The 57,246-nt window shown below is 63.1% G+C and carries 47 protein-coding genes and 4 tRNA genes (1 of these 51 only partly in view); 38 read left to right on the plus strand and 13 right to left on the minus strand.

Features of this window, described 5'->3' with window-relative positions; all coding sequences use genetic code 11:
- Positions 1 to 126: 126 nt before the first annotated feature.
- Positions 127 to 1,896, minus strand: coding sequence for a sigma-54-dependent Fis family transcriptional regulator (locus M2D63_RS18020; RefSeq protein ID WP_285864326.1), 1,770 nt, complete (start codon positions 1,894 to 1,896; stop codon positions 127 to 129).
- 251 nt (positions 1,897 to 2,147) lie between these two features.
- Between M2D63_RS18020 and M2D63_RS18025 the strand changes: the two genes are divergently transcribed.
- From M2D63_RS18025 to M2D63_RS18050, 6 genes are read left to right on the plus strand one after another with little or no spacing between them, the layout of a single operon-like run.
- Positions 2,148 to 3,242: an ABC transporter ATP-binding protein gene (locus M2D63_RS18025; RefSeq protein WP_285864328.1), complete on the plus strand. Its 1,095-nt coding sequence runs from the start codon at positions 2,148 to 2,150 to the stop codon at positions 3,240 to 3,242.
- A complete protein-coding gene (locus M2D63_RS18030) occupies positions 3,242 to 4,339 on the plus strand; it encodes an ABC transporter ATP-binding protein (protein WP_285864330.1) in 1,098 nt (365 codons plus the stop codon). The genes M2D63_RS18025 and M2D63_RS18030 overlap by 1 nt, the downstream gene beginning before the upstream one ends.
- Positions 4,336 to 5,199, plus strand: a complete 864-nt coding sequence (locus tag M2D63_RS18035; RefSeq protein WP_285864332.1) for a carbohydrate ABC transporter permease — start codon at positions 4,336 to 4,338, stop codon at positions 5,197 to 5,199. Before M2D63_RS18030 ends, M2D63_RS18035 begins: the two co-directional genes overlap by 4 nt.
- 9 nt (positions 5,200 to 5,208) lie before the next feature.
- A complete protein-coding gene (locus M2D63_RS18040) occupies positions 5,209 to 6,009 on the plus strand; it encodes a carbohydrate ABC transporter permease (RefSeq protein ID WP_285864334.1) in 801 nt (266 codons plus the stop codon).
- Between the two features lie 11 nt (positions 6,010 to 6,020).
- Complete coding sequence (locus M2D63_RS18045; protein WP_285864335.1) at positions 6,021 to 6,293, plus strand: DUF2160 domain-containing protein; 273 nt, start codon at positions 6,021 to 6,023, stop codon at positions 6,291 to 6,293.
- Positions 6,294 to 6,343: 50 nt separating this feature from the next.
- The gene (locus M2D63_RS18050) at positions 6,344 to 8,083 is read left to right on the plus strand and encodes an ABC transporter substrate-binding protein (RefSeq protein ID WP_285864337.1); all 1,740 of its coding nucleotides are present in this window, start codon (positions 6,344 to 6,346) and stop codon (positions 8,081 to 8,083) included.
- Between the two features lie 149 nt (positions 8,084 to 8,232).
- On the opposite strand, the gene folD is transcribed toward M2D63_RS18050, so the two are convergent.
- Positions 8,233 to 9,087: a bifunctional methylenetetrahydrofolate dehydrogenase/methenyltetrahydrofolate cyclohydrolase FolD gene (gene folD, locus M2D63_RS18055; protein WP_285864339.1), complete on the minus strand. Its 855-nt coding sequence runs from the start codon at positions 9,085 to 9,087 to the stop codon at positions 8,233 to 8,235.
- A 283-nt stretch (positions 9,088 to 9,370) separates the two neighbouring features.
- Here folD and M2D63_RS18060 point away from each other — a divergent pair.
- From M2D63_RS18060 to M2D63_RS18110, 11 genes are all read left to right on the plus strand, one after another.
- A tRNA-Arg gene (locus M2D63_RS18060) sits at positions 9,371 to 9,447 on the plus strand.
- Between the two features lie 41 nt (positions 9,448 to 9,488).
- A tRNA-His gene (locus M2D63_RS18065) sits at positions 9,489 to 9,564 on the plus strand.
- A 53-nt stretch (positions 9,565 to 9,617) separates the two neighbouring features.
- Positions 9,618 to 9,702, plus strand: a tRNA-Leu gene (locus M2D63_RS18070).
- A 69-nt stretch (positions 9,703 to 9,771) separates the two neighbouring features.
- Positions 9,772 to 9,847, plus strand: a tRNA-His gene (locus tag M2D63_RS18075).
- A 265-nt stretch (positions 9,848 to 10,112) separates the two neighbouring features.
- Positions 10,113 to 10,415: a DUF6388 family protein gene (locus M2D63_RS18080; protein WP_285864340.1), complete on the plus strand. Its 303-nt coding sequence runs from the start codon at positions 10,113 to 10,115 to the stop codon at positions 10,413 to 10,415.
- Positions 10,416 to 10,643: 228 nt separating this feature from the next.
- Complete coding sequence (gene tig, locus M2D63_RS18085; protein WP_285864341.1) at positions 10,644 to 11,954, plus strand: trigger factor; 1,311 nt, start codon at positions 10,644 to 10,646, stop codon at positions 11,952 to 11,954.
- Positions 11,955 to 12,045: 91 nt separating this feature from the next.
- Positions 12,046 to 12,687 carry an ATP-dependent Clp endopeptidase proteolytic subunit ClpP gene (gene clpP / locus M2D63_RS18090; RefSeq protein WP_128324523.1) on the plus strand — a complete coding sequence of 214 codons (642 nt, stop codon included), beginning with the start codon at positions 12,046 to 12,048 and terminating at the stop codon, positions 12,685 to 12,687.
- A gap of 106 nt (positions 12,688 to 12,793) precedes the next feature.
- Entirely contained in the window at positions 12,794 to 14,077 is a 1,284-nt protein-coding gene (gene clpX / locus M2D63_RS18095; RefSeq protein WP_285864342.1) for an ATP-dependent Clp protease ATP-binding subunit ClpX, read from the plus strand.
- A 150-nt stretch (positions 14,078 to 14,227) separates the two neighbouring features.
- Entirely contained in the window at positions 14,228 to 16,624 is a 2,397-nt protein-coding gene (lon, locus tag M2D63_RS18100; protein WP_285864343.1) for an endopeptidase La, read from the plus strand.
- A 148-nt stretch (positions 16,625 to 16,772) separates the two neighbouring features.
- Positions 16,773 to 17,045, plus strand: a complete 273-nt coding sequence (locus M2D63_RS18105; protein WP_285864345.1) for an HU family DNA-binding protein — start codon at positions 16,773 to 16,775, stop codon at positions 17,043 to 17,045.
- Between the two features lie 196 nt (positions 17,046 to 17,241).
- The gene (locus M2D63_RS18110; protein WP_285864346.1) at positions 17,242 to 19,113 is read left to right on the plus strand and encodes a SurA N-terminal domain-containing protein; all 1,872 of its coding nucleotides are present in this window, start codon (positions 17,242 to 17,244) and stop codon (positions 19,111 to 19,113) included.
- A 99-nt stretch (positions 19,114 to 19,212) separates the two neighbouring features.
- On the opposite strand, the gene M2D63_RS18115 is transcribed toward M2D63_RS18110, so the two are convergent.
- The 7 genes from M2D63_RS18115 to gloB form a co-directional block, all read right to left on the minus strand.
- Positions 19,213 to 20,841, minus strand: coding sequence for an ABC transporter ATP-binding protein (locus M2D63_RS18115; RefSeq protein WP_285864347.1), 1,629 nt, complete (start codon positions 20,839 to 20,841; stop codon positions 19,213 to 19,215).
- Between the two features lies 1 nt (position 20,842).
- Positions 20,843 to 21,862 carry an ABC transporter permease gene (locus tag M2D63_RS18120; RefSeq protein ID WP_285864348.1) on the minus strand — a complete coding sequence of 340 codons (1,020 nt, stop codon included), beginning with the start codon at positions 21,860 to 21,862 and terminating at the stop codon, positions 20,843 to 20,845.
- Position 21,863: 1 nt separating this feature from the next.
- Complete coding sequence (locus M2D63_RS18125; protein ID WP_285864349.1) at positions 21,864 to 22,937, minus strand: microcin C ABC transporter permease YejB; 1,074 nt, start codon at positions 22,935 to 22,937, stop codon at positions 21,864 to 21,866.
- 2 nt (positions 22,938 to 22,939) lie between these two features.
- Positions 22,940 to 24,787 carry an extracellular solute-binding protein gene (locus tag M2D63_RS18130; protein WP_285864351.1) on the minus strand — a complete coding sequence of 616 codons (1,848 nt, stop codon included), beginning with the start codon at positions 24,785 to 24,787 and terminating at the stop codon, positions 22,940 to 22,942.
- On the minus strand, positions 24,784 to 26,616 hold the full coding sequence (locus tag M2D63_RS18135; protein WP_285864353.1) for an extracellular solute-binding protein: 1,833 nt from the start codon (positions 26,614 to 26,616) through the stop codon (positions 24,784 to 24,786). Before M2D63_RS18135 ends, M2D63_RS18130 begins: the two co-directional genes overlap by 4 nt.
- 122 nt (positions 26,617 to 26,738) lie before the next feature.
- Positions 26,739 to 28,160: a transglycosylase SLT domain-containing protein gene (locus M2D63_RS18140; RefSeq protein ID WP_285864354.1), complete on the minus strand. Its 1,422-nt coding sequence runs from the start codon at positions 28,158 to 28,160 to the stop codon at positions 26,739 to 26,741.
- 99 nt (positions 28,161 to 28,259) lie between these two features.
- On the minus strand, positions 28,260 to 29,039 hold the full coding sequence (gene gloB, locus M2D63_RS18145) for a hydroxyacylglutathione hydrolase (RefSeq protein WP_285864356.1): 780 nt from the start codon (positions 29,037 to 29,039) through the stop codon (positions 28,260 to 28,262).
- Positions 29,040 to 29,118: 79 nt separating this feature from the next.
- Between gloB and M2D63_RS18150 the strand changes: the two genes are divergently transcribed.
- The 4 genes from M2D63_RS18150 (at position 29,119) to M2D63_RS18165 (ending at position 33,532) form a co-directional block, all read left to right on the plus strand.
- Positions 29,119 to 29,877 (plus strand): methyltransferase domain-containing protein, encoded by a 759-nt coding sequence (locus M2D63_RS18150; protein WP_285864358.1) that lies wholly within the window; start codon positions 29,119 to 29,121, stop codon positions 29,875 to 29,877.
- 48 nt (positions 29,878 to 29,925) lie between these two features.
- Complete coding sequence (rnhA, locus tag M2D63_RS18155; RefSeq protein ID WP_285864360.1) at positions 29,926 to 30,369, plus strand: ribonuclease HI; 444 nt, start codon at positions 29,926 to 29,928, stop codon at positions 30,367 to 30,369.
- 31 nt (positions 30,370 to 30,400) lie between these two features.
- The gene (dnaQ, locus tag M2D63_RS18160; RefSeq protein ID WP_405310534.1) at positions 30,401 to 31,198 is read left to right on the plus strand and encodes a DNA polymerase III subunit epsilon; all 798 of its coding nucleotides are present in this window, start codon (positions 30,401 to 30,403) and stop codon (positions 31,196 to 31,198) included.
- A gap of 78 nt (positions 31,199 to 31,276) precedes the next feature.
- Positions 31,277 to 33,532 (plus strand): arginine/lysine/ornithine decarboxylase, encoded by a 2,256-nt coding sequence (locus M2D63_RS18165; protein ID WP_285864364.1) that lies wholly within the window; start codon positions 31,277 to 31,279, stop codon positions 33,530 to 33,532.
- Positions 33,533 to 33,538: 6 nt separating this feature from the next.
- On the opposite strand, the gene M2D63_RS18170 is transcribed toward M2D63_RS18165, so the two are convergent.
- Complete coding sequence (locus M2D63_RS18170; protein WP_285864365.1) at positions 33,539 to 33,757, minus strand: hypothetical protein; 219 nt, start codon at positions 33,755 to 33,757, stop codon at positions 33,539 to 33,541.
- Positions 33,758 to 33,902: 145 nt separating this feature from the next.
- Here M2D63_RS18170 and M2D63_RS18175 point away from each other — a divergent pair, with 145 nt between their 5' ends.
- Complete coding sequence (locus tag M2D63_RS18175; RefSeq protein WP_285864367.1) at positions 33,903 to 34,457, plus strand: NADPH-dependent FMN reductase; 555 nt, start codon at positions 33,903 to 33,905, stop codon at positions 34,455 to 34,457.
- A gap of 70 nt (positions 34,458 to 34,527) precedes the next feature.
- On the opposite strand, the gene phnX is transcribed toward M2D63_RS18175, so the two are convergent.
- Both phnX and M2D63_RS18185 read right to left on the minus strand, forming a co-directional pair.
- Complete coding sequence (gene phnX / locus M2D63_RS18180) at positions 34,528 to 35,355, minus strand: phosphonoacetaldehyde hydrolase (protein ID WP_285864369.1); 828 nt, start codon at positions 35,353 to 35,355, stop codon at positions 34,528 to 34,530.
- 50 nt (positions 35,356 to 35,405) lie between these two features.
- Positions 35,406 to 36,512: a 2-aminoethylphosphonate--pyruvate transaminase gene (locus M2D63_RS18185; protein ID WP_285864370.1), complete on the minus strand. Its 1,107-nt coding sequence runs from the start codon at positions 36,510 to 36,512 to the stop codon at positions 35,406 to 35,408.
- A 117-nt stretch (positions 36,513 to 36,629) separates the two neighbouring features.
- Between M2D63_RS18185 and M2D63_RS18190 the strand changes: the two genes are divergently transcribed.
- The 15 genes from M2D63_RS18190 to M2D63_RS18260 all read left to right on the plus strand — a co-directional run bounded on the left by M2D63_RS18190 (position 36,630) and on the right by M2D63_RS18260 (position 56,436).
- Positions 36,630 to 37,493, plus strand: coding sequence for a LysR substrate-binding domain-containing protein (locus M2D63_RS18190; RefSeq protein ID WP_285864372.1), 864 nt, complete (start codon positions 36,630 to 36,632; stop codon positions 37,491 to 37,493).
- A 73-nt stretch (positions 37,494 to 37,566) separates the two neighbouring features.
- Positions 37,567 to 38,589, plus strand: coding sequence for an AraC family transcriptional regulator (locus M2D63_RS18195; protein WP_285864373.1), 1,023 nt, complete (start codon positions 37,567 to 37,569; stop codon positions 38,587 to 38,589).
- 80 nt (positions 38,590 to 38,669) lie between these two features.
- A complete protein-coding gene (locus tag M2D63_RS18200) occupies positions 38,670 to 43,139 on the plus strand; it encodes an NEL-type E3 ubiquitin ligase domain-containing protein (protein ID WP_285864374.1) in 4,470 nt (1,489 codons plus the stop codon).
- 127 nt (positions 43,140 to 43,266) lie between these two features.
- Positions 43,267 to 44,919: an AMP-binding protein gene (locus M2D63_RS18205; protein WP_285864375.1), complete on the plus strand. Its 1,653-nt coding sequence runs from the start codon at positions 43,267 to 43,269 to the stop codon at positions 44,917 to 44,919.
- A gap of 12 nt (positions 44,920 to 44,931) precedes the next feature.
- Positions 44,932 to 45,699, plus strand: coding sequence for an SDR family NAD(P)-dependent oxidoreductase (locus M2D63_RS18210; RefSeq protein ID WP_285864376.1), 768 nt, complete (start codon positions 44,932 to 44,934; stop codon positions 45,697 to 45,699).
- Positions 45,700 to 45,718: 19 nt separating this feature from the next.
- Positions 45,719 to 46,912, plus strand: a complete 1,194-nt coding sequence (locus M2D63_RS18215; protein WP_285864377.1) for an acetyl-CoA C-acyltransferase — start codon at positions 45,719 to 45,721, stop codon at positions 46,910 to 46,912.
- An 8-nt stretch (positions 46,913 to 46,920) separates the two neighbouring features.
- Entirely contained in the window at positions 46,921 to 48,048 is a 1,128-nt protein-coding gene (locus M2D63_RS18220; RefSeq protein ID WP_285864379.1) for an acyl-CoA dehydrogenase, read from the plus strand.
- 14 nt (positions 48,049 to 48,062) lie between these two features.
- Positions 48,063 to 48,836, plus strand: a complete 774-nt coding sequence (locus M2D63_RS18225) for an enoyl-CoA hydratase (RefSeq protein WP_285864380.1) — start codon at positions 48,063 to 48,065, stop codon at positions 48,834 to 48,836.
- 160 nt (positions 48,837 to 48,996) lie between these two features.
- Positions 48,997 to 50,517, plus strand: a complete 1,521-nt coding sequence (locus M2D63_RS18230) for an aldehyde dehydrogenase family protein (protein WP_285864382.1) — start codon at positions 48,997 to 48,999, stop codon at positions 50,515 to 50,517.
- A gap of 110 nt (positions 50,518 to 50,627) precedes the next feature.
- Positions 50,628 to 50,699, plus strand: a complete 72-nt coding sequence (pqqA, locus tag M2D63_RS18235) for a pyrroloquinoline quinone precursor peptide PqqA (RefSeq protein WP_009394664.1) — start codon at positions 50,628 to 50,630, stop codon at positions 50,697 to 50,699.
- Positions 50,700 to 50,813: 114 nt separating this feature from the next.
- On the plus strand, positions 50,814 to 51,977 hold the full coding sequence (gene ercA, locus M2D63_RS18240) for an alcohol dehydrogenase-like regulatory protein ErcA (RefSeq protein ID WP_285864383.1): 1,164 nt from the start codon (positions 50,814 to 50,816) through the stop codon (positions 51,975 to 51,977).
- A complete protein-coding gene (locus M2D63_RS18245; protein ID WP_285864384.1) occupies positions 51,961 to 53,628 on the plus strand; it encodes a NahK/ErcS family hybrid sensor histidine kinase/response regulator in 1,668 nt (555 codons plus the stop codon). Before ercA ends, M2D63_RS18245 begins: the two co-directional genes overlap by 17 nt.
- Before the next feature lie 297 nt (positions 53,629 to 53,925).
- Complete coding sequence (locus M2D63_RS18250; RefSeq protein ID WP_285864385.1) at positions 53,926 to 54,330, plus strand: TraR/DksA C4-type zinc finger protein; 405 nt, start codon at positions 53,926 to 53,928, stop codon at positions 54,328 to 54,330.
- A 661-nt stretch (positions 54,331 to 54,991) separates the two neighbouring features.
- Positions 54,992 to 56,101, plus strand: a complete 1,110-nt coding sequence (locus tag M2D63_RS18255) for a methyl-accepting chemotaxis protein (protein ID WP_405310557.1) — start codon at positions 54,992 to 54,994, stop codon at positions 56,099 to 56,101.
- 116 nt (positions 56,102 to 56,217) lie between these two features.
- Positions 56,218 to 56,436, plus strand: coding sequence for a hypothetical protein (locus tag M2D63_RS18260; RefSeq protein WP_285864387.1), 219 nt, complete (start codon positions 56,218 to 56,220; stop codon positions 56,434 to 56,436).
- Positions 56,437 to 56,448: 12 nt separating this feature from the next.
- Here the strand turns inward: M2D63_RS18260 and M2D63_RS18265 are convergent, their stop codons facing one another.
- Positions 56,449 to 56,661 carry a hypothetical protein gene (locus M2D63_RS18265; protein ID WP_285864388.1) on the minus strand — a complete coding sequence of 71 codons (213 nt, stop codon included), beginning with the start codon at positions 56,659 to 56,661 and terminating at the stop codon, positions 56,449 to 56,451.
- Positions 56,662 to 56,977: 316 nt separating this feature from the next.
- On the opposite strand from M2D63_RS18265, the gene M2D63_RS18270 reads away from it, so the two are divergent.
- Positions 56,978 to 57,246: the 5' portion of a hypothetical protein gene (locus tag M2D63_RS18270; protein ID WP_285864389.1), read on the plus strand. 202 nt of this gene lie beyond the right edge of the window; the window shows 269 of its 471 coding nt (coding positions 1-269); the start codon lies at positions 56,978 to 56,980; its stop codon lies beyond the right edge, outside the window.

The following is a 57,246-nucleotide window of genomic DNA, read 5'->3' on the forward strand; positions in this document are numbered from 1 at the left end:
GGTTTCGGGGGTTCTCGCTCATCTGGTGGGTCCCCCCGCGGCGGGGGGTGGTGGGGTGGCGGGGGGTGCTTCGGGGGGCCACGCCCCCCCCCCCCGTCGGGGGGGGCTGCCCCCGCGATGGCGTATTCAGACGCTGCGCAAGCGCTTGTACAGGGTGGTCCGGCTGACGCCCAACTGTCGCGCCAGTTGTGAGACATTGCCGTCGGCGGCTCGCAATTGGTCCTGAATATCATCGCTGGCAGGTGGGGCCGGCACAGCGGGCGCACTGTCGGGCAATTCGGCATAAAAGCTGTCTGGCAGATGCTCCAGGGCCACCGCACACTCGCCCGCCAGTGCCAGGGCGATCTGCAGCACACTTGCCATCTGCCGCACGTTGCCCGGCCAGGGATGTCGCATCAGCACCTCCAGCACTTTCGTGCTGAGCTCCCTCGGCTGCCCCGGCTCGCGATAGCGCTGGTGCAGCTGCTCGATCAGCCCGCGCCGATCACTGCGCTCGCGCAGCGGCGGCAATACCAGGCTCAGGCCGGCGATACGGTAATACAGGTCCTGGCGGAACAGCCCGGCGCGCACCTGAGCCTGTAAATCCTGGTTGGTGGCCGAGACCACGCGGATATCCACCGTGACCGGCTCGCCGCTGCCCAGGGGCTGGATGCTGCGTTCCTGGAGAAAACGCAGCAGGCGGGCCTGGGTCGACAGCGGCATGTCGCCGATCTCGTCGAGAAACAGAACGCCGTGCTCGGCCTTGCGGATCAGTCCCGCATTGCCCTTGTGGTGGGCACCGGTGAAGGCGCCTTTCTCATAGCCGAACAGCTCCGACTCCACCAGTTCGGCCGGAATGGCCGCGCAGTTCACTGCGATCAAGGGTCGATCGCGGCGGCTACTGGCTTCATGCAGGGCCTTGACGAAGACTTCCTTGCCAACACCGGTTTCGCCGTGGACGAGCACCGGAATGTCCTTTTCCAGCAGCAGCCGGGCCTGGTACAGGGCCTTGTCGATGCGTGGATCGCCAACGCCTGGCGTTCGCTGTGCTACCGGCATCGAGGCTGGGGCAGGCGGCTCATGCAACAGACAGTGGAAGCGATTGCGCCCGGTCACCTGGACGGCGAAGGGTTGGCCCTGGGCATGCTTGAGCAACTCGGCCAGCGGCGTCTGGAACACCTGCTCCAGGTTCTGCTGCAGGGGCGTGTGGCCGAGCAGGCTGTCAGCCCGGCGATTGGCGGCCTGGATGCGGCCACGGTCATCGAACAGCAGCAGCCCGGCCCACGGGCTGTCGAGGTTGTTGGAGCCTGTGTTGAAACTCAGTTGCCGGTATTGTCCGCCATAGCGGGACAGGATCAGCCGGTTCTCCAGGCTCTGGCTCATCATCCGCACCATGCCCAGGGTCTGCGAGGCGGGCAGGTAGCTGTCGCTGGAGGCATCCAGCACACCGATCAGTCGCCGCTCGGCATCGAACAGCGGCGCCGCGGCGCTGGCCATGTAGCGGTTGAGCTTGAGGAAGTGTTCGTCCTGGCTCACATGCACGGCCTCCAGGCAGGCCAGGGCGGTGCCGATGGCGTTGGTGCCGACGCCTTGTTCCAGCCAGCGGGCGCCCGCCACGAAACCATGCTGCTGGCGCGGGTCGATGAAGCGCCGGGTGCCCCAGGTTTCCAGGAGCTGGCCCTGTTCATCGCTGAGCATGATCAGGTAGCTGGAGTTGCCCAGCAGGTGCTGGTACTGCGGCATGACGTCGTCGCGCGTGGTGCCCAGCAAGGCTTGCTGGTGTTCGAGCAACTCATTGAGCCTGGTACCGGCCAGGTTGCCGAAGTCGGGCGCCGATTGATGTTCCAACCCATAGTCGCGGCAGCGCGCCCAGGACGCCTGGATCAGTTGGGCATGGGTCGGGATGGGTGCGGCCATGGGCCTGTCCTCTGCCGGGGCAGTGTTGTTGTTTTTGTGTGATCCAGTGTTGATCAGTCCTGTTCATTGTCAATTCGCGGCTGTTCAACTGTTCAGCAAATAGTGTTCATTTGTGTTCAGTAGCGAATTGTCCTGTGCCTTGCGCCAAGCAAAAAACATTGGCTATCAATGGCTTGGCGGCTCGTTGTGACCCTGGCATGAATCTGGCTCTACAGCCGGTGCCTGTCCGATAACAACAATCAGGGCCGCCCATGTCGCTTACGCTGGAGCACGTCAGCCGCACCGTCGACAACCAGGACTGGATCGTCGATGCCACCCTCAGTTTCGAGCCGGGCTCGTTCAATGTCCTGCTCGGCCGCACCCTGTCCGGCAAGACCAGCCTGATGCGCCTGATGGCCGGCCTGGACCGTCCGGATCGCGGGCGGGTGCTGATGAACGGTGAAGATGTCACCGGCCGCCCGGTGCGCCAGCGCAATGTGTCGATGGTCTATCAGCAGTTCATCAATTACCCGACCCTCAGCGTGTTCGAGAACATCGCTTCGCCGTTGCGTCAGGCGCGGGTGAGCGAGGAGGAAATCCGCGACAAGGTCCACCGGACCGCGCAGATGTTGCGTATCGAGCCGTTTCTCAAGCGCCTGCCGCTGGAGCTGTCCGGTGGCCAGCAGCAGCGCACGGCCATGGCCCGGGCGCTGGTCAAGGATGCCGAACTGATCCTGTTCGATGAGCCACTGGTCAACCTGGACTACAAGTTGCGCGAAGAACTGCGCCAGGAAATGCGCGCGCTGTTCGCCCAGCGTCACTGCATTGCCGTGTATGCCACCACCGAGCCCAATGAGGCCCTCGCCCTGGGCGGTACCACCACGATCCTGCATGAAGGTCGCATCGTGCAGAGCGGCCCGACCGCCCGGGTTTATCACCAGCCGCGCTCGGTGCTGGCGGCCGAGCTGTTTTCCGAGCCGCCGATCAACCTGATTCCCGGACGCATCAGTGGCAACGAAGTGAGTTTTGCCGGCGCCGTGCACTTTGCCATGAACGCCGACCTGCAGCGTATCGGTGATGGCGAGTATCGCTTTGGCGTGCGTCCCAGCCATATCAGCCTGGTGCCCTCCAATGACGATGACCTGGAGCTGGCGGTGCTGGTGGAACTGGCGGAAATCAGCGGCTCGGAAACCTTCCTGCATGTGCGCAACGAGCACTTTCGCATCATCCTGCACCTGCCCGGTGTACATGAGTACAACGTCGATGCGCCGATCCGGGTGTTCATCCCGACCCACAAACTGTTCGTCTTCGACAGCGACGGACAACTGGTGCAGGCGCCCGGCACCCGTGAAGCGAGGGTCGCCTGATGGCCGAGATCCGCCTGCAGCACCTGGCCCACAGCTACAGCCGCACCCCGACTGGCGCCGATGACTATGCCCTGCGCGAACTGGACCACGTCTGGGCCCAGGGTGGCGCGTACGCCTTGCTCGGGCCTTCGGGCTGTGGCAAGTCGACCTTGCTCAATATCATTTCCGGCTTGCTCAGCCCGTCCCAGGGCCAGGTGCTGTTCGATGGCAAGGCTGTCAACGCGCTGTCGCCCCAGGCGCGCAACATCGCCCAGGTGTTCCAGTTCCCGGTGGTGTACGACACCATGACGGTGTTCGACAACCTGGCCTTCCCGTTGCGCAACCAGGGCCTGGATGAGGCGCAGGTGCGGCGCAAGGTCGAGGAAATCGCCGAGGTGCTGGAGCTGACGCCGGCACTGAAACGAAAGGCCCGCAACCTCAGCGCCGACGAAAAGCAGAAGGTCTCCATGGGCCGTGGCCTGGTGCGCGACGATGTCTCGGCGATCCTCTTCGATGAGCCGTTGACGGTGATCGATCCGCACCTGAAGTGGAAGCTGCGGCGCAAGCTCAAGCAGATCCACGAGCAGTTCAATATCACCATGATCTACGTCACCCACGATCAGCTGGAGGCCTCGACTTTTGCCGACAAGATCGCGGTGATGTACGGCGGGCAGATCGTCCAGTTCGGTACCCCGCGGGAGCTGTTCGAGCGACCGCGCCACACCTTTGTGGGCTATTTCATCGGCAGCCCGGGGATGAACCTGATCGAGGTGCAGCCGCAGCCGGGTGGGGTCGGTTTCGCTTCTGTCCACTTGCCATTGCCAGCCGACCTGCAAGCCCGCCTGGCCAGCACGCAGGCAGTGCGCCTGCAGGTCGGCATTCGTCCGGAGTTCGTGCAGGTGCGCGAAGCAGCCTTCGACGACGCCTTCAGCGCCCGGGTGGTGGATGTCGAAGACCTGGGCACCTACCGGATCCTGACCCTGGACCTTGAGGGCGTGGCGCTCAAGGTGCGCCTGGGCGAAGACCGGGTGGTGCCGGTGGAGGAAGCCTGGATCAGCTTTCCGGCGCAGTGGCTGATGCTCTACGCCGATGACGTGCTGCTGGAGGCCGCGCCATGAACAAGGTGCCCAACAACAAGGCCTGGTGGCTGGTGCTGCCGGTGTTCCTGCTGGTGGCCTTCAGCGCCGTGGTGCCGATGATGACCGTGGTCAATTATTCACTGCAGGACATCTTCGACCAGTCCAGCCGCTACTTCGTCGGTGCCGACTGGTACCGCCAGGTCCTCCAGGACCCGCGCCTGCATGATTCGCTGTTGCGCCAGTTCATCTATTCGGGCTGCGTGCTGCTGATCGAGATCCCGCTGGGGATCGCCATCGCCCTGACCATGCCGACCAAGGGCCGCTGGTCGTCGGCATGCCTGATCGTCATGGCCATTCCGCTGCTGATCCCGTGGAACGTGGTCGGCACCATCTGGCAGATCTTCGGTCGCGCCGACATCGGCCTGCTCGGCGCGTCGCTGAACCAGTTGGGGATCAACTACAACTACGCGGCCAACACCATGGATGCCTGGGTCACGGTGCTGGTGATGGATGTCTGGCACTGGACCTCGCTGGTGGCGCTGCTGTGCTACTCGGGGCTGCGGGCGATTCCCGACGTCTACTACCAGGCGGCGCGCATCGACCGCGCCTCGGCCTGGGCGGTGTTCCGGCATATCCAGCTGCCGAAGATGAAGAACGTGCTGCTGATCGCGGTGATGCTGCGTTTCATGGACAGCTTCATGATCTACACCGAGCCGTTCGTGCTCACCGGCGGCGGGCCCGGCAACGCCACCACCTTCCTCAGCCAGACCCTTACCCAGATGGCGGTCGGGCAGTTCGACCTGGGCCCGGCGGCGGCGTTCTCGCTGGTGTATTTCCTGATCATCCTGCTGGTGTCCTGGCTGTTCTACACCGCCATGACCCATGCCGACAAAGACTAGGAGGCGGCCATGAACCCGCGCAAGACGCTGCCCCTGGTGCTGTACATCCTGTTCCTGCTGGTGCCGATCTACTGGCTGCTGAACATGTCGTTCAAGAGCAATACCGAGATCCTCGGCGGCCTGACCCTGTGGCCCCGGGAATTCACCTTCGACAACTACCGGGTGATCTTCACCGACCCGAGCTGGTACAGCGGCTACATCAACTCGCTCTACTACGTGTGCCTGAACACGGTGATTTCCCTGAGCGTGGCCCTGCCTGCCGCCTATGCCTTCTCGCGCTACCGCTTCCTGGGCGACAAGCACTTGTTCTTCTGGCTGCTGACCAATCGCATGGCGCCGCCGGCGGTGTTCCTGTTGCCATTCTTCCAGCTGTATTCGTCCATCGGCCTGTTCGACACCCACATTGCCGTGGCCCTGGCCCACTGCCTGTTCAACGTGCCACTGGCGGTGTGGATCCTGGAAGGTTTCATGTCCGGTGTGCCCAAGGAAATCGACGAAACCGCCTACATCGATGGCTACAGTTTCCCGCGATTCTTCGTGAAGATCTTTGTCCCGCTGATTGGCTCGGGCATCGGTGTCACGGCGTTTTTCTGCTTCATGTTTTCCTGGGTCGAACTGCTGCTGGCGCGCACCCTGACCTCGGTCAACGCCAAGCCGATTGCGGCGGTGATGACCCGCACGGTGTCGGCTTCCGGCATCGACTGGGGCGTGCTGGCGGCGGCCGGGGTGCTGACCATCCTGCCGGGCATGCTGGTGATCTGGTTTGTCCGTAACCACGTGGCCAAGGGCTTTGCCCTGGGCCGGGTCTGAGGAGGCGCGCTATGGACTGGATGGCCTGGACCCTGCCGACGGCGCTGTTCTTTGTCGCCATCGGCGTCCTGCTGCTGGGCATGACCCTGTTCGAGCTGCGCAGGCCCTGCGTCGAACGTCGCGGTTTCCTGCCGATCGCCACCACCCGCGGCGACCGGTTGTTCATCGGGCTGCTGGGCAGCGCTTACCTGCACTTGCTGGTCATCGGCGCCAGCGACTGGAGTCTCTGGGTGGCCTCGCTGCTGTCGGTGGTGTGGCTGTTGGTGGTGATGCGTTGGGGTTAGCCGAAAGGTTTCGGCCAGGCTCCAGGGGAATATTCAATCGGGAGATCACGATGTTCGACAACAACAAGAACCGGCGACATTTGACCCTGGCAGCCTTGCTCGTACTGGGCAGCTTGCACGCCAGCGCCTGGGCCGACGCCTATGAGGACGCGGCAAAGAAATGGATCGGCAGCGAGTTCAAGCCGTCGACCCTGACACCGGAGCAGCAGCTTGAGGAGCTGAAGTGGTTCATCAAAGCCTCTGAACCCTTCCGGGGCATGAAGATCAACGTGGTCTCGGAAACCATCGCCACCCACGAATACGAGTCCAAGGTACTGGCCAAAGCCTTTACCGAAATCACCGGGATCAAGCTGACCCACGACCTGCTGCAGGAAGGCGACGTGGTGGAGAAGCTGCAAACCCAGATGCAGTCGGACAAGAATATCTATGACGGCTGGGTCAACGACTCCGACCTGATCGGCACGCACTTTCGCTACGGCAAGACCGAGTCGATCACCGACCTGATGGCCAACGAAGGCAAGGACTACACCTCGCCAACCCTGGACCTGAAAGACTTTATCGGCATTTCCTTCACCACCGCGCCCGACGGCAAGGTCTACCAGTTGCCCGACCAGCAGTTCGCCAACCTCTACTGGTTCCGCGCCGACTGGTTCGACCGGCCGGACCTCAAGGCCAGGTTCAAGGAAAAGTACGGCTATGAACTGGGGGTGCCGGTCAACTGGTCGGCCTACGAGGATATCGCCAAGTTCTTCAGCGAGGACGTCAAGGAAATCGACGGCAAGCGTGTCTATGGGCACATGGACTACGGCAAGAAGGACCCGTCGCTGGGCTGGCGCTTCACCGATGCCTGGTTCTCCATGGCCGGCGGCGGCGACAAGGGCCTGCCTAATGGCTTGCCGGTGGATGAATGGGGGATTCGCGTCGAGGACTGCCATCCGGTGGGCTCCAGCGTCACCCGTGGCGGCGATACCAATGGCCCGGCGGCCGTCTATGCCACGCAAAAATACGTCGACTGGATGCGCGCCTATGCGCCGCCGGAAGCCCAGGGCATGACCTTCTCCGAGTCCGGCCCGGTGCCCTCCCAGGGCAATATCGCCCAGCAGATCTTCTGGTACACCGCTTTTACCGCCGACATGACCAAGCCGGGCCTGCCGGTGATGAATGCCGATGGCACGCCGAAGTGGCGCATGGCGCCGTCGCCCAAGGGACCGTACTGGGAGGAGGGCATGAAGCTGGGTTACCAGGATGCCGGCTCCTGGACCTTCCTCAAATCGACCCCGGAGAAACAGCGCCTGGCGGCCTGGCTCTACGCCCAGTTCGTCACCTCCAAGACCGTCTCGTTGAAAAAGACCATCGTCGGCCTGACGCCGATACGCGAGTCGGACATCAACTCCCAGGCGATGACCGACCTGGCACCCAAGCTGGGCGGGCTGGTGGAGTTCTACCGCAGCCCGGCGCGGGTGCAGTGGACCCCGACCGGCACCAACGTGCCTGATTACCCGCGCCTGGCGCAACTGTGGTGGAGCCATATCGCCGAAGCGGCCAGTGGCGAGAAGACCCCGCAGGAGGCGCTCGATGGCCTGGCCCGCGACCAGGACCGCATCCTCGAACGCCTGGAGCGTTCCAAGGCCCAGGCGACCTGCGCGCCGAAGCTGAACCCGGAACGTGATGCCCAGTACTGGTACGACCAACCCGGGGCGCCGAAGCCGAAACTGGCCAACGAGAAACCCAAGGGCGAGACGGTGAGCTACAGCGAGTTGCTCAAGTCCTGGGAGGCGGCGCGGCAGTAGGCGTCGACCCCATCGCAGGCTTCGCCAGCTCCCACAGGGTCGCAGCCTGCACAACCTGTGGGAGCTGGCGAAGCCTGCGATAGAGCCCTGACGCCGGGCACAAAAAAACGGCACCTAACCAGGTGCCGTTTTCATTGAAGCCTCACCGCTTACTTATGCAGTTCTTCCGCCGCATACAGGGTGTTCTCCAGCAGGCAGGCGCGGGTCATCGGCCCGACGCCGCCCGGCACCGGGGTGATCCAGCCGGCGCGGGGCAGGGCGGTCTCGTAGACCACGTCACCCACCAGCTTGCCGTCTTCCTGGCGGTTGATGCCGACGTCGATGACGATCGCACCTTCCTTGATCCACTCACCCTTGACCAGGCCTGGCTTGCCAGCGGCCACCACGACCAGGTCGGCGCGGCCGACGTGGCCGGCCAGGTCCTTGGTGAAGCGGTGGGTCACGGTCACGGTGCAGCCGGCCAGCAGCAGCTCCATGGCCATCGGCCGGCCGACGATGTTCGAGGCACCGACCACCACCGCGTTCATGCCGTACAGGTCCTGACCGGTGCTTTGCAGCAGGGTCATGATGCCTTTCGGGGTGCACGGGCGCAGCAGCGGGATACGCTGGGCCAGGCGGCCGACGTTATAAGGATGGAAACCATCGACGTCCTTGTCCGGACGAATGCGTTCGAGCAGCAGCGAGGCGTCCAGGTGCGCCGGCAGCGGCAACTGCAGCAGGATACCGTCGATGCTGGCATCGTCATTGAGGCGATCGATCAGATCGGTCAGCGCCTGCTGGGTGGTCTCGCTGGGCAGGTCGAAGGCTTCGGAGATAAAGCCGACTTCTTCGCAATCCTTGCGCTTGTGCGAGACATAGACTTGAGAGGCGGGGTCGGTGCCGACCAGGATCACCGCCAGGCCAGGCGTACGCAGGCCTTGCTGGCGACGCTCCACGACACGTTGGGCGATCTGCTGGCGCAGGTTGGCGGCGATCGCCTTGCCGTCGATAAGGTGTGCAGTCATGACGCGTGATTAACCATCGAGTGGAAATAAAAGAGCGCGCATTCTCGCATGAAGGGGGGCGAGGGCAAAGGCGCTTGGTCCGGGATTTGCCCTAAGCCCTTAAATAAAATGAGTTTTTTTCAGAAAAGAGTTGACGGTATGCCCGCTCGTCTATAAGATTCGTCGCACTTGTCGGGCGGAGCCTAGCACTGGTTAGCAAGGTCAGGCAGAATGAGCGGATTTGTTGCTTGTTCGGTACGGCTAAAAGTTAATTTGTAATCGTAACAGAAAGCAGATTAAATATGCGCCCGTAGCTCAGCTGGATAGAGCATCCGCCTTCTAAGCGGATGGTCGCAGGTTCGAGTCCTGCCGGGTGCGCCATAAGGCAGCTTAGGCACAAGTAAAGCGGTAACTGCAATATGGTGGGCGTAGCTCAGTTGGTAGAGCACAGGATTGTGATTCCTGGTGTCGTGGGTTCGATCCCCATCGTCCACCCCATATTCCAGAAGGCGCCCGATGAAAATCTGGCGCCTTTGCTTTAAATGCTTCACGCGGACGTGGTGAAATTGGTAGACACACTGGATTTAGGTTCCAGCGGCGCAAGCTGTAAGAGTTCGAGTCTCTTCGTCCGCACCATTCACGCTTTCACCGCCCTTCGCTGAAGCGCGAGAAAGCCTGAGGCCAAAAGGCCGCAATTGCACTATGGTGGGCGTAGCTCAGTTGGTAGAGCACAGGATTGTGATTCCTGGTGTCGTGGGTTCGATCCCCATCGTCCACCCCATATTCCCAAAGGCGCCGGATGAAAATCCGGCGCCTTTGTTTTTGCATCTTTCCACGCTTTCGCCGCCCTTCGCTGAAGCGTGCGTAAAGCCTCGAAAAAGCCGCCTAGTGCGGCTTTTTTCGTTTCTGCTTTCAGTGTTCCGCCCACGAGCGGCGAACCGATCTGCGGCAGGTGCCGTTGCAGGCTGGTGACAAAGGGGCAAAAACTGATAGATTTCAGCCGGTTGAGGCCGTAGATCACGGCAAGTTGTAGTGAGGACAGCCGCATGATTTCAAAAGAACGCCAGGCCAGCGCATTGCAGCGCTTCGTCGAGGCCAATCCGCAGCTGCTCGAAGAGATTGCCGGGCTCAGTGCCCAGGAGCAGCATCAGCAGATCGAGTGGGCGTTCGAGGATGCCGCGCAAGAGCAGGGGCTTGAGCCTTGGGAGCTGACGCTGCAACTGATCGCCGGGTCCGAGGATGAGCTCAAGGCCATGCGTCTTGAGGTGCATCGGGAAGTGGCTCAGGCGCTGGGCATGAGCTGGGAAGAATATTGTGGGTTCAATGAGATCGACGACTCGGCGCTCTGATGTCCGGCGCTTGGTTTTGTAGTGTCTTGAAATGTATTTCTGGGCGCTGCCAGTAGATCTCGAAGGCTCTCGGACAGGGTTCTGGCCGGGGGCTGTAAATGAAATGGACCGGCGTATTTTCCCGTCGTCCTGAACGGGGTGACTTCTGGCCTGTGAGCCACTAGAATGCTTGCCCTTGATTCTGGAGTCGGGTATCGCCGGCTAACGTCTGTGCAACGAGGAATATCCATGCAAGTTTCTGTTGAAAATACTTCTGCTCTCGAGCGTCGCATGACCATCGCCGTTCCGGCAGAGCGCGTCGAGACCGAAGTCAACAAGCGTCTGCAACAGACTGCCCGTCGCGCCAAGGTCCCAGGCTTCCGTCCTGGCAAGGTGCCGATGAGCGTGATCCGTCAGCGTTATGAAGATGCCGCCCGTCAGGAAGCCTTCGGCGACCTGGTCCAGGCTTCCTTCTACGAAGCTGTGGTCGAGCAGAAGCTGAACCCGGCTGGCGCACCTGCCGTCGAGCCAAAGTCCTTCGAAAAGGGCAAGGACCTGGAATACATCGCCACCTTCGAAGTATACCCTGAGTTCACCGTTGCCGGTTTCGACTCGATCGCTGTCGAGCGCCTGAGCGCCGACGTGGCTGACGCCGACCTGGACAACATGCTGGAAGTACTGCGCAAGCAGAACATCCGTTTCGAGGCCGTCGAGCGCGCTGCCCAGAACGAAGACCAGCTGAACATCGATTTCGTCGGCAAGATCGACGGCGAAGCCTTCGCCGGCGGTTCGGCCAAGGGCACCCAGCTGGTACTGGGCTCCGGCCGTATGATCCCGGGCTTCGAAGAAGGCCTGGTCGGCGCCAAGGCGGGTGAAGAGCGCGTTCTGAACCTGGCCTTCCCAGAGGACTACCAGAACCTGGACCTGGCTGGCAAAACCGCCGAGTTCACCGTTACCGTCAACAGCGTTTCCGAGCCTAAGCTGCCTGAGCTGAACGAAGAGTTCTTCGCCCAGTTCGGTATCAAGGAAAGCGGCGTCGACGGTTTCCGCGCCGAAGTTCGCAAGAACATGGAGCGTGAACTGCGCCAGGCCATCAAGACCAAGGTCAAGAACCAGGTAATGGACGGCCTGCTGGCTGCCAACCCGATCGAAGTGCCAAAAGCCCTGCTGGAAAACGAAGTGAACCGCCTGCGCGTTCAAGCCGTTCAGCAGTTCGGTGGCAACATCAAGCCTGAGCAACTGCCGGCCGAGCTGTTCGAAGAGCAAGCCAAGCGCCGCGTCGTGCTGGGCCTGATCATCGCCGAAGTGGTCAAGCAGAACGAGCTGAAGCCGGACGAAGCCCGCGTTCGCGAAATGATCCAGGAAATGGCTTCGGCCTACCAGGAGCCTGAGCAGGTCATCGCCTGGTACTACAAGAACGACCAGCAACTGAACGAAGTCCGTTCGGTTGTGCTGGAAGAACAAGTTGTGGATACTGTTCTGCAGAAAGCTACTGTGACCGACAAATCGGTCTCGTACGAAGAAGCTGTCAAGCCAGCACAGGCTCCTGCCGCTGACTGATTTTCTTCTCTCGTAGGAAAACACCACAAGCCAGCCTTCGAGCTGGCTTGTGCGTATTCAAGACATGACTATTTGGGAGTGAGTGCAGGACATGTCCCGCAATTCTTATTATCAGCAGAGCTCTGACATCCAGGCCGCAGGCGGCCTGGTCCCGATGGTTATCGAGCAATCCGCTCGTGGCGAACGCGCCTACGACATCTACTCGCGCCTGTTGAAGGAGCGGGTGATCTTTCTGGTCGGCCCGGTAGAGGACTACATGGCCAACCTGATCGCGGCGCAGTTGCTGTTCCTTGAAGCGGAAAACCCGGACAAGGATATCCATCTCTACATCAACTCGCCGGGCGGTTCGGTGACTGCGGGCATGTCGATCTACGACACCATGCAGTTCATCAAGCCGGACGTCTCCACCACCTGCATCGGCCAGGCCTGCTCCATGGGAGCCTTCCTGCTCGCTGCCGGTGCCAAGGGCAAGCGTCACTGCCTGCCGAACTCGCGGGTGATGATCCACCAGCCACTGGGCGGCTTCCAGGGCCAGGCGACGGACATCGAGATCCACGCCAAGGAGATCCTCTCCATCAAGTCGCGCCTGAACGAGCTGCTGGCCTACCACACCGGCCAGGACCTGGAGACCATCAAGCGTGACACCGAGCGCGACAACTTCATGAGCGCGCAGCGTGCCGCCGAGTACGGCCTGATCGACTCGGTACACGAAAAGCGGCAAATGGCAGTCTGACAAGGCGCCAAAGCAGGTGGTCGGGCCTTCCTGCCACCTGCGGACTTGAAAAAGCCCGCAATTGCCTTCATCTTGTGTTTCAAGCCTACCGGATTGGATCGATCGAATGACTGACACCCGTAACGGCGAGGACAGCGGCAAATTGCTCTATTGCTCCTTCTGCGGCAAAAGCCAGCACGAAGTGCGCAAGTTGATTGCCGGCCCCTCGGTATTTATCTGCGACGAGTGCGTCGACCTGTGCAACGACATCATCCGTGAGGAGGTGCAGGAAGCCCAGGCCGAGAGCAGCGCGCATAAACTGCCTTCGCCGAAAGAAATCAGCACCATCCTGGACCAGTACGTCATTGGTCAGGAGCGTGCGAAAAAGGTACTGGCCGTAGCGGTGTACAACCACTACAAGCGCCTGAACCAACGCGACAAGAAGAACGACGACGTCGAGCTCGGCAAGAGTAACATCCTGCTGATCGGTCCGACGGGCTCGGGTAAGACCCTGCTCGCCGAAACCCTCGCGCGTCTGTTGAATGTACCGTTCACCATCGCCGATGCCACCACCCTGACCGAAGCCGGTTATGTCGGTGAAGACGTCGAGAACATCATTCAGAAACTGCTGCAAAAGTGCGACTACGACGTGGAAAAGGCCCAGATGGGCATTGTCTACATCGACGAAATCGACAAGATCTCGCGCAAGTCGGACAACCCGTCCATCACCCGCGACGTGTCGGGCGAGGGCGTGCAGCAGGCGCTGCTCAAGCTGATCGAAGGCACGGTTGCCTCGGTACCGCCGCAAGGCGGCCGCAAGCACCCGCAGCAGGAGTTCCTGCAGGTCGATACGCGCAACATCCTGTTCATCTGTGGCGGTGCGTTCTCGGGCCTGGAAAAGGTCATCCAGAACCGTTCCACCCGCGGCGGCATCGGCTTTGGCGCCGAAGTACGCAGCAAGCAGGAAGGCAAGAAGGTTGGCGAGTCGCTGCGTGAGGTCGAGCCTGACGATCTGGTCAAGTTCGGTCTGATCCCGGAATTCGTTGGCCGCCTGCCGGTCCTGGCGACCCTCGACGAGCTCGACGAGGCTGCCCTGATGCAGATCCTCACCGAGCCGAAGAACGCCCTGACCAAGCAGTACGCCAAGCTGTTCGAGATGGAAGGCGTGGACCTGGAGTTCCGTAGCGATGCGCTCAAGTCCGTGGCCCGCAAGGCCCTGGAGCGCAAGACTGGCGCCCGTGGCCTGCGTTCGATCCTCGAAGGCATCCTGCTCGACACCATGTACGAGATTCCTTCGCAGAAGGATGTCAGCAAGGTGGTGATCGACGAGAGCGTCATCGATGGCGCTTCGCAGCCGCTGCTGATCTACGAGAACAGCGAGCCGCAAGCCAAAGCTGCACCTGACGTCTGAGTCGACAAACGGCTCGAAATCGCAAGGGGCCTTCGGGCCCCTTTGCTTTTCCTGTCGTAGAGCTTGTTTTTTTGCGGGGCTGCCCCCACATTAAACCCACGCTCATATTCCACCGGTTTCCGGCCATAAGGCCGCTGTAGAGGCGAAATCATGAAGACCACCCTCGACTTGCCTCTTTTGCCATTGCGCGATGTCGTCGTCTATCCGCACATGGTCATCCCACTGTTCGTGGGGCGCGAGAAGTCCATCGAAGCCCTTGAGGCCGCCATGGCGGGCGAGAAGCAGATCCTCCTGCTGGCCCAGAAGAACCCCGCTGACGACGATCCGGGCGAAGATGCCCTGTACCGCGTCGGTACCATTGCCACTGTCCTGCAGCTGCTGAAACTGCCCGATGGCACCGTCAAGGTGCTGGTCGAGGGCGAGCAGCGCGGTGCAGTCGAGCGTTTCAACGAAGTTGACGGCCACATTCGTGCCGAAGTGTCGCTGATCGAAGAGTCCCAGACCGCCGAGCGCGAGTCCGAAGTCTTCGTTCGTAGCTTGCTGTCACAATTTGAACAATACGTTCAGCTGGGCAAGAAAGTCCCGGCTGAAGTCCTGTCGTCGCTCAACAGCATCGATGAGCCGGGGCGCCTGGTCGATACCATGGCTGCTCACATGGCCCTGAAGATCGAGCAGAAGCAGGAAATCCTCGAGATCCTCGACCTCGGCGCCCGCGTCGAGCACGTCATGGCCCTGCTGGACGCCGAGATCGACCTGCTGCAGGTCGAGAAGCGCATCCGCGGCCGGGTCAAGAAGCAGATGGAGCGCAGCCAGCGCGAGTACTACCTGAATGAGCAGATGAAGGCCATTCAGAAGGAGCTGGGCGACAGCGAGGAAGGCCACAACGAAGTCGAAGAGCTGAAAAAGCGCCTCGACGCCGCCGGCCTGCCGAAAGATGCCTATGCCAAGGCCCAGGCCGAGCTGAACAAGCTCAAGCAGATGTCGCCGATGTCTGCCGAGGCCACCGTGGTGCGTTCGTACCTGGACTGGCTGGTGCAGGTGCCGTGGAAGGCCCAGAGCAAGGTGCGCCTGGACCTGGCCAAGGCCGAGGAGATCCTCGATGCCGACCACTACGGCCTGGAAGAGGTCAAGGAGCGTATCCTCGAGTACCTCGCGGTGCAGAAACGGGTCAAGAAGATCCGTGGCCCGGTGCTGTGCCTGGTAGGTCCACCCGGTGTGGGCAAGACTTCCCTGGCCGAATCGATCGCCAGCGCCACCAACCGCAAGTTCGTGCGCATGGCCCTGGGCGGCGTGCGTGACGAAGCCGAGATCCGTGGTCACCGGCGTACCTACATTGGCTCGATGCCAGGTCGCCTGATCCAGAAAATGACCAAGGTGGGCGTGCGCAACCCGCTGTTCCTGCTCGATGAAATCGACAAGATGGGCAGCGACATGCGTGGCGATCCGGCCTCGGCATTGCTCGAGGTGCTCGATCCGGAGCAGAACCACAACTTCAACGATCACTACCTGGAAGTCGACTACGACCTTTCCGATGTGATGTTCCTCTGCACCTCCAACTCGATGAACATCCCGCCGGCGCTGCTGGACCGGATGGAAGTCATCCGTCTGCCGGGCTACACCGAAGACGAGAAGATCAACATCGCGGTCAAGTACCTGACGCCCAAGCAGATCAAGGCCAACGGCCTGAAGAAGGGCGAGCTGGAGATCGACGTCACGGCCATCCGCGACATCATCCGTTACTACACCCGCGAAGCCGGTGTACGGGGCCTGGAGCGGCAGATCGCCAAGGTGTGCCGCAAGGTGGTCAAGGAGCACTCCGGTCTCAAGCAGGTGGCCGTCAAGGTCACTGGCGAGCAGCTGGAGCACTTCCTCGGCGTGCGCAAGTTCCGTTACGGCCTGGCCGAGCAACAGGACCAGGTCGGTCAGGTCACGGGCCTGGCCTGGACCCAGGTCGGTGGCGAGCTGTTGACCATCGAGGCCGCGGTGATCCCGGGCAAGGGCCAACTGATCAAGACCGGCTCCCTGGGCGATGTGATGGTCGAGTCGATCACTGCGGCGCAAACCGTGGTGCGCAGCCGTGCCAAGAGCCTGGGCATCCCGGCCGACTTCCACGAGAAGCGCGACACCCACATCCACATGCCCGAAGGCGCAACGCCCAAGGATGGTCCAAGTGCCGGTATCGGCATGTGCACCGCCCTGGTGTCGGCACTCACGCAGATTCCGGTACGTGCCGATGTGGCCATGACCGGTGAAATCACCCTGCGTGGCCAGGTACTGGCCATTGGTGGACTTAAAGAGAAACTGCTGGCGGCTCACCGTGGCGGGATCAAGACCGTAATCATTCCTGAAGAGAACGTACGCGATCTCAAGGAAATTCCTGAAAATATTAAGCAGGATCTACAGATTAAACCGGTCAAATGGATTGACGAAGTCCTCCAAATTGCGCTGCAATACGCCCCGGAGCCCTTGCCAGATGTGGCTCCCGAGATTGTCGCCAAGGATGAAAAGCGCGACAGCGATTCCAAGGAAAGAATCAGCACGCATTAGTACGTATTTGGCTGGGGGGCTTTCTTGACAGTTTTTTCAGGCCCTTGTTATAAAGCGGCACCTAAGTGTCAACAGGCCACCCAGCGCTAGTTTTGCTTTTCATTACATACTTAGAAACAAACTCAATAGAGATATAAGGGGACTTAGAGTGAACAAGTCGGAACTGATTGACGCTATCGCCGCATCTGCTGACATCCCGAAAGCTGTAGCTGGCCGTGCGCTGGACGCAGTAATCGAATCCGTCACCGGCGCCCTGAAGCAAGGTGACTCCGTGGTACTGGTAGGTTTCGGTACCTTCTCCGTAACCGACCGCCCAGCTCGCACCGGCCGCAACCCGCAAACCGGCAAGACTCTGGAAATCCCTGCTGCCAAGAAGCCAGGCTTCAAGGCTGGCAAGGCTCTGAAAGAAGCCGTCAACTAAGTCGCTTCCTTCAGGCTAACGCCTAACCGGGCCAGGCTCATGCCTGGCTTGGCTGCTGAACCTCGGCAAGCGCTGAACGCGATCCGAGGTTTGGCCGGTTACGAGAAGGCGCATCCTCGGATGCGCCTTTCTTCTATCAGGACTCTACCCACGCTCCACGGTTGCTTCATTCAGTACAACCGTTTCTGGGGGACGCATGCTGCAGAATATCAGGGACAATTCACAAGGTTGGATTGCCAAGACCATCATCGGTGTCATCGTAGCCTTGATGGCACTGACCGGCTTCGATGCCATCTTCCAGGCCACCACCCACAGCACGGATGCTGCCAAGGTCAATGGTGACACCATTAGCCAGAACGAGCTGAGCCAGGCCGTCGACATGCAACGTCGGCAGCTGATGCAACAGCTGGGCAAGGACTTCGATCCGTCGCTGCTCAACGAGAACATGCTGCGCGAAGCGGCCCTCAAGGGCCTGATCGACCGCAAGTTGCTGCTCCAGGGCGCCGAAGACGCCAAGTTCGCCTTCTCCGAAGCCGCACTGGACCAGGTAATCCTGCAGACGCCGGAGTTCCAGGTCGATGGCAAGTTCAGCCCCGAGCGCTTTGACCAGGTCATTCGCCAGATGGGCTACGGCCGTCTGCAATTCCGTCAGATGCTGGCTGAAGAAATGCTCATCGGGCAACTGCGCGCAGGCCTTGCCGGCAGTGGCTTTGTCACCGACGAGCAGGTCAACGCCTTCGCACGCCTGGAAAAGCAGACCCGCGATTTCGCTTCGCTGACCTTCAAGGCCGATCCGGCCGCAGCCAAGGTGACCGACGAGCAGATCAAGGCGCACTACGACGAGCACGCCAAGGAGTTCATGAGCCCGGACCAGGTGGTCATCGACTACATCGAGCTCAAGAAGTCGGCGTTCTTCGATCAGGTCAACGTCAACGAAGACGCGCTCAAGGCCCTGTACGAGAAGGAAGTCGCCAACCTGGCCGAGCAACGCCACGCTGCGCACATCCTCATCGAAGTCAACGACAAGGTGGACGAGGCCCAGGCCAAGGCGCGCATCGACGAGATCCAGCAACGCCTGGCCAAGGGTGAAGACTTCGCCAAACTGGCCAAGGAGTTCTCCCAGGATCCGGGTTCTGCCAGCAATGGCGGTGACCTCGGCTTTGCCGGCCAGGGTGTCTACGATCCGGCCTTCGAAGAAGCGCTGTACGCGCTGAACAAGGACCAGGTTTCGGCACCGGTACGCACCGAGTACGGCTTCCACCTGATCAAGCTGCTGGACGTCCAGGCGCCCGAGAAGCCGAGCTTCGCCAGCCTGAAGGACAAGCTGACCCGCGAGCTCAAGACCCAGCAGGTCGAACAGCGTTTCGTCGAAGTCACCAAGCAGCTCGAAGACTCGGCATTCGAAGCCTCCGACCTGGCCCAGCCGGCCCAGGACCTGGGCCTGAAGGTGCAGACCTCCGCGGCCTTCGGTCGTGAGGGTGGTGAAGGCATCACTGCCAACCGCGCCGTGATCCAGGCGGCCTACAGCACTGAAGTGCTGGAAGAGGGCTCCAACAGCCCGGCCATCGAGCTGGATCCGGAAACCATCGTGGTCCTGCGCGTCAAGGAGCACCGCAAGCCGGAGCAACTGGGTCTGGAGGTGGTCAGCGACAGCATCCGCCAGCACCTGGCCAAGGAGCAGGCAACTGCTGCCCTGAAAACCAAGGCGGACGCACTGATTGCCGGTCTGCGCGATGGCAGCATCCCGCTGGCCGCCAGCCAGGACGGTCAGAGCTGGAAGGTCCAGGAAGCAGCTTCGCGGGTTCAGGAAGGTGTCGACCCGGTCGAGTTGCAGGCCCTGTTCCGCATGGCCAAGCCTGAAGCCAAGGACAAGCCGGTGTACGGTAGCGTGACCCTCAATGACGGCAGCCTGGTGGTATTGCGCCTGAATGGCGTCAACGAAGGCACTGCGGCCACTGAAGAAGAGAAGGCGGCCTACCGTCGCTTCCTCGCTTCCCGTGCTGGCCAGCAGGACTTCGCGGCTTACCGCAAGCAGCTGGAAACCAAGGCGGATATCACTCGCTACTAAGTGATGCCGCAACAAAAAGCCCCGCCGATGCGGGGCTTTTTGTTTCTGTGGGAGCGGCGGTGCGACGACTCGATTGGCCCCGCGATTGCAGTGTGTCTGTTACATTGCATCGCGGGGCAAGCCCGCTCCTACTGGTGCCAGGAAGGCCGCCTCCAGCAATTGCCGGGTATAGGTATGTTGCGGCGCGGCGAAAATATCCTCGGCGCGGCCTTGCTCCACCACCTTGCCTTGCTTGACCACCATCAACTGGTGGCTCAACGCCTTGACCACCGCCAGGTCATGGCTGATGAACAGGTAGGTCAGGTTGTACTTGCTCTGCAGCGAGCGCAGCAACTCGACCACCTGGCGCTGCACGGTGCGGTCCAGGGCCGAGGTCGGCTCGTCGAGCAAGATCAAGGCTGGCTTGAGCACCAGGGCGCGGGCAATGGCGATACGCTGGCGCTGGCCGCCGGAGAACTCGTGGGGGTAGCGGTGACGCGCCTGTGGGTCCAGGCCCACCTCCTGCAGGGCGGCAATGATGGCCTGCTCCTGCTCCGCCGGGGTGCCGATCCGGTGAATGCGCAGCCCCTCGCCGACGATGTCGCTGACGCACATGCGCGGGCTCAGGCTGCCGAACGGGTCCTGGAACACCACCTGCATCTGCCGGCGCAGTGGTCGTACTTGCTGCTGGTTCAGGCCGTCGAGGGCCGTGCCCTGGAAGCGGATGGCGCCCTGGCTGCCGAGCAGGCGCAGGATGGCCAGGCCCAGGGTCGACTTGCCCGAACCGCTTTCGCCGACGATGCCCAGGGTCTGGCCCTGAGGCAGGCTGAAATTGATGCCGTCCACCGCCTTGACGTGATCGACGGTGCGTCGCAGCAGGCCCTTCTTGATCGGGAACCACACCCGCAGGTCCTCGACTTCCAGCATGGGCTTGCCCGCCGGGTTGGCGGCCGGGCCGCCACTGGGCTCGGCGCCGAGGAGCATTTGCGTGTAGGGGTGGGTGGGGTGCTGGAACAACGTGGCGCACTCGGCCTGTTCGACGATGCAGCCGCGCTGCATCACACAGACCCGATGGGCGATGCGCCTGACCAGGTTGAGGTCGTGGCTGATCAGCAGCAAGGCCATGCCTAGGCGCGCCTGTAGCGACTTGAGCAGTTCGAGGATCTTCAGCTGCACAGTGACGTCCAGGGCGGTGGTCGGCTCGTCGGCGATCAGCAGCTCGGGCTCGTTGGCCAGGGCCATGGCGATCATCACTCGTTGCCTCTGGCCGCCTGAGAGCTCGTGTGGCAGCGCCTTGAGGCGTTTGCGCGGCTCGGGTATGCCGACCAGCTCCAGCAGCTCCAGGGTGCGTGCGGTGGCCTCCTTGCCGCGCAGGCCCTTGTGCAGCAGGAGGATCTCGTTGATCTGCTTCTCGATGCTGTGCAGCGGGTTGAGCGAGGTCATCGGCTCCTGGAAGATCATCGCGATACGGTTGCCGCGGATCTGGCGCATCTGCTTTTCGTCCTGGGTCAGCAGGTCGCGGCCTTCATAGCGGATGGTGCCGGACGGGTGGCGGGCCAGGGGGTAGGGCAACAGGCGCAGGATCGAGTGGGCGGTGACCGACTTGCCCGAACCGGATTCGCCCACCAGGGCCAGGGTCTCACCACGGCGGATATCGAAGCTGATGCCTTCGACCACGCGCTGGGTCTGCTCGCCGGTGACGAACTCCACCGCCAGGTCGCGCACTTCGATCAAGGTTTCGTTGCTCATGTCATTTCCTCGGGTCGAAGGCATCGCGGGCGGATTCGCCGATGAACACCAGCAGGCTGAGCATCAGGGCCAGCACGGCAAAGGCGCTCATGCCCAGCCAGGGGGCCTGCAGGTTGGATTTGCCCTGGGCCACCAGCTCGCCCAGCGACGGTGCGCCCGCCGGCAGGCCGAAGCCGAGGAAGTCCAGGGCGGTCAGGGTGCCGATGGCGCCGGTGAGGATGAACGGCATGAAGGTCATGGTCGAGATCATCGCGTTGGGCAGGATGTGGCGGAACATGATCGGCCCGTCCTGCATGCCCAGCGCCCGTGCCGCCCGCACGTATTCGAGGTTGCGTCCGCGCAGGAACTCGGCGCGCACCACGTCCACCAGGCTCATCCAGGAGAACAGCAGCATGATCCCCAGCAACCACCAGAAGTTGGGCTGCACGAAGCTGGCCAGGATGATCAGCAGGTAGAGCACCGGCAGCCCCGACCAGATCTCCAGGAAGCGTTGCCCGGCAAGGTCCACCCAGCCGCCGTAGAAGCCCTGCAGGGCGCCGGCGATCACGCCGATGATCGAGCTGAGCACGGTCAGGGTCAGGGCGAACAGTACCGAAATGCGAAAGCCGTAGATGACCCGGGCCAGCACGTCGCGGCCCTGGTCGTCGGTGCCCAGCCAGTTTTGCGTCGACGGCGGCGCAGGCGCGGGCACCTTGAGATCGTAGTTGATGCTCTGGTAGCTGAACGGAATTGGCGCCCAGAGCACCCAGCTGTCCTTGGCGGCCAGCAGTTCGCGGATGTATGGGCTTTTGTAATTGGCCTCCAGCGGGAATTCGCCGCCGAAGGTGGTTTCCGGGTAACGCTTGAACGCGGGGAAGTACCACTCACTGTCATAGCGCACGGCCAGCGGCTTGTCGTTGGCGATCAGCTCGGCGCCCAGGCTCAGGCCGAACAGGATCAGGAACAGCCACAGCGACCACCAGCCGCGGCGGTTGGCCTTGAAGCGCTCGAAGCGCCGGCGGTTGAGAGGGGACAGGTTCATCTCAGTGCTCCCGGCTGTCGAAGTCGATGCGTGGATCGACCAGGGTGTAGGTCAGGTCGCCGATCAGCTTCACCACCAGCCCCAGCAGGGTGAAGATGAACAGGGTGCCGAAGACCACCGGGTAGTCGCGGTTGATCGCCGCCTCGAAACTCATCAGGCCCAGGCCGTCGAGGGAGAAGATCACCTCGATCAGCAGGGAGCCGGTGAAGAAGATGCCGATGAAGGCCGACGGAAAACCGGCGATCACCAGCAGCATGGCATTGCGGAACACGTGGCCATAGAGCACCCGGTTCGGGCTCAGGCCCTTGGCCTTGGCGGTGACCACATACTGTTTGTTGATCTCGTCGAGGAAGCTGTTCTTGGTCAGCAGGGTCATGGTGGCGAAGTTGCCGATCACCAGGGCGGTCACCGGCAGCACCAGGTGCCAGAAGTAGTCGAGGATCTTGCCGGTGGTGCTCAGTTCGTCGAAGTTGTTCGAAGTCAGGCCGCGCAACGGGAACCAGTCCAGGTAACTGCCGCCGGCGAACAGGACGATCAGCAGGATGGCGAACAGGAACGCCGGGATCGCATAGCCGATGATGATCGCCGAGCTGGTCCAGACGTCGAAGTGGCTGCCGTGGCGGGTGGCCTTGGCGATCCCCAGGGGGATCGACACCAGGTACATGATCAGGGTGCTCCACAGCCCCAGGGAAATCGACACCGGCATTTTCTCGATGATCAGGTCGATGACCTTGGCATCGCGAAAGAAGCTGTCGCCAAAATCCAGCTGGGCGTAGTTCTTGATCATGATCCACAAGCGTTCCGGCGCCGACTTGTCGAAGCCGTACATCTTCTCGATTTCCTTGATCAGGGCCGGATCCAGGCCCTGGGCGCCGCGGTAGTTGGAGCCGGCCACCGAGACCTCGGCGCCACCGCCGGCAATGCGGCTGGTCGCGCCTTCGAAGCCTTCGAGCTTGGCGATCATCTGCTCGACCGGGCCGCCGGGCGCGGCCTGGATGATGATGAAGTTGATGATCAGGATGCCCAGCAGGGTGGGGATGATCAGCAGCAAACGGCGAAAGATATAAGCCAGCATGACTAGTGCGTTCCTTCTGCCGGTGGTGCCTCAGGCGTCGATGGCACGGCCGGCTGCACATCCGGCTTGATCCACCAGGTATTGATGCCGATGTCGTACTTGGGCGATACCTTCGGGTGGCCGATGTGGTTCCAGTAGGCGACCCGCCAGGTCTTGATGTGCCAGTTGGGGATCACGTAGTAGCCCCACTGCAGCACCCGGTCCAGGGCGCGGCAATGCTCGATCAGGCTCTGCCTGGAGCTGGCGTTGATCAGGTCATCGACCAGGCCGTCGATGGCCGGGTCCTTGAGGCCGATGAAGTTGCGGCTGCCGGGGTTGTCGGCGGCGGCGCTCTGCCAGAATTCACGCTGCTCGTTGCCGGGGGAGTTGGACTGCGGGTAGCCGCCGACCATCATGTCGAAGTCCCGCGAGCGCAGCCGGTTGATGTACTGGGACACATCGACGCGGCGAATCACCAGGTCGATGCCCAGGTCCGCCAGGTTGCGCTTGAACGGCAGCAGGACGCGCTCGAACTCGGTCTGGGCCAGGAGGAACTCGATGGACACCGGTTTGCCCTGGGCGTCGACCATCTTGTCGTCGACGATGCGCCAGCCGGCCTCCTGCAGCAGCTTGTAGGCCTTGCGCTGCTGTTCGCGGATCATGCCGCTGCCGTCGGTGACCGGGTTGGCGAAGGCCTGGGTGAAGACCTGGTCGGGGATCTTGCCGCGCAGCGGCTCGAGGATCTTCAGCTCGGCTTCATCCGGCAGCCCCCGGGCGGCCATCTCCGAGTTTTCGAAGTAGCTGCCGGTACGGGTGTAGGCACCGTTGAACAGCTGTTTGTTGGTCCACTCGAAGTCCAGCAACAGGCTCAGCGCTTCACGTACGCGCACATCCTGGAACAGCGGGCGGCGGATGTTGAAGACGAAGCCCTGCATGCCGGTGGGATTGCCGTTGGGCAGTTCTTCGAGGATCAGGCGCTTCTGCCGCACGGCCGGCACGTCGTAGGCGGTGGCCCAGCTCTTGGCCGCGGTTTCCAGGCGATAGTCGAACTGACCGGCCTTCAGTGCTTCCAGGGTGACCGAGCTGTCGCGGTAGTAGTCGGTGGTCATCGCGTCGAAGTTGTACAGGCCACGGTTGACCGCCAGGTCCTTGCCCCAGTAGTCCTTGACTCGCTCGTAGCGGATCGAACGCCCGGCCTTGACCTCGGCGACCCGGTACGGGCCGCTGCCCAGCGGGATCTCCAGGTTGCCCTTGTTGAAGTCGCGGGTTTCCCACCAGTGCTTGGGCAGTACCGGCAACTGGCCGAGGATCAGTGGCAGTTCACGGTTGTTGCTGTGCTTGAACTTGAACAGCACCCGCTGCGGGTCTTCGGCGATGACCTCGGCGACGTCGGCATAGTAGTTGCGAAACAGCGGGGCGCCGTTTTTGATCAGGGTATTGAAGGTGAACACCACGTCTTCGGCATGGATCGGGTGGCCGTCATGGAAGCGGGCTTCGGGGCGCAGGTAGAAGCGCACCCAGCTGTTGTCCGGAGCCTTTTCGATCTTGCCCGCCACCAGGCCGTACTCGGTGAACGGCTCGTCCAGGCTCTGGGTCATCAGGGTGTCGTAGATCAGGGTGATGTCGTCGGCCGAAACGCCCTTGTTGATGAACGGGTTGAGGCTGTCGAAGCCGCCGAAGCCGGCCTGGCGGAAGGTGCCGCCCTTGGGCGCGTCGGGGTTGACGTAGTCGAAGTGCTTGAAGTCGGCCGGATACTTGGGCGGCTCGTCGTACAGGGTCAGGGCATGTTGCGGGGCGGCCAGTGCCTGGGTACTCAAGCAGGCCAGCAGCAGGGCGCAGGCCTTCAGGCGCAGGCTGGGCAATGACATCATTGGGCGTTCTCCGAAGGCTTTATCCACCAGCTGTTCAGCCCCAGTGTGTAGGGCGGCGTGGTGACGAAGGCGAACCGGTTGCGGTAGGCCAGGCGGTGATTGTCCAGGTACCAGTTGGGAATCATGTAGTAGTGCCACAACAACACCCGGTCCAGGGCTCGCGCCGCTGCCACTTGTTCTTCGCGGCTCTGGGCGGCGAGCAGGGTGTCGAGCAGGTGATCGACCACCGGGTCTTTCACGCCAGCATAGTTCTTGCTGCCCTTGGTCGCGGCCTGGCTTGAGTGAAAGTACAGCCATTGTTCGAGACCGGGGCTCAAGGTCTGGTTCAGGGTCATCAGAATCATGTCGAAGTCGAACTGGTCCAGGCGTTGTTTGTACTGGGCCCGGTCCACGGTACGCAAGCGCGCATCGATGCCGATGCTGGCCAGGTTTTCGACATAGGGTTGCAGGATCCGTTCGAGGTTCGGATTGACCAGCAGCAGCTCCAGCTTCAAGGGCTTGCCATGGCTGTCGAGCAGGCGCTGGCCGTTGAGTTTCCAGCCAGCCTGGGCCAGCAGGTCGAGGGCCTGGCGCAGTGTCTGGCGTTTGATCCCGCGCCCGTCGGTGTGGCTGACCTTGTAGGGCTCGGTGAACAGGGCTGCAGGCAACTGGTCGCGGTAAGGCGCGAGCAGCAGCCATTCCTTGCCCACCGGCAAGCCGTTGGCGGCAAACTCGCTGTTGGGGTAGTAGCTGCTGGCGCGGCGATAGGCGCTGCTGAACAGGGCGCGGTTGGTCCACTCGAAGTCGAGCATCAGGCCCAGGGCCTGGCGCACCCGCGCATCCTTGAAGGCCGCCCGGCGGCTGTTCATGAACAGGCCCTGGGTCTGGGTCGGGATCTTGTGCGGGATCTGCGCCTTGATCACCTGGCCACGGCGCACGGCCGGGAAGTTGTAGCCATTGGCCCAGTTCTTGGCCTGGTGCTCGATGTAAATGTCGAACTCGCCGGCCTTGAAGGCTTCGAAGGCCACGGCACTGTCGCGGTAGAACTCGAACTCGACGCGGTCGAAGTTGTACTTGCCGCGGTTCACCGCCAGGTCTTTGCCCCAGTAGTCCTTGACCCGCTCGAACACCAGGCTGCGCCCTGGCCGTACCTGGGTGATGCGGTAGGGGCCGCTGCCCAGGGGCGGCTCGAAGGTGGTGGCCTTGAAGTCGCGGCCTTTCCAGTAATGGGCCGGCAGCACCGGCAGCTCGCCCAGGCGCAGGATCAGCAGTGGGTTGCCGGCGCGCTTGAACACGAAGCGGATGCGCCGAGGGTTGAGGATATCGACCCGTTTCACTTCCTGCAGGTTGGTGCGGTAGATCGGGTGGCCTTCCTTGAGCAGGGTGCGGTAGGAAAACGCCACGTCACTGGCCGTGATCGGATGGCCGTCATGAAAGCGCGCTTCAGGGCGCAGGTTGAACACTACCCAGCTGCGGTCCTCGCTGTATTCCACGGAGCCGGCGATCAGGCCATAGCTCGAGGTCGGCTCGTCCCCCGACGGGTCGTACTGGCCGGTGCCGACCATCAGGGTCTCATTGAGCTCGTTCACCCCGTACTGCACGAAGTTGGGCGTGGTGACCGGGCTTGAGCCCTTGAAGGTGTAGGGGTTGAGCGTATCGAACGTGCCGAACGCCATGGCACGCAAGGTGCCGCCCTTGGGCGCTTGCGGATTGACCCAGTCGAAGTGGGTGAATTTGGCTGGGTACTTGAGCGTGCCGAACTGGGCGTAACCGTGGCTTTCGCTGATTGTGGCGCCCGCGGGAAAGCTCAAGGCCAGGCTGAATGACAGCAACAGGAGGGGACGTATCAAGTCGGCGATCCGATCCAGACGGCTTGGGCTTTGTTCCAGCTACAGTAACAGCTTGTATCGGCTGGAAAAAGAGGTCGTCAGGCGGGGGAAGCGGGCTCCGGTCAATGGCCGGAGCCGGGTGCTCAGTGCGGCAGGTAGACGGTCAGGGTCTGGCCTGGCTTGAGGGCGTGGCCACTGCGTGGATTCCAGCGCTTGAGGTGCTGCATCTCGACGTTGAAGCGCTTGGCCACCAGGTACAGGGAGTCGCCTTTCTGGACCTTGTACTGGGTGGATTTCTTCTCGTTCTTGCCGGCGACGGACTGGGTGCTCTGCATGACCAGGGTCTGACCGGCCTTGAGGCGGTTGCCGGGCAGCTTGTTCCAGCGCTGCAGGTCCTTGACGCTGACCTTGTTGGCCCGGGCGATGCTGGCCAGGCTGTCACCGCGCTTGACCCGGTAGCGGCTGTTGCGGGTAGCAGTGGTAGTGCGCGGCGCGGCTTCGGCCAGGGCGGCCTCGAAGACGGCCTTTTTCGGCTGCAGCGAGAGGAGCTCCTCAGGCTTCATGTTCGACAGACTGTCGGTCAGCAACTGCGCCTTGGCGGTCGGTACCAGCAGTTGCTTGGGACCATCGACGGTCATGCGCTTCTTGAACGCCGGGTTGAGCTGGAACAGCTCGTCTTCGTCGATCTCGGCCAGCTCCGCGACCCGGGACAGGTCGAGGCGGTCGTTGATGGCGACGGCCTCGAAGTAGGGTTCGTTGGCGATCGGGTTGAGGTTCACACCGTAGGCCTGGGGCGTCATCACCACCTGCGACAGGGCCAGCAGCTTGGGCACGTAGTCGCGGGTTTCCTGGGGCAGCGGCAGGTTCCAGTAATCGGTCGGCAAGCCGAGTCGCTCGTTGCGCTCGATGGCCCGGCTGACGGTGCCTTCACCGGCGTTGTAGGCCGCCAGGGCCAGCAGCCAGTCGCCGTTGAACATGTCGTGCAGGCGGGTCAGGTAGTTCAGTGCGGCGTTGGTCGAGGCGGTGATATCGCGACGGCCATCGTAGAAACGGGTCTGGCGCAGGTTGAAGTGGCGACCGGTGGATGGAATGAACTGCCACAGGCCCACGGCATGTGCCCGGGAGTAGGCCATGGGGTTGTAGGCGCTTTCGATTGCCGGCAGCAGGGCCAGCTCCAGCGGCATGTTGCGCTCTTCGAGACGCTCGACGATGTAGTGGATGTACAGGCTGCCACGGTCGCCGGCGGTTTCCAGGAACGAGGGGTTGCTGGCGAACCACAGGCGTTGCTGTTCGATGCGCGGGTTGACCGCCATGTTGTCCTGCAGGGCGAAGCCCTGGCGCATGCGCTCCCAGACATCCTGGGGTGCCTGCTCCTGCTTGGCCGGAACGATCACCGGTTTTTGCTTCATCCGCGCCTGGTAGTTATGCGCGCGAACGCTCTCGGATTCGTCGAGCTGACGGGTGCTCTGGCAGCCCACCAGGGTGGCGGCCAGGGCCAGCGCACTGGCTTGGGCCAGGCGCGTCAGGGCGACGGAATTGAAGGTTCTGCGGCTGTTGGACGACATTGGCGGAGAAGAAGTTCCGGGCAAAAATGTCGGGCGATTCTAGAAAGCAGCCCCCCTGTGGTCAACCTTTGAGAACTTTACGGCCCTAGCAGGCGCTGTTTAGAACTTGTCCTTCCAAGCGCGCAACCCAGCAAAAACAGCACTGGGCGTGGGGTTTATCGGCCCGTTCCGTTCGTCTAATTTTTCTTTAACGGATGTTTCTGCGGTGCGCAGGAAGGGGTTGGTGAGCTTCTCGAGCGCCAAGGTTGATGGCAACGTGATGTGATCTTGCGCCCGTAAACGGGTAACGTCGTCGAAGCGTTGGACAATGTGTTGGTTGTCAGGTTCCACCGCCCTGGCAAAACGCAGGTTGCTCAGGGTGTATTCGTGGGTGCAGTACACCAGGGTCTGGGCGGGCAGGGCGGCCAGGCGCCCGAGGGAATGGTGCATCTGCTCGGGCGTGCCTTCGAACAGTCGGCCGCAGCCTGCCGCGAACAGGGTATCGCCACAGAACAGCAGGGGCGTGGCCGCCTGCGCGCAGTAATAGGCAATGTGTCCCAGGGTGTGTCCGGGCACTGCAATGATCTGGAAATCCAGGCCCAGAACGCGCACGCTGTCGTTGTCGTCCAGCGCCAGGTCGCGGCCGGGAATACGCTCGTGCGCCGGGCCGCAGACCCGAGCACCGGTGCGCGCCTTGAGCTGTTCGACGCCGCCGACATGGTCGTGATGGTGATGGGTGACCAGGATGTCGCTCAGTTGCCAGCCCGGATGCGCGGCAAGCCAGGCCAGTACCGGCGCCGCATCGCCCGGGTCGACCACCGCACAACGCTGGTTGGCAGAATCCTGTAACAACCAGATGTAGTTATCGGTGAAAGCGGGCAGGGCATCGATCTGTATCATGGTGCGATTCGCCAAACGTTGGACATGGGTGCATCTTAGTAGCTATGCGCGCTGTCGAGAACCTTCAAGGGAGACTGCAATGACCGATCAAGCCTTCGCCCAGGCCGATCCGCAGTGGCTGGAGCTGATCAGCCTGGCCCGCGACTGGTTCGCCGGTCCCCTGGGGCAATTGATGCTGCACGAGGAGCAACGGCTGCTCGAAGAAGAACTGGGGCGCTACTTCGGCGGCTACCTGGTGCACTACGGGCCCTGCGCCGAACCACCGCCCAGCGCCCCGCGGGTGCAGCGCAACGTGCGCCTGGGGGCGCCGTTGCCGGGGGTCGACATCGTCTGCGAAGAGCAGGCCTGGCCATTGAGCGAGCACGCCGCCGACGTGGTGGTGCTGCAGCATGGCCTGGACTTCAGCCTGTCGCCCCATGGCCTGTTGCGCGAGGCGGCCAGCAGCGTGCGTCCGGGCGGGCATTTGCTGATCGTCGGCATCAACCCCTGGAGCAGCTGGGGCGTGCGTCGGGTGTTTGCCCACGATGCCTTGCGCAAGGCGCGCTGCATTTCCCCTTCACGGGTCGGCGACTGGCTCAACCTGCTGGGTTTTGCGCTGGAGAAACGCCGCTTCGGGTGCTATCGTCCGCCGCTTGCATCCCCCGCCTGGCAACAGCGCCTGGCTGGCTGGGAGCGGATCGCCGGTGGCTGGCAAAGTGCCGGTGGTGGCGTCTACCTGCTGGTGGCGCGCAAGATGGTGGTCGGCCTGCGGCCACTGCGCCTGGAGCGGCGCGAGCCGATGGGCAAGCTGCTGCCGCTGCCGATGGCCAAGGTCAACCGGCGTCATTCCGAACCCTGAGTCCGGGCCCCTTGGGCGCGGGTATCCCTATTGTCGAAAAGGCTGTAAATGAGCGATAGCGTCGAAATCTTCACCGATGGTGCCTGCAAGGGCAATCCCGGCCCGGGTGGCTGGGGCGTGCTGATGGTGTGCAAGGGCGTCGAGAAGGAGTTGTGGGGCGGCGAACGCAACACCACCAACAACCGCATGGAGCTGATGGCCGCGATCAAGGGCCTGGAAGCGCTCAAGCGCGAGTGCGAGGTGCTGCTGGTGACCGACTCCCAGTACGTGATGAAAGGCATCACCGAGTGGATGGTCAACTGGAAGAAGCGCGGCTGGAAGACCGCCGCCAAGGAGCCGGTGAAGAATGCCGACCTGTGGCAGTTGCTCGATGAGCAGGTGGGCCGCCACAAGGTGACCTGGAAGTGGGTGCGCGGGCATGTCGGCCACGATGGCAACGAGCGCGCCGACCAGCTGGCCAACCGCGGCGTCGACGAACTGCTCGGACGCTGAGGCTCACCCCGACCCTTCACCCTGAGGTAGAATGGTCGGCTTTCACCCGTCATGCAGTACGCAACAGGAGGCCACCGGCGTGGAGCTTCACAACAACAGGTCGGTAGTCCTGGACACCGAAACCACCGGTATGCCGGTCACCGACGGTCACCGCATCATCGAGATCGGCTGTGTCGAACTGATGGGCCGGCGCCTGACCGGGCGGCACTTCCACGTCTACCTGCAACCCGATCGCGAAAGTGATGAAGGCGCCATCGGCGTCCACGGCATCACCGATGCCTTCCTGGTCGACAAGCCGCGCTTCGCCGAGGTCGCCGAAGAGTTCTTCGAGTTCATCCAGGGCGCCCAACTGATCATCCACAACGCGGCGTTCGACGTTGGCTTCATCAACAACGAATTCGCCTTGCTCGGTCAGCACGATCGCGCCGATATCTCCCGGCACTGCACCATCCTCGACACCCTGGTAATGGCGCGCGGCCGTCACCCGGGCCAGCGCAACAGCCTCGACGCCCTGTGCAAACGCTACGGCGTCGACAACTCCGGCCGTGACCTGCACGGCGCACTGCTCGACTCGGAGCTGCTGGCCGACGTCTACCTGAGCATGACCGGTGGCCAGACCAGCCTGTCGCTGGCCGGGCAGGGTGCCGATGGCGAAGAGAGCAGCGAGGGCAGCCGTGGCAGCGAGATCCGTCGCCTGGTCGGCCGTACGCCCGGGCGGATCATCCAGGCCAGCGAGCAGGAACTCGAAGCCCATGTGGCGCGCCTGGAAGCCATTGCCAAGTCAGCCGGTGGCCCGGCGCTCTGGCAACAATTGTCCGAGGCCAACTGAGGCGATTTGCCGCGCAAGGGGGCAAGCAGGCTTCTACCCTGAAATGACCGACCCGTCATTCGGAGCAGGCGCCCCCTCATGTACAAGGACCTCAAGTTCCCTGTCCTGATCGTTCATCGAGACATCAAGGCCGATACTGTCGCTGGCGAACGCGTGCGCGGCATCGCCCAGGAACTGGCCCAGGACGGCTTCACCATCCTGCCGGCCAGCGATTACACCGAAGGCCACCTGGTCGCCTCGACCCATCACGGCCTGGCCTGCATGCTGATCGCCGCCGAAGGCGCCGGCGAGAACACCCACCTGCTGCAGAACATGGTCGAGCTGATCCGCCTGGCCCGCTTGCGTGCGCCACACCTGCCGATCTTCGCCCTGGGCGAGCAGGTGACCCTGGAGAATGCCCCCGGCGATGTCATGAGCGAGCTGAACCAGCTGCGCGGCATCCTCTACCTGTTCGAAGACACCGTGCCGTTCCTGGCCCGCCAGGTAGCGCGGGCTGCGCACAATTACCTGGACGGCCTGCTGCCGCCGTTTTTCAAAGCCCTGGTGCAGCACACCGCGCAGTCCAACTACTCCTGGCACACGCCGGGGCACGGCGGTGGCGTGGCCTATCGCAAGAGTCCGGTAGGGCTGGCGTTCCATCAGTTCTTCGGCGAGAACACCCTGCGCTCGGACCTCTCGGTGTCGGTGCCGGAACTGGGCTCGCTGCTCGATCACACCGGCCCCCTGGCCGCCGCCGAAGCGCGGGCGGCGAAGAACTTCGGTGCCGATCACACCTTCTTCGTCATCAACGGCACGTCCACCGCCAACAAGATCGTCTGGCATTCGATGGTGGGGCGCGACGACCTGGTACTGGTCGATCGCAACTGCCACAAGTCGGTGGTACACGCGATCATCATGACCGGCGCCATTCCCTTGTACCTGTGCCCCGAGCGCAATGAGCTGGGTATCATCGGGCCGATTCCGCTCAGCGAGTTCAGCCCGGCATCGATACAGGCCAAGATCCAGGCCAACCCGCTGACCCGGGGGCGCACGGCCCGGGTGAAGCTGGCCGTGGTCACCAACTCCACCTATGACGGCCTGTGCTACAACGCCGAGCTGATCAAGAAGGAACTGGGCAGCAGCGTCGAGGTGCTGCATTTCGACGAGGCCTGGTATGCCTATGCGGCGTTCCATGAATTCTTTGCCGGTCGATTCGCCATGGGCACCTCGCGCAGTGCCGACAGTCCGCTGGTATTCAGCACCCATTCGACCCACAAGCTGCTGGCGGCCTTCAGTCAGGCTTCGATGATCCATGTGCAGGACGGTGGTGCCCGGCAACTGGACCGAGACCGTTTCAACGAAGCCTTCATGATGCACATTTCCACCTCGCCGCAGTACAGCATCCTCGCCTCGCTGGACGTGGCCTCGGCGATGATGGAAGGCCCGGCCGGGCGTTCCTTGTTGCAGGAGATGTTCGATGAGGCCCTGGGCTTTCGCCGGGCCATGGCCAACCTGCGCCGGCATATCGCTGCCGATGACTGGTGGTTCAGCATCTGGCAACCGCCAGGGGTCGAAGGTGCCCAGCAAGTGAGCACCGGGGACTGGCTGCTGCAACCCCAGGCCGAGTGGCATGGTTTTGGCGACGTTGCCGATGACTATGTGCTGCTCGACCCGATCAAGGTCACCCTGGTGATGCCGGGGCTCAATGCCGGCGGCGCCCTGAGCGAGCACGGTATTCCGGCGGCGGTGGTCAGCAAGTTTCTCTGGGAGCGCGGGCTGGTGGTGGAAAAGACCGGCCTCTATACCTTCCTGGTACTGTTCTCCATGGGGATCACCAAGGGCAAGTGGAGTACCTTGCTCACCGAGCTGCTGGAGTTCAAGCGCAGCTATGACGCCAACATCGACCTGATGGCGTGCCTGCCCTGTGTGGCTCGCCTGGATCCTGTGCGCTACCAGGGGGTGGGATTACGCGACCTGTGCGACCAGTTGCATGCCTGCTACCGCAGCAATGCCACAGCCAAGCAGCTCAAGCGCCTGTTCACGCGTCTGCCGGAGGTGGTGATGAAACCGGCCGATGCCTATGACCAACTGGTGCGCGGCGAGGTGGAGGCGGTGCCGATCGATCAACTGCTCGGGCGCATCGCCGCGGTGATGCTGGTGCCTTATCCACCGGGCATTCCGTTGATCATGCCGGGCGAGCGGTTCACCGAGGCGACCCGCTCGATCATCGATTACCTGGCCTTTGCCGCTGCCTTCGACAGCGGCTTTCCCGGATTCGTCGCCGACGTCCATGGCCTGCAGCACGAAACCCGGACGCAGGGGCGGGTCTATACCGTCGATTGCATCAAGCTGTAACGCTGTTCAGGGAATACGGATGAGCTCGACGCCGTTGCGGGCGAGTTCGAAACGGTCACCTTCCAGGTGCTTGACCCGGTCGCCGATGGGCAGCTTGTAGGTGGTGATCGGCGGGGATGCAGCACTGCCGTCGGCGTTGAGGGTGGCCTCCTGGAACTCATGAACGGGGTAGATGCGGCCCTCTGCGTCCCGTGCATGAAACTGTCCGACCAGTACTGCTGTCATTTACCGTGCAACCTCTGCGAAGAAATCTGTCAGGCATAGACCACCGATTTGCCGGGGAAGTTTTGTCCGCACGGAAAAAAACTTCGAGGCTGGAAGGGATCATCTATACCTACAGTTCCTTTGAACCACATGTCAGGAAAATGCCATGAGTCAGGTCTATTCGGTAGCCGTCATCGTCGGCAGCTTGCGCAAGGAATCCTTCAACCGCAAAGTCGCCCACGTGCTGGCGGAACTCGCGCCCTCCAGCCTCAAACTGAAGATCATCGAGATTGGCGATCTGCCGCTGTACAACGAAGACATCGATGTCGATCCGCCGGCAGCCTACAAGGCGTTTCGCGAGCAACTGCGCAACAGTGATGCCGTGTTGTTCGTGACCCCGGAATACAACCGTTCGGTACCGGGCGTGCTGAAAAACGCTATCGATGTGGGTTCAAGGCCCTATGGCCAAAGCTCCTGGAGCGGCAAGCCGGGTGCGGTGATCAGCGTTTCGCCAGGAGCGGTGGGCGGCTTTGGCGCCAACCATCACCTGCGCCAGTCGCTGGTGTTTCTCGATGTGCCGTGCATGCAGCAGCCGGAGGCGTATATCGGTGGGGCGGCGAGCCTGTTCGACGAGGCGGGCAGGGTGTCGGAGAAAACCCGGCCGTTCCTGCAGACCTTCATCGACAAGTATGCGGTGTGGGTCGAGCGGCACCAAGGGTGAACGATCGCGGGGCAAGCCCGCTCCCACCGACTGTAGGAGCGGGCTTGCCCCGCGATAGCGATACCAGGCCTTACACCGCCTGAGGCATCTCACCCCGGGCCAGGCGCCGGTTGATGTCGGCGATCACTTCCGGCAGTTCGTTGATGGTGTCGATCAGGTAGTGCGGGCGCGAGCCTTCGAACAGGGCGTGGATGCGCTTGCGTTCGCTGTCCAGTTTGTCCGAGGCCAGGGCGCGGTAGCCTTCGTAGGTCAGGCCCAGGGCGTTGCCCGAACAGACCAGCGCCACCGTCCACATGCCGGCACGACGACCTTCGAGGATGCCCGGCACAGTGTCGTCGACCTTGACGCAGGCGGCCACATCGTCGATGCCCAGGGCAATCACGTTGGCCAGGGCCTGGGCCGGCCACGGGCGACCGTTGGGGGTCTCATCGGTGGCCACCACGTGGTCGGCGACATAGCCGTTCTGCGCCGCCAGTTCCACCACCTTGTCCATCACCACTTTCGGGTAGCCGGAGCAGGAGCCGATCTTCAGGCCGTCCTGGCGCAAGCCGGTCAGGGTATCCAGGGCGCCGGGGATCAGTGCCGAGTGCACGGCGATCTTTTCGATCTGCAGCGGCATGAAGCGCTCGTAGATGGCGGTGACATCATCGTCGGTCGGGTTACGCCCGAACACCTTGCGATAACGCTCGGCGATCTGCGGCTGGTCGCACAGGGTGCGGATGTGGTCCCACTTGCCCATGCCCATCGGGCCGCGGGCTTCTTCGATGGAGACCTCGACGTCGAACTCGGCGAAGGCTTCGACGAAGATCTGGGTCGGGGCGAAGGAGCCGAAGTCGACGACGGTACCGGCCCAGTCGAGGATCGCGGCTTGCAGTTGAGTCGGGTTGCTGTAGTTCATGTGCAGGTGTCCTTGAGCGGATTGGGTCGCTGATCAGGTAAAGGTCGGGTTCAGATGTCCAGCACTTCCATTTCCCGCAGCACCTCGGCCACGGCGTTGACGGCGGCTTGCATACCGTCCGGGCCAACGCAGCCGATGCAGCCGACGCGGAAGGTTTCGACCTGGGTCAACTTGCCCGGGTAGAGGATGAAGCCCTTGGCCTTGACCCGCTCGTAGAAGTCCTTGAACTGGTAGCGCGGATCTTTCGGCGCGTGGAAGGTGACAATGATCGGTGCCTGGATCTCGGCGGGCAGGAAGCTGCGCAGGCCGATGGCCGCCATGCCGTCGAGCAGGGCCTTGCAGTTGCTGGCGTAGCGCTGGTGACGCGCCGGCAGGCCGCCTTCCTCGTTGTACTGCAGCAGGGCCTCGTGCAGCGCCGCCACCACATGGGTCGGCGGGGTGAAGCGCCATTGGCCGGTCTTGGCCATGTAGGCGTGCTGGTCCTGCAGGTCCATGGCCAGGGACGGCGAGTTGCCTTCGGCGGCGGCCAGCGAGGCCTTGTTGGCAAAGACGAAGCCCATGCCGGGCACACCTTCCAGGCATTTGCCGGAGGCGGCGATCAGGGCGTCGAACGGCACTTCGCGGGCATCGATCGGCAGCGCGCCGAAGGAGCTCATGGCATCGATGATCAGGCGCTTGCCGTGACGGGCGATGACCTGGGCGATTTCTGGCAGCGGGTTGAGGATGCCGGTGCTGGTTTCGCAGTGGATCAGCGCCACGTGGGTAATGCTGCTGTCGGCGGCCAGCAGGCGGTCGACGTCGGCGGCGGTGGTCGGCTCGTCTTCAGCGGTTTCGAAGGTGCTGTAGGTGCGGCCCAGTACTTTGCAGATCTTCGCCAGGCGCTGGCCGTAGGCGCCGTTGATCAGTACCAGGACCTTGCCGTCGCGAGGTACCAGGGTGCCGATGGCCGCTTCCACGGCGAAGGTGCCGCTGCCTTGCAGGGGGACGCAGTGGTGGCTCTCGGCACCGTTGACGATGGCCAGCAGTTGCTCGCACAGGCTGGCGGTCAGCTGGTTGAAGTCGCGGTCCCAGGAGCCCCAGTCCACCAGCATCGCTTGGCGGGTGCGGGCCGACGTGGTCAGGGGGCCGGGGGTCAGCAGGATAGGGGCGTTACTCATTCCGGTAATCCTCACAAGCGGTGCGGTGGGCTGAATCTACGGGGCCTAAGTTGCAATTCCGCGCGCCATCAATCAAATTGTTTGTTGTTATGCCAGCCATAAGTCAGGCCGATAGATATGAACCTGTTCCAGTTGCGTGCGTTCGATGCCGTGGCCCGTGAAGGCAGCTTCACCCGTGCCGCCAGTCGCCTGTTCATCAGCCAGCCGGCGGTGACCGGGCATATCAAGGCGCTGGAGGAGCACTACCAGATCACCCTGTTGCGCCGTACCGCGCGGCGGGTCGAGCTGACCGAAGAGGGCACGCGCCTGGCGGCGATCACCCGTGCCATGTTCGGTCTGGCCGAAGAGGCCCAGGCTATGCTCGAAGCCAACCGCCAGCTGCTGACCGGGCGCCTGGAGGTGGCCGCCGATGGCCCGCACCGGGTGATGCCGATGCTGGCCCAGTTGCGCGCGCGCTATCCCGGAATCACCGTCAACCTGCGCCTGGGCAATGCCCAGGAGACCCTGGCGGCGCTGCTCTCGGAGCATGCCGACGTGGCCGTGCTGACCGAGGTCGAGCCACGCAAGGGCCTGTACCTGCAAAGCCTCGGGGACTCGCGGATCTGTGCCTTGCTACCCTCGGGGCACCCTTGGGCCAGTGAGCCGGGGGAGCTGGCGATCGAGCAGCTGGGCGGGCAGATCATGGTCTTGCGCGAACCCAGTTCCATTACCCGGCGCACCTTCGACCAGGCCTGCGGGCAGGCTCGGGTACAGCCACGGGTACTGCTCGAACTGGACAGCCGCGAGGCGGTCACCGAAGCGGTGGCCGCCGAACTTGGCATCGGCATCGTTTCGTCGGTGGAAGTGGCCCATGACCCCCGGGTGGTGGCCAGGCCCATCACCGGTGCCGGGCTGATCAACCGGCACATGCTCGGTTGCCTGGAGCGACGCCGCGAACTGCGGCTGATCCAGGCGTTCCTCAGCCTGGCGTCCAGCGTATGACGACGGGCTGGCGTTTTCCGGCCAAGGCCCTAAGATGGCCGGCTGAGCACAGACCACAGGCGCTGGACGGGCGATGAGCGAGAAAGACAGCATCTCGATGCAACTGGTGCGCGAAGCACTGCTGCAAAGCTGCCCGGCGGCGCAACCGGTTGCCGCGTTGCTCGGCCGTGCCGGCATCGATGCCAGCCAGTTGGAACAGCCCGATGCGCGCGTGCCGGCGAGCGCCTACGCCCGGCTCTGGCGCCTGCTGGCGCGGCGCTGCAATGACGAATTTTTCGGCATGGATCCGCGGGGGATGCGCAGTGGCAGCCTGGCCTTCCTGTGCCAGTCGGCCATGGCCCAGCCGACCCTGGGCGCGGGGCTGGATTCGGCCCTGACCTTTCTCGGACTGATGTTCGAGGACCTGCAGCCCGCGTTGGTCCGCCAGCAGAGCCTGGCCGAGATCGTCATCGGCGAGCCGCGCGAGCAGCCACGGCGGGCGTTCACCTACTTCACGTTCTGGATGATTGTCCATGGCGTAGCCTGCTGGCTGGCGGGCCGGCGCATTCCGATCCTGGCCATCGAGTTGCGCTGCGCCGAGCCGCCGTTCTGCGACGACTACCGGGTGATGTTTTCGGAAAACCTGCAATTCAACCGGCCGCGCACGCGGATGATCATCGCCGCCGATCATCTCGACGTGCCGCTCAAGCGCAGCCCGGAAGAACTGCAACGCTTCCTGGCCGAGGCGCCGGGCAACATCCTGGTCAAGTACCGTGACCCGGCCAGCCTCGCCCGGCGCATTCGCCAGGATCTGCGGCAGATGACGCCTGACCTGTGGCCGGAAACCGACAGCCTGGCCCGCCATCTGTGCCTCTCGGCCTCGACCCTGCGCCGGCGCCTGGCCGAGGAAGGCCAGACTTACCAGGGACTCAAGGACAGCGTGCGGCGCGAGTTGGCGATTACCTGGCTGGCCGATGTCGACTTGAGCTTCGCCGACATTGCCGAACGCCTGGGCTTTGCCGATAGCAGTTCGTTCTACAAGGCGTTTCGTAAATGGTTTGGCTGCAATCCAGGGCACTATCGTACCTTGATCGTCCAGCGCGAGGCCGAGGACTGAGAAGAGGTATTTCCACCTGCCGCAAAGTTGATCCACTGACCAGTGTTGAGGGCCATTCACCCACAATACGGTAGTCGTTCATGTCTTCGATAACTCCTGCGCTATCAAACCCCACTGACGCCTTTCTCGGCGAGATCATGCCAGCCTGGCTGAAAAATGCCTCGGCCACCCGGATCAATGCCTTGCGCGACCGCTTTGCTGCCCATTCGCGGACCCAGGAACGGCTGCGCAACCTCATGCGCCAAGTGTCCCCGCTCGACAGCTTTGCCCGGCGCTTGCTTGAGCCTGCGCTAGAGACGCAACTGGGGCTGGCGGTCGACTTGCGCCAGGCGCAATGGCGCGAAGTACTGCGTGACTTTATCGTGCAGCCCATGCAGTTGCCCGAAGACCGGATAATCCTCAACGATCAACCCGCACTGCTGCGATTGTTGCAGAATTTCCCGTCATCTCCAGGCTTCTACCTGGGCACTGGGTTGATTGCAGTCGATGGAACGCAGCGGATGCTCTCGGACGAAGTGCGGGCCATTGCCGACCTGTGTCGCGCGGTGGATGTCGGTCAGCGCTACCAGGCGCATCTCGACCAGGTGTTCGATAGCGCTGGCCGCGACGTACTGGCACAGGACAAGCGCCACGGTCTGGGATTGGCGGCTTGCCTGGCAGCGCTCAAGGGGCAGATCAGCGACGAAGAGTTGCAACAGGTGCTACAGGTGGTCGACCGTGTCGATGGCGAGTCGGTCGGGCGCAAGGTGCGTGTGCAGTTGTTGCAGGTACTGGAGTGCCGGATCGAAGGCGCGCTGGTCTTTGAATTGCGTGACACGCCCGATGCCCGGGCGCCCCGTTCAGTGATCCTGTACCTGCCGCAGGACCCTGGGCAGGTCATGCGCCGCTTCGACAGCTGGGATGCCATCACCCCCGCATTGACAGGTCAGTTGCGGCGCACCAGCGAGCAGCTGCACTTCAGTCGCTCGGTTACCCTGGATCAACGCCCCGCGTTCCTGTCGACCCTCACGAAGCGCCTGGCCGACGATGTGCCGGACCTGCAGATCGAAGGTGCAGCCTATACCGGCGAACTGTTCACCGGTCTGGCGCAGCAGCAGGTACAGCAAGTGAAAGACAACGCCAGGAGCCTGGCGGTGCCGACGGATACATTCGATCACAAGCAATTTGTCGCACGTATCCGCTCTTTTGAGGCAGCCGGTTTGAACCTGCTCAACCTGATCGGGTTATTCGTTCCGGCGCTCAATGCCGTGCTCCTGGCAAGAATGGTCGGTCAGACCCTGGGTGAAGTGTACGAGGGTGTGGCAGGTTGGGCGCGCGGGCATCAGACCGAGGCACTGGAGCACCTGTTGGGTGTTGCCGAAAACCTGGCTGTTACGGCCGTGCAGGTTGCCGGGGCCGCCCTGGTGGCGCGCGGATTCCAGCGCAGCAGCTTCGTCGAAGCATTACAACCGGTCGAGCTTGACGCACAAACCCGGCGTCTGTGGCACAACGATCTGCACGCGTACCGCCTGACCAGCCTGCCAGAGGAAGCGCGCCTGCAGGCCAACGGCTTGTACGGTGCAGACGGACGCCACTGGTGGCAGGACGGGGATGCCTGCTATGAGGTCCGTCAGGCACAGGCGCATGGCCAATGGCGGCTGGTCCACCCAGAACACAGCGCTGTCTTCCTGCCTGCCCTGCAGCACAACGGCGAGCGAGGTTGGCGGTTGTTTTACCAGCGGCCATTGGAGTGGCAGGGCAGCAGCATGATGCTCGGCTATCTGTGGCCGCATGCCGCAGCACTGGGAGTAGAGCGGATTACCCAGGTGCTTCGGGTGGCGGATGTCGATGAAGAATTGTTGCGCGGCCTGTTGGTGGAAAACCGTCGCTTGCCGGTCAGTCTGCGCGACACCCTCGAACGCTTTGCCGTGGATGAGCGGATCGACACCTTCTTCCAGGCGCTTGCCGATGGCGATGCGCAGGGCGCCAACAGCGAATTCCTGACTTTCTGCCTGGGCAAAGTCGGGGCCCAGGGACAGAGCAGCGCCTGGTCGCGTGACAAAGTACTGGAGCAGGCACCCTGGTTACGTAATGAGTTGCTGGAGCACTTTTCGCGCCAGTACCTTCGCGACGATGCGCTATTGCCCGTGGTCAAGCGTGCTTTTCCAGGCCTTCCCGATGCCTATGGTTTGCACCTGCTCGAACAGGCCAGCGCCGGACAGCGTCTGCGGATAGCGGCGGAAAACCGCTTGCCGCTGGGTATGCTGGAACGGGCTCGCCCCTTGTTGCAGGCCGCACGCTTGAACCGTGCGCTGGAGGGGCTGTACGTGCGCAACAGCTTCAACCTGGACACCGTTGAGCTGGTGTTTGAACTGCTGCGCAAGAAAGCCAGGTGGCCCGAATCGGTCAACCTGAAACTCTATTCGGATGCTGCTCACGGGCCTAGCTTTTTGCGCATGTTCCCTGAGCATGATCCGACCACGCTCAGGGTATTGAGGCACCGTGCGGGACGCTTCGAAGTCCAGGACCACCAGGGTTTCGAACTGGAAGCGGACATCGCCGATCCCGCGGATGTGTTCGAGACCATGCTGGCGCTCCTGCCGACCTTCCATCGCCAGCGTCTGGGGTGGGAAGGTGGCGGCGGTGCCGGGCAATTGCGCCAGGACCTGCAACACTGGCTGCCCGCCACCCGGTCCAGTCTGGCCCGGATCCTGGGCATGCGTGAGTTCAGGCCCTGGTTCGAGCCGGGCCAGCGCCTGGCGGATGGTCGCGTCGGTTACAGGCTTAGCGGCCGCGGTACCGCCGCGTTGGCGCAGATGACCATTCGCGATCGGGTGCGCAGTCTGTTTCCCGGATTTGACCCGCAGCAAGTGGATGCTTATCTGGCTGATTTGCACCGCGAACCCGGTACGGCATTTGATCGTTTGCTATGGCAGGAGGGCAACTACCGTGCATTGGACCAGCACCTGAGCCAATGGGTAGCCCAGGGCGCAAGCACCGACAACCCTGATTCGCGTGCAACCGTTGCCGACGCGTTGCGTCGCTGCTGGCGGCGCCAGGGAGACATCATCAGGGATAACCAGGGGCGCCCGAGCGGAATGCGCCTGGACCTGGCGGGCATGCTCGTCCACGAACTGCCCGAGCTGCCTGAACGGGTAGACTTTTCCCATGTGGACGAGCTCAATCTTTCCGGCATGGGCTTGCGCGCCCTGCCGCAGGACTTCATCCAGCGTTTCAAGCATCTGCACGGCTTGATCCTGCAGGGCAATGAGCTGGATCGAGTGCCAGCGGCCCTTGCGAATATGACGTCCTTGCGAGAGCTGCGACTGGGCCATAACCACATCGAACTGAACGAGGTGGGTGTGGCGTACCTCTCCTGCCTGACGCAATTGCGAGTGCTGGACCTGAGCTTCAACAACCTCGCCAGCAACCGCCTGGAGGTAGGGCTGCTTCGCCGCTTGCACACGCTTCGCTTGCGCAGCACCCGATTGCAGCGATTGCCGCACGGGTTGATGCAGCTGCCTTTCCTCAGAGAGGTGGACCTGCGCGACAACCTGATCAGCACCTTGCCCCAGGTGCTGATAGACCGCCCCATAGGTTTTCGCCAACGCATACACCTGGAGGGCAACCCGCTGCCTGACCACGTATGGCGGGCGCTGGGGGAGGCTCATGTCGAGCCTGTTCCCCAGGCCAATCTTCAGGTACTCAATGCCAAGGCGTTGTGGTTGGCCGAGGTGGACGTCGAGGACCGCTCGCAGCGCGCGCTGCTTTGGGACCAATTACAGGCCGAGCCTGACAGCGGCAGCTTTTTCCAACTGATTGGCGAGTTGACCGGCACCAGTGATTACCACCATGCACGGGATGACCTGAGCAGACGTGTGTGGGAAATGTTCGAGCTGGCCCGGGACGATGAAAAATTGCGTAACGAGCTGTTCTCCCTGGCGGCGAGCCCACGCACCTGTGGCGACAGTATCATCTCCTGCTTCAGTGAGCTGGAGGTCAAGGTCTACGTGGCGCAGGCCCTGCATGACGTCTTGCCCGAGCAAGGCAGGCAAGTGCGCCTGAGGATTGCCCGGCGCCTGTTTCGCCTGGACCAGGTCGGGCGCCTGGCCCGTGCGGATATTGACGCGCGCCTGGCCTTGCACCAGGAGGTGGACGAGGTGGAGGTAAGCCTTGCCTACCGTACCGGTCTTGCTGCCGAGCTGGACTTGCCCGGCCAACCCCGCACCATGCTGTATCGTCAATACGCCGGGGTCACCTACCAACAACTCGCCGTCGCGCTTGCCCAGGTGCGCAACGCCGAGGCGAGCGATGCCCTGGTGCAGTACATCAGCCAGCGTGACTTCTGGCAGCACTACCTGCGCACTGTCCACGGCGAAGGCTTCGAACGTGTCGAGCAACCTTTCTGGGACCGTCTGGACGCCTTGAGCGACGCGCAGCAGGAGCAGGACAGCGCCAGCTATCTCGGCCAGGCCAACCGGCTTGCCAGCGAGCGCGAAGCCGCCATCGCTGCCGAGTACCTGCGTTTGACCCGGGCGGCGCTTGAGGCTGAACCCTCAGGAAGGGCGTAAGCACCGGCGGCAGGGCCAAACCAGTCATCCAGTTTGACAGCTTTGGCCATTGTCGCGCGGGGGCTGCGGCGCGACTATCAACAGATTGATGGTTCTGTTCCGACAACAAGAAACCAGGAGTCTGATAATGCGCGATTACTCCGTGGCAGCGAGCGGGTTCGACTATCCGCGTGCTGCCGCCGCAGCCCTGCAGGGCAACCTCGAGGCGCTCAATGCCTGTGTCGAATGCTGCGACCGGCATGTCGGCGGCGACCGCACCGCGCTGGTCTGGGAAGACCGCGATGGCCGCAGTGCCCGCTACAGTTTCGAACAGCTGCAAGCCCAGGCCTCCCGCCTGGCCAACGTACTCAAGAGCCAGGGCGTGGGGCAGGGCGACCGGGTCGCCGGCTTGCTGCCACGCATCCCGCAGTTGCTGGTGACCATTCTTGCCACCTGGCGCCTGGGGGCGGTCTACCAGCCGCTGTTCACCGCCTTTGGCCCCAAGGCCATCGAGCACCGCCTGGCAGAGTCCGGCGCGCGGGTGGTGGTGACCGAGCGTGGCAACCGCGCCAAGCTCGACGAAGTACCTGACTGCCCGGTAATCCTCTGTGTCGGCGCCGACCCTGCGAGCACCGATGTGGACTTCCAGCAGGCGCTGGAGGCCGCGCCAGCCGACTGCGAGCCGGTGTTGCTGGACGGTAACGCACCGTTCCTGCTGATGTTCACCTCCGGTACCACCGGCCCGGCCAAACCCCTTGAAGTCCCCCTGCGGGCAATCGTCGCCTTCCAGGGCTACATGCGCGACGCCATCGACCTGCGTCCGCAAGACAACTTCTGGAACCTGGCTGACCCGGGCTGGGCCTATGGCCTCTACTACGCCGTCACCGGGCCGCTGGCGCTGGGGCACGCCACCACCTTCTTCGATGGTCCGTTCAGTGTCGAAAGCACCTGCCGGATCATCGACAAGTACGGCATCACCAACCTGGCCGGATCGCCCACCGCCTACCGCCTGCTGATCGCCGCCGGCAATGAGTTTTCCGCACCGATCAAGGGCCGCCTGCGGGTGGTCAGCAGCGCCGGTGAGCCGCTCAATCCGGAAGTGATCCGCTGGTTCGCCGATGAACTGGGCGTGACCATCCACGACCATTACGGGCAGACCGAACTGGGCATGGTGCTGTGCAACCATCATGGCCTCAAGCACCCGGTGCACCTGGGCTCGGCCGGCTATGCCATCCCCGGGCACCGCATCGTCGTGCTCGACGAACAGCACAACGAACTGGCGGCGGGGCACCCGGGCATTCTGGCCGTGGACCGCGAGCAGTCGCCGCTGTGCTGGTTCGGCGGCTACAAGGGCCTGCCGACCAAAGCCTTCGTCGGCAAGTACTACTTGAGTGGCGACACCGTCGAACTCAACCCGGACGGCAGCATCAGCTTCGTCGGCCGCAGCGACGATGTCATCACCACTTCCGGTTACCGGGTCGGCCCGTTCGACGTGGAGAGCGCGCTGATCGAACACCCGGCGGTGATCGAGGCTGCGGTGATCGGCAGGCCGGATCCGGAGCGTACCGAGCTGATCAAGGCCTTTGTCGTGCTGGCCAAGGGGCAGGCCGCCAGCGACGAGCTGGCCGAAGCCCTGAAGCAGCATGTACGCCAGCGCCTGTACGCCCATGCCTACCCACGGGAAATCGAATTCGTCAGCGAGCTGCCCAAGACCCCGAGCGGCAAGCTGCAGCGCTTCATCCTGCGCAACCAGGAAATCGCCAAACAACAAGCCGCGCTGGCCCCGACCGCCAGCGCCTGAAGGAAGACCACCATGCAAATCGCCAACAAGAACTTCATCGTCAGCGGCGCAGCCTCGGGCCTGGGCGCCGCCACTGCGCAGATGCTCATCGAGGCCGGCGCCCAGGTGATGCTGGTCGACCTCAACGCCGAGGCCGTCGCGGCCAAGGCCCAGGAACTGGGGAGCAAGGCACGCTTCGCGGTTGCCGACATCAGCCAGGAAGCGGCGGCCAAGGCGGCGGTCGATGCTGCTGTCGCCGCCTTCGGTAGCCTGCATGGCCTGGTCAACTGCGCCGGCATCGTCGGTGCCGAGAAAGTCCTGGGCAAGAACGGCCCGCACGGCCTGGACAGCTTCAGCCGGGTGATCAACGTCAACCTGATCGGCAGCTTCAACCTGCTGCGCCTGGCCGCTGCGGCCATGGCCGAAGGTGAGGCGGGCAGCGACGGTGAGCGCGGCGTCATCATCAACACCGCTTCGATCGCCGCCTACGACGGCCAGATCGGCCAGGCCGCCTATGCCGCCTCCAAGGGCGCCATCGCCAGCCTGACCCTGCCGGCCGCCCGCGAGCTGGCGCGCTTCGGCATCCGGGTGATGACCATCGCCCCCGGTATTTTCGAAACCCCGATGATGGCCGGCATGACCCAGGAAGTGCGCGATTCCCTGGCCGCCGGTGTGCCGTTCCCGCCACGCCTGGGCCGCCCGCAGGAATACGCCGCCCTGGCGCGCCACATCATCGAAAACAGCATGCTCAATGGCGAGGTGATCCGTCTCGACGGCGCCTTGCGCATGGCCGCCAAGTAAGTGCAGGAGTAAACAGATCATGACCCTCGCCAATGACCCGATCGTAATCGTCAGCGCCGTGCGCACCCCCATGGGTGGCCTGCAGGGCGACCTGAAAAGCCTGACCGCGCCGCAGCTCGGTGCTGCTGCCATTCGCGCCGCCGTGGAGCGTGCCGGCGTTGCCGCCGACAGCGTCGAGCAGGTGCTGTTCGGCTGCGTGCTGCCCGCAGGCCTGGGCCAGGCGCCTGCGCGCCAGGCGGCCCTGGGCGCCGGCCTGAACAAGTCGACCACCTGCACCACCCTGAACAAGATGTGCGGCTCGGGCATGCAGGCGGCCATCATGGCCCACGACCTGCTGCTGGCGGGCACCGCCGACGTGGTGGTGGCCGGCGGCATGGAAAGCATGTCCAACGCCCCGTACCTGCTGGACAAGGCCCGCAGCGGCTACCGCATGGGCCACGGCAAGATCATCGACCACATGTTCTTCGACGGCCTGGAAGACGCCTATGACAAGGGCCGCCTGATGGGCACCTTTGCCGAGGACTGCGCCGAGCACAACGGCTTCAGCCGCCAGCAGCAGGACGATTTCGCCATTGCCTCGCTGACCCGTGCGCAGCAGGCGATCAAGGACGGCAGCTTTGCCAGCGAGATCGTTCCGGTGGAGGTCACCGAGGGCAAGCAACAGCGCCTGATCAGCGACGACGAGCAGCCGCCCAAGGCGCGCCTGGACAAGATCCCGCAACTCAAGCCGGCGTTCCGCGATGGCGGCACCGTCACGGCGGCCAACTCCAGCTCCATCTCCGACGGCGCCGCGGCGCTGGTGCTGATGCGCCGCTCCCAGGCAGAAAAACAGGGCCTCAAGCCCCTGGCCGTGATCCATGGCCACGCCGCCTTTGCCGACACCCCGGCGCTGTTCCCGACCGCCCCGATCGGCGCGATCGACAAGCTGATCAAGCGCACCGGCTGGAACCTGGCCGAGGTCGACCTGTTCGAAATCAACGAAGCCTTTGCCGTGGTCACCCTGGCGGCGATGAAGCACCTGGACCTGCCCCACGACAAGGTCAACGTCCACGGCGGTGCCTGCGCCCTGGGCCATCCGATCGGCGCCTCGGGCGCGCGGATCCTGGTCACCCTGCTGGCAGCCCTGCGCCAGAAAGGCCTGCGTCGCGGTGTTGCAGCGATCTGCATCGGCGGCGGTGAAGCCACGGCCATGGCCGTCGAGTGTCTGTACTGAGGTGTCCCATGCTAGTCAATGACGAACAACAGCAAATCAGCGACGCGGTACGCCAGTTCGCCCAGGAGCGCCTGCGCCCCTTCGCCGAGCAGTGGGACCGCGAGCACCGCTTCCCCAAGGAAGCGATCGAGGAGATGGCCGGCCTGGGCCTGTTCGGCATGCTGGTGCCGGAGCAGTGGGGCGGTAGCGATACCGGCTACGTGGCCTATGCCATGGCCCTGGAAGAAATCGCCGCCGGCGACGGTGCCTGCTCGACCATCATGAGCGTGCACAACTCGGTAGGTTGCGTGCCGATCCTCAAGTTCGGCAACGATGCCCAGAAGCAGCAGTTCCTCACGCCGCTGGCCAGCGGCCAGATGCTCGGTGCCTTCGCCCTCACCGAGCCCCAGGCCGGCTCCGACGCCAGCAGCCTGAAGACCCGTGCCCGCCGCGACGGCGACCACTACGTGCTCAACGGCAGCAAGCAGTTCATCACCTCGGGGCAGAATGCCGGGGTGGTGATCGTCTTCGCCGTCACCGACCCTGAGGCCGGAAAACGCGGCATCAGCGCCTTCATCGTGCCCACCGATACGCCGGGCTACCAGGTGGCCAGGGTCGAAGACAAGCTCGGCCAGCACGCCTCGGACACCTGCCAGATCGTCTTCGAAGACGTGCGCATCCCGGTGGCCAACCGCCTGGGCGAGGAGGGCGAAGGCTACAAGATCGCCCTGGCCAACCTCGAAGGTGGTCGTATCGGCATCGCTTCGCAGTCGGTGGGCATGGCCCGTGCCGCCTTCGAAGTGGCCCGCGACTATGCCCGCGAGCGCATGAGTTTCGGCAAACCCTTGATCGAGCACCAGGCCGTGGCCTTCCGCCTGGCCGACATGGCCACCCGCATCGCGGTGGCCCGGCAGATGGTGCTGCATGCCGCTGCGCTGCGTGATGCCGGGCGTCCGGCGCTGGTCGAAGCCTCGATGGCCAAGCTGTTCGCCTCGGAAATGGCCGAAAAGGTCTGCTCGGATGCCTTGCAGACCCTCGGCGGTTATGGCTATCTGAGCGACTTCCCGCTGGAGCGGATTTATCGTGACGTGCGGGTTTGCCAGATCTACGAAGGCACCAGTGACATTCAGCGCATGGTCATTGCGCGCAATCTTTGAAGGGAGCAGCTTGCATGAGTTTCGAAACCATTCTGTTGGACATCCACGGCAAGGTCGGCCTGATCACCCTCAACCGGCCCCAGGCGCTCAATGCGCTGAACGCCCAGATCGTCGGCGAGATCAACCAGGCGCTGGACCAGCTCGAAGCCGATCCGAACATCGGTTGCGTGGTGCTGACAGGCTCGGCCAAGGCTTTTGCCGCCGGTGCCGACATCAAGGAAATGGCCGAGCTGCAATACCCGCAGATCTATGTCGATGACCTGTTCAGCGATTCCGATCGCGTCGCCAACCGTCGCAAGCCGATCATTGCTGCGGTCTCCGGTTTCGCCCTGGGCGGCGGTTGTGAACTGGCAATGATGTGCGACTTCATCCTCGCCGCCGACAACGCCAAGTTCGGCCAGCCGGAAATCAACCTCGGCGTGCTGCCGGGCATGGGCGGCACCCAGCGCCTGACCCGCGCGGTGGGCAAGGCCAAGGCCATGGAGCTGTGCTTGAGCGGCCGCCTGATGGGCGCCGAGGAAGCCGAGCGCGCCGGTCTGGTGGCGCGCGTAATCCCTCAGGCCGAACTGCTGGAAGAGGCGCTGAAAGTCGCTGCGACCATCGCCAGCAAATCCATCCCGATCACCATGATGACCAAGGAGTGCGTCAACCGTGCCTTCGAGGTCAACCTGGCCGAAGGCGTGCGCTTCGAGCGCCGGGTGTTCCATGCCGCCTTCGCCACCGAAGACCAGAAAGAAGGCATGGCCGCCTTCATCGCCAAGCGCGAAGCGCAGTTCAAGGACCGTTGAGGGCCGCCGGGCGCTGGCTGCCAGCGCCCGGATGGTTCACTTTACGACCAATTGACGAGACAGGCCCTGCCAAGGGCCGATTCGCCCCTCCTGTGCGGCTCACTACCATCGAGCCAAGCGCCTGTCATGCCGACAGGCCCGTAGCGCACACGAGGTCCTCATGATCTACGCTCAGCCCGGCACGCCAGGTGCCCTGGTCAACTTCAAGCCGGTTTACGGCAACTATATCGGCGGCCGGTTCCTGGCGCCGCTCAAGGGCCAGTACTTTTCCAACAGCTCGCCGGTCAACGGCCAACCAATTGCCGAGTTCCCCCGCTCCGATGCCGCAGACATCGAGCTGGCGCTGGATGCCGCCCATGCCGCGGCCGATGCCTGGGGCAGCACCTCGGTACAGGCGCGCTCGCTGATCCTGCTGAAGATTGCCGACCGTATCGAGCAGCACCTCGAACAGCTGGCCATCACCGAAACCTGGGACAACGGCAAGGCCATCCGCGAAACCCTCAATGCCGACGTGCCACTGGCGGCCGATCATTTCCGTTATTTCGCCGGCTGCATCCGCGCCCAGGAAGGCAGTGCCGCCGAGATCGATGTGCACACCGCGGCCTATCACTTCCATGAACCGCTGGGCGTGGTCGGGCAGATCATCCCGTGGAACTTCCCCTTGCTGATGGCGGCCTGGAAGCTCGCCCCGGCGCTGGCCGCCGGCAATTGCGTGGTGCTCAAGCCGGCCGAGCAGACACCCTTGTCGATCACGGTGCTGGCCGAGCTGATCGGCGACCTGCTGCCGCCTGGCGTGCTGAACATCGTGCACGGCTTCGGCCGCGAGGCGGGCGAGGCCCTGGCCACCAGCACGCGGATCGCCAAGATCGCCTTCACCGGCTCCACCCCGGTGGGTTCGCACATCATGAAGTGCGCCGCCGAGAACATCATTCCGTCGACCGTGGAGCTGGGCGGCAAATCGCCGAACATCTTCTTCGAAGACATCATGCAGGCCGAGCCCGCGTTCATCGAGAAAGCCGCCGAGGGCCTGGTGCTGGCGTTCTTCAACCAGGGCGAGGTGTGCACCTGTCCGTCACGGGCGCTGGTCCAGGAGTCGATCTACGAACCCTTCATGGAGCAGGTGCTGAAGAAAATCAGCCAGATCAAGCGCGGCAACCCGCTGGACACCGACACCATGGTCGGCGCCCAGGCCTCGGAGCAGCAGTTCTACAAAATCCTCTCCTACCTGGAGATTGCCCGGGAAGAGGGCGCCCAGTTGCTGGCCGGGGGCGACTGCGAACGCCTGGGCGGCGACCTGGAGGGCGGCTATTACATCCAGCCGACCCTGCTCAAGGGTAACAACCAGATGCGCGTGTTCCAGGAAGAGATCTTCGGCCCGGTGGTCGGCGTGACGACCTTCAAGGACGAAGCCGAGGCCCTGGCCATCGCCAACGACACCGAATTCGGCCTCGGTGCCGGGGTCTGGACCCGCGACATCAACCGCGCCTATCGCATGGGCCGCGGCATCAAGGCCGGTCGCGTATGGACCAACTGCTACCACCTGTACCCGGCCCACGCTGCGTTCGGCGGCTACAAGAAATCCGGCGTTGGCCGCGAAACCCACAAGATGATGCTCGACCACTACCAGCAGACCAAGAACCTGCTGGTCAGCTACGACGTCAATCCGCTGGGTTTCTTCTAAGGCCGGACAAAGGCGGACAAAAACGGTTCCAAAGTAGCATTCGACCCGCACCGGCAACGGTGTATTAATAGATGCACCGCAATCCTGTGGTGCCAGAAGAGGATGGGCCTATGTGGAAAAAGCCAGCGTTCACTGATCTGCGTATCGGATTTGAAGTCACCATGTATTTCGCCAACCGTTGAACCCGGCAGCGCCGGCCGCTCTATCTGGTGGCCGGCGCTGTTGCCGTCTGATTGCTTTCACCTGCGGATGCTTTAGGCTGGCGCTTACGACCACAACAACAATACAGGCGTCGTATGAGCCCTGAACTGAGCCAGTTGCGCAAATTCGTCTCCCCGGAAATCATCTTCGGCGCCGGCTGCAGGCACCATGTCGCCAATTACGCCAAGACCTTTGGCGCGCGCAAGGTGCTGCTGGTCAGCGATCCGGGCGTGATCGCCGCCGGTTGGGTCGCCGATATCGAAGCCAGCCTGAGCGGGCAGGGCATCGATTACTGCCTGTACACCGACGTCTCGCCCAACCCACGGGTCGAGGAAGTGATGAGCGGTGCCGAGCGCTACCGTAGCGAGCAATGCGATGTGATCGTCGCCGTCGGTGGCGGCAGCCCCATGGATTGCGCCAAGGGCATCGGCATCGTGGTGGCCCACGGCAGGCATATTCTCGAGTTCGAAGGCGTCGACACCATCCGGGTGCCCAGTCCACCGCTGATCCTGATTCCCACCACGGCCGGCACCTCGGCCGACGTCTCGCAGTTCGTGATCATCTCCAACCAGCAGGAGCGCATGAAGTTCTCCATCGTCAGTAAGGCGGTGGTGCCCGATGTGTCCCTGATCGACCCGCAAACCACCTTGAGCATGGACCCGTTCCTGTCGGCCTGTACCGGCATTGATGCGCTGGTGCACGCGATCGAGGCGTTCGTGTCCACCGGCCACGGCCCCTTGACCGACCCCCATGCCCTGGAGGCGATGCGCCTGATCAACGGCAACCTGGTGGAAATGATCGCCAACCCCGGGGACATTGCCCTGCGCGAGAAAATCATGCTGGGCAGCATGCAGGCGGGGCTGGCCTTCTCCAATGCGATCCTCGGTGCGGTGCATGCGATGTCCCACAGCCTGGGCGGCTTTCTCGACCTGCCCCATGGCCTGTGCAATGCGGTGCTGGTCGAGCATGTGGTGGCCTTCAACTACAGCGCCGCGCCCGAGCGCTTCAAGGTCATCGCGCAGACCCTGGGCATCGACTGCCGTGGCCTGAACCACCGGCAGATCAGCCAGCGCTTGGTCGAGCACCTGATCGCTCTCAAGCATGCCGTGGGCTTTCATGAAACCCTCGGCCTGCATGGGGTGGGGCTGTCGGACATCCCGTTCCTGTCCCAGCACGCCATGCATGACCCGTGCATCCTGACCAACCCGCGCAGCTCCAGCCAGCGTGACGTCGAGGTGGTCTATGGCGAGGCCCTCTGACCCCCGCAGCGATGCGCTGGCCGGGCTGTTGGGGCTGAGCAACCACACGGTACGCAAGAGTCATTATCCGGAACTGGCCGTACGCCTGGAGGAGCTGGAAGCCGAGCGCAACCGCTACAAGTGGCTGTTCGAGCATGCGGTGCACGGGATCTTCCAGGCCAGCCTGGAGGCGGGCATGCGCGCGGCCAATCCGGCCCTGGCGCGCATGCTCGGTTACCCCGATGCACCGGCACTGTTGTTGTCGCGCCGTGACCTGGCCAGCCTGCTGTTCGAAGGGGGCGAGGAGGAGCTGCTGAGCATCGCCCAGGTGCTGCAGCGTGAGCAGGCGCTGCTCGGTTACGAGACCCGCTTGCGCCGGCGCGACGGCAGTCACATCGACGTGGTGATGAACCTGTTGCTGCGTCCGGATGAGCAGGGCGTGGTCGAAGGTTTCGTCGCCGATATCACCGAACGCAAACTGGCCCAGCAGCGCCTGCAGCAACTCAACGACCAGCTCGAACAGCGCGTGGCCGAACGCACCAACGAATTGAGCGAGGCCCGCGACGCCGCCCAGGCCGCCAACCTCAGCAAGGACAAATACCTGGCAGCCGCCAGTCATGACCTGCTGCAGCCGCTCAATGCCGCACGCCTGCTGATCTCGACCCTGCGCGAGCGCAATTTGCCGGGGAGTGAGCAGCAACTGGTCGAACGCGCGCACCAGGCCCTGGAGGGCGCCGAGGAGTTGTTGACCGACCTGCTGGACATCTCGCGCCTGGACCAGGCAGCGATCAAGCCGGACCTGGACCTGTACAGCCTGGACGAGGTACTGACGCCCCTGGCGTCGGAGTTCCAACCGGTGGCCGAAGCGGCCGGCCTGCATTTGCGGGTCCGCAGCGGCCGCCTGGCGGTGCGTACCGACTTGCGCTTGCTGAACAGGATCCTGCGCAACTTCCTCAGCAATGCCTGCCGTTACACCGAGCATGGCCGCATCCTGCTGGGCGCCCGTCGGTGCGGCGAGCACTTGCGCCTGGAGGTGTGGGACACCGGCCGGGGCATTGCCGCCGACCGGCTCGAATCGATCTTCCTCGAGTTCAACCAGCTGGATGTCGGTCGCGCCGCCGACCGCAAGGGGGTAGGGCTGGGGCTGGCGATCGTCGAGCGAATCGCGCGTATTCTCGATTGCCAGGTACGGGTCCGCTCCTGGCCGGGCCGTGGATCGGTGTTCAGCATCGATGTGCCGTTGTCGGCGCAGATGCCGGCGGCGCCTGCTGCCGTGGCGTACGCGCAGCCGGTGCTGGGCGATCCCTTGCCCGGGCGTCGCCTGCTGGTGCTGGATAACGAGTCGAGCATCCAGCAGAGCATGGCCGCGCTGCTGCACCAGTGGGGTTGCGAGGTGGTCACCGCCGCCGACCTCGGCGAAGCGCTCGACGGGTTGGAGGGGCACGCGCCGGAGTTGATCCTTGCCGACTTCCACCTGGACCACGGAGTGACCGGCTGCGAAGTGGTGCGTGACCTGCGCGCGCATTTCGGCCAGCGCATCCAGGCGGTGATGATCACCGCCGACCGCAGTGAGCAAAGTCGGCGTGCCATGCAGCGCCTCGGCGCACCGCTGCTGAACAAACCGGTCAAACCGGGCAAGCTGCGCGCCGTATTGAGCCAGCTATTAGGTTGATTTTCCTGGCGTTTCGGGAGATTTGTTACAAGGTTTTCGCCGTTGATGCACCGTTTGTCCCCGGGAAAGCGCCGCACAGGGCGATTTTTTGTTATAAACCCGCGCCGGGGGAAGCACTTATGAGGCTTTTCGGTCAGATCCACCGTCATTTCTGTTGCCCAGTACGAATCTCGGTCGTAGACTTCCGCCCCCTGTAAATTGAGTGCCGGATGGTGCTTGAAGAATTCCGCTGTTGGCGAGCCGTTCGCCGGGAGCACCCGATTCGCCTTAATGCACGTATTTTTTATAGAGAAATCAATGACAAAGGAAAAGTTGCTGGCCATGCCGGCCGATGACTACATGAACGCTGAGCAATTGGCTTACTTCACCGAGCTGCTGCAGTCGATGAAGGTCGAGACCCATGAGCGCATCGAACAAAGCCGTGTAACCATCGAAAGCCTGGACACGCCTGCCGATCCTGCCGACGCCGCCTCGGTCGAAGAAGAGCGCCACTGGCTGGTCAACGCGATCGAGCGTGACCAGCGCCTGCTGCCTCAACTGGAAATGGCCCTGGGCCGCATCGCCGACGAAAGCTTTGGCTGGTGCGACGACAGCGGCGAGCCGATCGGTCTCAAGCGCCTGCTGATCAGCCCGACCACCAAGTACTGCATCGAAGCGCAGGAACGTCACGAGCAGATCGACAAGCACCAGCGTCAAGCCTGATCGACAGCTGTGACCGACAAGAACCCCGGGGAGTGATCCCCGGGGTTTTTGCATTTGTTGTCCTGCGTCAAGGGCAGCCCGCATAGTGCCAAGGGCGTATGGATGATGGCGTTGTAGTGGCGTTTAATGGCCGCACAATAACGACAAGTTGTGTGGGAGCCAGAACATGATGCCAGAGGGATCGCTGTCCGCTGCACTGCCCGAACCCGAATCCTCCTTGAGCGTTGCCGCCCCGTGGCCCGCCTTGGTACTGCAAAGCCTGGTGCTGGCAGGTGTGCTGGCGGCCATGGCTTTCGCCGGGCTGGCGCTCTACCTGAGCCTGCCGCTGGCCTTGCTGACCCTGTGGCTGCCGCGCTTGCGCAAGCGCGCCACGGTGCAACAGGTCGAGAGCGATCCGTTGGCCGAGCTGACCCGCGACCTGGCCCGGACCACCAGCCACAACGCTTTGTCGGCCGCCGGGGTGGCGTTCTCCGTGCAGCAGCTGGCAAGCAGGCTGCAGTCGCAACTGGAGGCTGCCGAGCAGATCGTCGCCAGCGCCGAAGTGATGATCGGCACCGAAAAGGCTACCTCCCAGCTCAGCCAGCACGCCCTGATCGCCGCCCGCAGTGCCCACCAGAGCAGCCTCAGCGGGCGCGGGGTACTGGCCGAGTCGATACAGCGCATGCACGTCCTGAGCGCCCGTGCCACGTCCAGTCGCGAGCTGATCGAAGCGCTCAACCAGCGCGGCGAGGATATCGCCCGGGTCACCCTGGTGATCCAGTCCATTGCCAGCCAGACCAACCTGCTGGCGCTCAACGCCGCCATCGAAGCGGCCCGTGCCGGTGAGCATGGGCGCGGCTTTGCCGTGGTGGCCGATGAAGTACGCGGCCTGGCCGGGCGCACGGCCAGCGCCACGGAGGAGGTCGGTTTGATGGTGGCCGACATCCAGCAACGCACCGCACAGGTGGTCGAGCAGATTCGCCAGCTGTCCGATGACTTGCACAGTGGTGTCGATCAGGTCGAGCACACCGGCGAGCAGCTTGAAGGTATCGCCGGCCTGGCCGCCGGCGTGGAGCAGCAGATCGGCGAGATTGCCGAAGGCACCGAGACCAACCGGGTGCAACTGGACAGCCTGTTCCAGGCGGTGGCGCGCATGCGCGGCGATCTGCAGGTCAGCGACCAGCAGACCCGGCGGCTGGCCGATGCTGCCGTGCAACTGGAGGGCCAGGCCGAAAGCATCAGTGAGCGCTTGGCCGAAGTCGGTCTGGATGACTACCACCAGCGCATCTATGACCTGGCCCGCCAGGGTGCCGAGCAGATCGCCGCACAGTTCGAGAGCGACCTTGAGCAGGGGCGCATCGGCCTGGAAGACCTGTTCGACCGCCATTACCAGCAGGTGCCGAACACCTCGCCACCACGCTACCGGACCCGTTTCGACAGCTACACCGACAAGGTCCTGCCCGCCATCCAGGAGCCGCTGCTCAAGCAGCACGAAGGCCTGGTGTTCGCCATTGCCTGCACGCAGCAAGGCTATGTTCCGACCCACAACACAGCGTTCAACCAGCCGTTGACCGGTGATGAGGCGCACGACACCGCGCACAACCGCAGCAAACGCAAGTTCGACGACCGCACCGGCATCCGTTGCGGCAGCCACCAGCAGGCGGTCCTGCTGCAGACCTATACCCGCGATACCGGCGAACTGATGCACGACCTGTCGGTGCCGATCCGGATCAACGGGCGCCACTGGGGAGGGCTGCGCCTGGGCTATCGACCGCAACAGGCCCAAGGGTAAATGCTTCAGCTTTGTTACCACTGATGCAAAACAGCTATGCGCGGGATAGCTTTTTCCGCGTGCGGGCAGGCATTATCATGGCTACATCGTTAGGTTGCTAATAAATTCCGGAGGGAATGATGCAGAGCCAAGTCGATGTAGCGGTAATGATCGGCAGTGGTCTGCCGCTGTCGCTGCAGGCAATGGGCAAGCGCGTGTGTTGGGTGGTGCTGGTCAACGGTGAGCGCCGCGGCACCGCGTTTGCCAGCCGCGGCGAAGCCCAGGCGTGTCGGACAGCCTGGCTGGAATTGCTGAACGGTGCCACCCGGCCCGAAGTCGAGCGTCAGGCCGGTTGAGGTTTCGCCTACTCAGTTCTCCAGTCGTCGGGCCAGGGCACAGGCTGCGGTGTGTTCACAGCGAAACCCCTTGACCTGTCCGGTGGCCTGCTCGGTAATATGAAAGAAGCTTCTGCCGGCCGGGACGACGACAAAGCGCGGGGGTGAGGTAAGGGGGGAACTTGCAGAATAATCTGCAAAGGAAACAGCCTTGACCTCTCGACGCAATTCGGTGTTTTCGTGCATATTCGCTTCCCTGTGTTGTGCGGATGATTTCCGGCGCCCATTCCGTTGAACGGCTTGCATTTATCTATCGCACTTTTGTTGCGCTAGTGCTGTCAGAAAAAGCTTTTCTGATTTAGGAAATCTACTGAAAATCCGCCTACAGAGCGAGGCTGGCACAAAAGGGTAAAAGATCCCGCAAGCCCTACTGCCTGTATGCACAGACTTTTCATTTGCATATCCAATAGTCTTTCAGACTTCGAATTGAAGTACCGGTGCCTTCACGGAGCCTCGCTGTCCGGTGGGCAGCGATGAGTAATCGATTTTGAGGAATTCATCTTTGGCAGTCAGTAATCTGGACACTCATGCCCTGTTCGTATTGGGCGATCTGCGGGCCAAATTGGTCAAACAGTTTCAATCGCGTTTTGTCTATGTCACCGAGCAAAACGCCGAAGGCCTGTACATGGCCGAAATCGACACCCAGACGGCATTGGTTGTCGATGACAAGCAGCGACTGGAGCTCAAGGTCGGCGATCATTTCCGCGCCGCCGTATTGCCCAGCCGCGAAGGTGGCAAACTGGAAGTTCGCTATCGCGAAATCAAACTGAC

The sequence above is a fragment of the Pseudomonas sp. BJa5 genome, from assembly GCF_030272875.2.
Classification (GTDB): Bacteria; Pseudomonadota; Gammaproteobacteria; order Pseudomonadales; family Pseudomonadaceae; genus Aquipseudomonas.

Excerpts from the sequence above, each read along its gene's own strand:
- M2D63_RS18185 (WP_285864370.1), bottom strand. The coding sequence starts at position 36,512 with ATGAGTAACGCCCCTATCCTGCTGACCCCCGGCCCCCTGACCACGTCG.
- M2D63_RS18080 (WP_285864340.1), top strand. The coding sequence starts at position 10,113 with ATGATTTCAAAAGAACGCCAGGCCAGCGCATTGCAGCGCTTCGTCGAG.
- M2D63_RS18150 (WP_285864358.1), top strand. The coding sequence starts at position 29,119 with ATGACCGATCAAGCCTTCGCCCAGGCCGATCCGCAGTGGCTGGAGCTG.
- M2D63_RS18025 (WP_285864328.1), top strand. The coding sequence starts at position 2,148 with ATGTCGCTTACGCTGGAGCACGTCAGCCGCACCGTCGACAACCAGGAC.
- M2D63_RS18110 (WP_285864346.1), top strand. The coding sequence starts at position 17,242 with ATGCTGCAGAATATCAGGGACAATTCACAAGGTTGGATTGCCAAGACC.
- M2D63_RS18265 (WP_285864388.1), bottom strand. The coding sequence starts at position 56,661 with ATGCACGAAAACACCGAATTGCGTCGAGAGGTCAAGGCTGTTTCCTTT.
- M2D63_RS18130 (WP_285864351.1), bottom strand. The coding sequence starts at position 24,787 with ATGATGTCATTGCCCAGCCTGCGCCTGAAGGCCTGCGCCCTGCTGCTG.
- M2D63_RS18195 (WP_285864373.1), top strand. The coding sequence starts at position 37,567 with ATGAGCGAGAAAGACAGCATCTCGATGCAACTGGTGCGCGAAGCACTG.
- M2D63_RS18020 (WP_285864326.1), bottom strand. The coding sequence starts at position 1,896 with ATGGCCGCACCCATCCCGACCCATGCCCAACTGATCCAGGCGTCCTGG.
- clpP (WP_128324523.1), top strand. The coding sequence starts at position 12,046 with ATGTCCCGCAATTCTTATTATCAGCAGAGCTCTGACATCCAGGCCGCA.
- M2D63_RS18210 (WP_285864376.1), top strand. The coding sequence starts at position 44,932 with ATGCAAATCGCCAACAAGAACTTCATCGTCAGCGGCGCAGCCTCGGGC.
- M2D63_RS18215 (WP_285864377.1), top strand. The coding sequence starts at position 45,719 with ATGACCCTCGCCAATGACCCGATCGTAATCGTCAGCGCCGTGCGCACC.
- M2D63_RS18115 (WP_285864347.1), bottom strand. The coding sequence starts at position 20,841 with ATGAGCAACGAAACCTTGATCGAAGTGCGCGACCTGGCGGTGGAGTTC.
- M2D63_RS18030 (WP_285864330.1), top strand. The coding sequence starts at position 3,242 with ATGGCCGAGATCCGCCTGCAGCACCTGGCCCACAGCTACAGCCGCACC.
- clpX (WP_285864342.1), top strand. The coding sequence starts at position 12,794 with ATGACTGACACCCGTAACGGCGAGGACAGCGGCAAATTGCTCTATTGC.
- tig (WP_285864341.1), top strand. The coding sequence starts at position 10,644 with ATGCAAGTTTCTGTTGAAAATACTTCTGCTCTCGAGCGTCGCATGACC.
- lon (WP_285864343.1), top strand. The coding sequence starts at position 14,228 with ATGAAGACCACCCTCGACTTGCCTCTTTTGCCATTGCGCGATGTCGTC.
- ercA (WP_285864383.1), top strand. The coding sequence starts at position 50,814 with ATGAGCCCTGAACTGAGCCAGTTGCGCAAATTCGTCTCCCCGGAAATC.
- gloB (WP_285864356.1), bottom strand. The coding sequence starts at position 29,039 with ATGATACAGATCGATGCCCTGCCCGCTTTCACCGATAACTACATCTGG.
- M2D63_RS18140 (WP_285864354.1), bottom strand. The coding sequence starts at position 28,160 with ATGTCGTCCAACAGCCGCAGAACCTTCAATTCCGTCGCCCTGACGCGC.
- dnaQ (WP_405310534.1), top strand. The coding sequence starts at position 30,401 with ATGGTCGGCTTTCACCCGTCATGCAGTACGCAACAGGAGGCCACCGGC.
- M2D63_RS18050 (WP_285864337.1), top strand. The coding sequence starts at position 6,344 with ATGTTCGACAACAACAAGAACCGGCGACATTTGACCCTGGCAGCCTTG.
- M2D63_RS18045 (WP_285864335.1), top strand. The coding sequence starts at position 6,021 with ATGGACTGGATGGCCTGGACCCTGCCGACGGCGCTGTTCTTTGTCGCC.
- M2D63_RS18250 (WP_285864385.1), top strand. The coding sequence starts at position 53,926 with ATGACAAAGGAAAAGTTGCTGGCCATGCCGGCCGATGACTACATGAAC.
- rnhA (WP_285864360.1), top strand. The coding sequence starts at position 29,926 with ATGAGCGATAGCGTCGAAATCTTCACCGATGGTGCCTGCAAGGGCAAT.
- M2D63_RS18245 (WP_285864384.1), top strand. The coding sequence starts at position 51,961 with ATGGCGAGGCCCTCTGACCCCCGCAGCGATGCGCTGGCCGGGCTGTTG.
- M2D63_RS18175 (WP_285864367.1), top strand. The coding sequence starts at position 33,903 with ATGAGTCAGGTCTATTCGGTAGCCGTCATCGTCGGCAGCTTGCGCAAG.
- M2D63_RS18040 (WP_285864334.1), top strand. The coding sequence starts at position 5,209 with ATGAACCCGCGCAAGACGCTGCCCCTGGTGCTGTACATCCTGTTCCTG.
- M2D63_RS18035 (WP_285864332.1), top strand. The coding sequence starts at position 4,336 with ATGAACAAGGTGCCCAACAACAAGGCCTGGTGGCTGGTGCTGCCGGTG.
- M2D63_RS18260 (WP_285864387.1), top strand. The coding sequence starts at position 56,218 with ATGATGCAGAGCCAAGTCGATGTAGCGGTAATGATCGGCAGTGGTCTG.
- M2D63_RS18255 (WP_405310557.1), top strand. The coding sequence starts at position 54,992 with ATGCACGTCCTGAGCGCCCGTGCCACGTCCAGTCGCGAGCTGATCGAA.
- M2D63_RS18225 (WP_285864380.1), top strand. The coding sequence starts at position 48,063 with ATGAGTTTCGAAACCATTCTGTTGGACATCCACGGCAAGGTCGGCCTG.
- M2D63_RS18200 (WP_285864374.1), top strand. The coding sequence starts at position 38,670 with ATGTCTTCGATAACTCCTGCGCTATCAAACCCCACTGACGCCTTTCTC.
- M2D63_RS18120 (WP_285864348.1), bottom strand. The coding sequence starts at position 21,862 with ATGAACCTGTCCCCTCTCAACCGCCGGCGCTTCGAGCGCTTCAAGGCC.
- M2D63_RS18125 (WP_285864349.1), bottom strand. The coding sequence starts at position 22,937 with ATGCTGGCTTATATCTTTCGCCGTTTGCTGCTGATCATCCCCACCCTG.
- folD (WP_285864339.1), bottom strand. The coding sequence starts at position 9,087 with ATGACTGCACACCTTATCGACGGCAAGGCGATCGCCGCCAACCTGCGC.
- M2D63_RS18165 (WP_285864364.1), top strand. The coding sequence starts at position 31,277 with ATGTACAAGGACCTCAAGTTCCCTGTCCTGATCGTTCATCGAGACATC.
- M2D63_RS18230 (WP_285864382.1), top strand. The coding sequence starts at position 48,997 with ATGATCTACGCTCAGCCCGGCACGCCAGGTGCCCTGGTCAACTTCAAG.
- M2D63_RS18220 (WP_285864379.1), top strand. The coding sequence starts at position 46,921 with ATGCTAGTCAATGACGAACAACAGCAAATCAGCGACGCGGTACGCCAG.
- M2D63_RS18205 (WP_285864375.1), top strand. The coding sequence starts at position 43,267 with ATGCGCGATTACTCCGTGGCAGCGAGCGGGTTCGACTATCCGCGTGCT.
- M2D63_RS18190 (WP_285864372.1), top strand. The coding sequence starts at position 36,630 with ATGAACCTGTTCCAGTTGCGTGCGTTCGATGCCGTGGCCCGTGAAGGC.
- phnX (WP_285864369.1), bottom strand. The coding sequence starts at position 35,355 with ATGAACTACAGCAACCCGACTCAACTGCAAGCCGCGATCCTCGACTGG.
- M2D63_RS18170 (WP_285864365.1), bottom strand. The coding sequence starts at position 33,757 with ATGACAGCAGTACTGGTCGGACAGTTTCATGCACGGGACGCAGAGGGC.